Annotated in this window: 55 protein-coding genes (2 of these 55 only partly in view); 28 read left to right on the top strand and 27 right to left on the bottom strand. The window is 33.5% G+C overall.

Translation table 11 applies throughout. The features are described from left to right. The 3 genes from pheS to OZP08_RS04010 form a co-directional block, all read right to left on the bottom strand. Nucleotides 1-273: the 5' portion of a phenylalanine--tRNA ligase subunit alpha gene (pheS, locus tag OZP08_RS04020; RefSeq protein WP_281323061.1), read on the bottom strand. 747 nt of this gene lie to the left of the window's left edge; 273 of the gene's 1,020 nt are visible here — the first part of the coding sequence; it begins with the start codon at nt 271-273; its stop codon lies beyond the left edge, outside the window. Between the two features lie 112 nt (nt 274-385). Continuing rightward, nucleotides 386-742, bottom strand: coding sequence for a hypothetical protein (locus OZP08_RS04015; RefSeq protein WP_268848449.1), 357 nt, complete (start codon nt 740-742; stop codon nt 386-388). A 48-nt stretch (nt 743-790) separates the two neighbouring features. Beyond that, a complete protein-coding gene (locus OZP08_RS04010) occupies nt 791-1,582 on the bottom strand; it encodes a hypothetical protein (RefSeq protein WP_268848448.1) in 792 nt (263 codons plus the stop codon). Between the two features lie 55 nt (nt 1,583-1,637). On the opposite strand from OZP08_RS04010, the gene OZP08_RS04005 reads away from it, so the two are divergent. Further along, nucleotides 1,638-2,138 (top strand): CvpA family protein, encoded by a 501-nt coding sequence (locus tag OZP08_RS04005; RefSeq protein ID WP_281323060.1) that lies wholly within the window; start codon nt 1,638-1,640, stop codon nt 2,136-2,138. A 185-nt stretch (nt 2,139-2,323) separates the two neighbouring features. On the opposite strand, the gene OZP08_RS04000 is transcribed toward OZP08_RS04005, so the two are convergent. From OZP08_RS04000 to OZP08_RS03965, 8 genes are all read right to left on the bottom strand, one after another. Then, on the bottom strand, nt 2,324-3,067 hold the full coding sequence (locus OZP08_RS04000) for a tetratricopeptide repeat protein (protein ID WP_281323059.1): 744 nt from the start codon (nt 3,065-3,067) through the stop codon (nt 2,324-2,326). A gap of 75 nt (nt 3,068-3,142) precedes the next feature. Continuing rightward, nucleotides 3,143-4,891 carry a BatD family protein gene (locus OZP08_RS03995; RefSeq protein ID WP_281323058.1) on the bottom strand — a complete coding sequence of 583 codons (1,749 nt, stop codon included), beginning with the start codon at nt 4,889-4,891 and terminating at the stop codon, nt 3,143-3,145. A 58-nt stretch (nt 4,892-4,949) separates the two neighbouring features. Further along, complete coding sequence (locus tag OZP08_RS03990) at nt 4,950-5,711, bottom strand: tetratricopeptide repeat protein (protein WP_268848445.1); 762 nt, start codon at nt 5,709-5,711, stop codon at nt 4,950-4,952. 73 nt (nt 5,712-5,784) lie between these two features. Beyond that, complete coding sequence (locus OZP08_RS03985) at nt 5,785-6,819, bottom strand: vWA domain-containing protein (protein ID WP_281323057.1); 1,035 nt, start codon at nt 6,817-6,819, stop codon at nt 5,785-5,787. Between the two features lie 130 nt (nt 6,820-6,949). Then, nucleotides 6,950-7,951, bottom strand: coding sequence for a vWA domain-containing protein (locus OZP08_RS03980; protein ID WP_281323056.1), 1,002 nt, complete (start codon nt 7,949-7,951; stop codon nt 6,950-6,952). Further along, nucleotides 7,951-9,579: a phenylalanine--tRNA ligase subunit alpha gene (locus OZP08_RS03975; RefSeq protein WP_281323055.1), complete on the bottom strand. Its 1,629-nt coding sequence runs from the start codon at nt 9,577-9,579 to the stop codon at nt 7,951-7,953. Before OZP08_RS03975 ends, OZP08_RS03980 begins: the two co-directional genes overlap by 1 nt. A gap of 63 nt (nt 9,580-9,642) precedes the next feature. Continuing rightward, the gene (locus tag OZP08_RS03970; RefSeq protein ID WP_281323054.1) at nt 9,643-10,506 is read right to left on the bottom strand and encodes a DUF58 domain-containing protein; all 864 of its coding nucleotides are present in this window, start codon (nt 10,504-10,506) and stop codon (nt 9,643-9,645) included. A gap of 87 nt (nt 10,507-10,593) precedes the next feature. Continuing rightward, the gene (locus OZP08_RS03965) at nt 10,594-11,598 is read right to left on the bottom strand and encodes an AAA family ATPase (RefSeq protein WP_281323053.1); all 1,005 of its coding nucleotides are present in this window, start codon (nt 11,596-11,598) and stop codon (nt 10,594-10,596) included. Nucleotides 11,599-11,868: 270 nt separating this feature from the next. On the opposite strand from OZP08_RS03965, the gene OZP08_RS03960 reads away from it, so the two are divergent. The 4 genes from OZP08_RS03960 to OZP08_RS03945 all read left to right on the top strand — a co-directional run bounded on the left by OZP08_RS03960 (nt 11,869) and on the right by OZP08_RS03945 (nt 15,673). Beyond that, nucleotides 11,869-12,744 carry an aldo/keto reductase gene (locus OZP08_RS03960; protein ID WP_268848443.1) on the top strand — a complete coding sequence of 292 codons (876 nt, stop codon included), beginning with the start codon at nt 11,869-11,871 and terminating at the stop codon, nt 12,742-12,744. Between the two features lie 34 nt (nt 12,745-12,778). Continuing rightward, nucleotides 12,779-13,918 (top strand): ATP-binding protein, encoded by a 1,140-nt coding sequence (locus OZP08_RS03955; RefSeq protein ID WP_281323052.1) that lies wholly within the window; start codon nt 12,779-12,781, stop codon nt 13,916-13,918. A 454-nt stretch (nt 13,919-14,372) separates the two neighbouring features. After that, nucleotides 14,373-15,098, top strand: coding sequence for a metallophosphoesterase family protein (locus OZP08_RS03950; RefSeq protein ID WP_268848442.1), 726 nt, complete (start codon nt 14,373-14,375; stop codon nt 15,096-15,098). A gap of 44 nt (nt 15,099-15,142) precedes the next feature. Next, nucleotides 15,143-15,673: a DUF6646 family protein gene (locus OZP08_RS03945; protein ID WP_268848441.1), complete on the top strand. Its 531-nt coding sequence runs from the start codon at nt 15,143-15,145 to the stop codon at nt 15,671-15,673. A 115-nt stretch (nt 15,674-15,788) separates the two neighbouring features. On the opposite strand, the gene amaB is transcribed toward OZP08_RS03945, so the two are convergent. Beyond that, on the bottom strand, nt 15,789-17,342 hold the full coding sequence (gene amaB / locus OZP08_RS03940; protein ID WP_268848440.1) for an L-piperidine-6-carboxylate dehydrogenase: 1,554 nt from the start codon (nt 17,340-17,342) through the stop codon (nt 15,789-15,791). Nucleotides 17,343-17,717: 375 nt separating this feature from the next. Here amaB and OZP08_RS03935 point away from each other — a divergent pair, with 375 nt between their 5' ends. After that, nucleotides 17,718-18,677 carry an MBL fold metallo-hydrolase gene (locus OZP08_RS03935; RefSeq protein ID WP_281323051.1) on the top strand — a complete coding sequence of 320 codons (960 nt, stop codon included), beginning with the start codon at nt 17,718-17,720 and terminating at the stop codon, nt 18,675-18,677. A gap of 205 nt (nt 18,678-18,882) precedes the next feature. On the opposite strand, the gene OZP08_RS03930 is transcribed toward OZP08_RS03935, so the two are convergent. Beyond that, nucleotides 18,883-19,998: an endonuclease/exonuclease/phosphatase family protein gene (locus OZP08_RS03930; RefSeq protein WP_281323595.1), complete on the bottom strand. Its 1,116-nt coding sequence runs from the start codon at nt 19,996-19,998 to the stop codon at nt 18,883-18,885. Nucleotides 19,999-20,130: 132 nt separating this feature from the next. Between OZP08_RS03930 and OZP08_RS03925 the strand changes: the two genes are divergently transcribed. From OZP08_RS03925 to OZP08_RS03905, 5 genes are all read left to right on the top strand, one after another. After that, nucleotides 20,131-21,135: a S66 peptidase family protein gene (locus OZP08_RS03925; RefSeq protein ID WP_432419628.1), complete on the top strand. Its 1,005-nt coding sequence runs from the start codon at nt 20,131-20,133 to the stop codon at nt 21,133-21,135. Between the two features lie 32 nt (nt 21,136-21,167). Further along, a complete protein-coding gene (locus OZP08_RS03920) occupies nt 21,168-21,527 on the top strand; it encodes a YraN family protein (RefSeq protein WP_268848439.1) in 360 nt (119 codons plus the stop codon). Between the two features lie 104 nt (nt 21,528-21,631). Then, nucleotides 21,632-22,288 carry an aspartate kinase gene (locus tag OZP08_RS03915; RefSeq protein ID WP_281323050.1) on the top strand — a complete coding sequence of 219 codons (657 nt, stop codon included), beginning with the start codon at nt 21,632-21,634 and terminating at the stop codon, nt 22,286-22,288. A gap of 195 nt (nt 22,289-22,483) precedes the next feature. Beyond that, the gene (locus OZP08_RS03910; RefSeq protein WP_281323049.1) at nt 22,484-24,598 is read left to right on the top strand and encodes an FAD-binding and (Fe-S)-binding domain-containing protein; all 2,115 of its coding nucleotides are present in this window, start codon (nt 22,484-22,486) and stop codon (nt 24,596-24,598) included. Beyond that, a complete protein-coding gene (locus OZP08_RS03905; protein WP_281323048.1) occupies nt 24,598-25,314 on the top strand; it encodes a heterodisulfide reductase-related iron-sulfur binding cluster in 717 nt (238 codons plus the stop codon). Before OZP08_RS03910 ends, OZP08_RS03905 begins: the two co-directional genes overlap by 1 nt. 74 nt (nt 25,315-25,388) lie before the next feature. On the opposite strand, the gene mfd is transcribed toward OZP08_RS03905, so the two are convergent. Together mfd and OZP08_RS03895 are read right to left on the bottom strand one after the other, a co-directional pair. Further along, complete coding sequence (mfd, locus tag OZP08_RS03900) at nt 25,389-28,667, bottom strand: transcription-repair coupling factor (protein WP_432419635.1); 3,279 nt, start codon at nt 28,665-28,667, stop codon at nt 25,389-25,391. 82 nt (nt 28,668-28,749) lie between these two features. Next, a complete protein-coding gene (locus OZP08_RS03895; protein ID WP_268848434.1) occupies nt 28,750-29,391 on the bottom strand; it encodes a hypothetical protein in 642 nt (213 codons plus the stop codon). Between the two features lie 292 nt (nt 29,392-29,683). On the opposite strand from OZP08_RS03895, the gene OZP08_RS03890 reads away from it, so the two are divergent. The 3 genes from OZP08_RS03890 (at nt 29,684) to OZP08_RS03880 (ending at nt 32,258) form a co-directional block, all read left to right on the top strand. Then, a complete protein-coding gene (locus OZP08_RS03890) occupies nt 29,684-30,646 on the top strand; it encodes an L-threonine 3-dehydrogenase (protein WP_281323046.1) in 963 nt (320 codons plus the stop codon). Between the two features lie 428 nt (nt 30,647-31,074). After that, entirely contained in the window at nt 31,075-31,497 is a 423-nt protein-coding gene (locus OZP08_RS03885; protein WP_268848433.1) for a MarR family winged helix-turn-helix transcriptional regulator, read from the top strand. Then, complete coding sequence (locus OZP08_RS03880; RefSeq protein WP_281323045.1) at nt 31,497-32,258, top strand: Rossmann-fold NAD(P)-binding domain-containing protein; 762 nt, start codon at nt 31,497-31,499, stop codon at nt 32,256-32,258. The genes OZP08_RS03885 and OZP08_RS03880 overlap by 1 nt, the downstream gene beginning before the upstream one ends. A gap of 88 nt (nt 32,259-32,346) precedes the next feature. On the opposite strand, the gene OZP08_RS03875 is transcribed toward OZP08_RS03880, so the two are convergent. The 6 genes from OZP08_RS03875 to OZP08_RS03850 form a co-directional block, all read right to left on the bottom strand. Further along, entirely contained in the window at nt 32,347-32,883 is a 537-nt protein-coding gene (locus OZP08_RS03875) for a flavodoxin family protein (protein WP_268848430.1), read from the bottom strand. Between the two features lie 72 nt (nt 32,884-32,955). Beyond that, a complete protein-coding gene (locus tag OZP08_RS03870) occupies nt 32,956-33,279 on the bottom strand; it encodes a winged helix-turn-helix transcriptional regulator (protein WP_268848429.1) in 324 nt (107 codons plus the stop codon). A gap of 328 nt (nt 33,280-33,607) precedes the next feature. After that, nucleotides 33,608-34,063: a carboxymuconolactone decarboxylase family protein gene (locus OZP08_RS03865; RefSeq protein WP_281323044.1), complete on the bottom strand. Its 456-nt coding sequence runs from the start codon at nt 34,061-34,063 to the stop codon at nt 33,608-33,610. Between the two features lie 74 nt (nt 34,064-34,137). Next, nucleotides 34,138-34,701 (bottom strand): Crp/Fnr family transcriptional regulator, encoded by a 564-nt coding sequence (locus OZP08_RS03860; RefSeq protein WP_281323043.1) that lies wholly within the window; start codon nt 34,699-34,701, stop codon nt 34,138-34,140. Between the two features lie 54 nt (nt 34,702-34,755). Beyond that, a complete protein-coding gene (locus OZP08_RS03855) occupies nt 34,756-36,054 on the bottom strand; it encodes a hypothetical protein (protein ID WP_281323042.1) in 1,299 nt (432 codons plus the stop codon). Between the two features lie 332 nt (nt 36,055-36,386). Then, nucleotides 36,387-36,581, bottom strand: a complete 195-nt coding sequence (locus OZP08_RS03850) for a hypothetical protein (protein ID WP_281323041.1) — start codon at nt 36,579-36,581, stop codon at nt 36,387-36,389. 278 nt (nt 36,582-36,859) lie between these two features. Here OZP08_RS03850 and OZP08_RS03845 point away from each other — a divergent pair, with 278 nt between their 5' ends. Further along, a complete protein-coding gene (locus OZP08_RS03845) occupies nt 36,860-38,104 on the top strand; it encodes a DUF418 domain-containing protein (protein ID WP_281323040.1) in 1,245 nt (414 codons plus the stop codon). A gap of 247 nt (nt 38,105-38,351) precedes the next feature. Here the strand turns inward: OZP08_RS03845 and OZP08_RS03840 are convergent, their stop codons facing one another. From OZP08_RS03840 to OZP08_RS03830, 3 genes are all read right to left on the bottom strand, one after another. After that, nucleotides 38,352-38,876, bottom strand: a complete 525-nt coding sequence (locus tag OZP08_RS03840; protein WP_268848423.1) for a hypothetical protein — start codon at nt 38,874-38,876, stop codon at nt 38,352-38,354. Nucleotides 38,877-39,010: 134 nt separating this feature from the next. Next, nucleotides 39,011-40,885: a M1 family metallopeptidase gene (locus OZP08_RS03835; RefSeq protein ID WP_281323039.1), complete on the bottom strand. Its 1,875-nt coding sequence runs from the start codon at nt 40,883-40,885 to the stop codon at nt 39,011-39,013. A 62-nt stretch (nt 40,886-40,947) separates the two neighbouring features. Next, the gene (locus OZP08_RS03830) at nt 40,948-42,525 is read right to left on the bottom strand and encodes a S8 family peptidase (protein WP_281323038.1); all 1,578 of its coding nucleotides are present in this window, start codon (nt 42,523-42,525) and stop codon (nt 40,948-40,950) included. A gap of 298 nt (nt 42,526-42,823) precedes the next feature. On the opposite strand from OZP08_RS03830, the gene OZP08_RS03825 reads away from it, so the two are divergent. Beyond that, nucleotides 42,824-44,527, top strand: coding sequence for a T9SS type A sorting domain-containing protein (locus tag OZP08_RS03825; RefSeq protein ID WP_281323037.1), 1,704 nt, complete (start codon nt 42,824-42,826; stop codon nt 44,525-44,527). Between the two features lie 130 nt (nt 44,528-44,657). Continuing rightward, on the top strand, nt 44,658-45,965 hold the full coding sequence (locus OZP08_RS03820) for an NCS2 family permease (RefSeq protein ID WP_281323036.1): 1,308 nt from the start codon (nt 44,658-44,660) through the stop codon (nt 45,963-45,965). Nucleotides 45,966-46,035: 70 nt separating this feature from the next. On the opposite strand, the gene OZP08_RS03815 is transcribed toward OZP08_RS03820, so the two are convergent. Continuing rightward, nucleotides 46,036-46,893: an MBL fold metallo-hydrolase gene (locus OZP08_RS03815; protein WP_281323035.1), complete on the bottom strand. Its 858-nt coding sequence runs from the start codon at nt 46,891-46,893 to the stop codon at nt 46,036-46,038. Nucleotides 46,894-47,158: 265 nt separating this feature from the next. Between OZP08_RS03815 and OZP08_RS03810 the strand changes: the two genes are divergently transcribed. The 6 genes from OZP08_RS03810 to sufD all read left to right on the top strand — a co-directional run bounded on the left by OZP08_RS03810 (nt 47,159) and on the right by sufD (nt 52,079). Continuing rightward, the gene (locus OZP08_RS03810) at nt 47,159-47,488 is read left to right on the top strand and encodes a HesB/IscA family protein (protein WP_268848418.1); all 330 of its coding nucleotides are present in this window, start codon (nt 47,159-47,161) and stop codon (nt 47,486-47,488) included. A 102-nt stretch (nt 47,489-47,590) separates the two neighbouring features. Further along, nucleotides 47,591-49,039 (top strand): Fe-S cluster assembly protein SufB, encoded by a 1,449-nt coding sequence (gene sufB / locus OZP08_RS03805; RefSeq protein WP_268848417.1) that lies wholly within the window; start codon nt 47,591-47,593, stop codon nt 49,037-49,039. Between the two features lie 31 nt (nt 49,040-49,070). Further along, nucleotides 49,071-49,418 (top strand): four helix bundle protein, encoded by a 348-nt coding sequence (locus OZP08_RS03800; protein ID WP_268848416.1) that lies wholly within the window; start codon nt 49,071-49,073, stop codon nt 49,416-49,418. 49 nt (nt 49,419-49,467) lie between these two features. Then, the gene (gene sufC, locus OZP08_RS03795) at nt 49,468-50,214 is read left to right on the top strand and encodes a Fe-S cluster assembly ATPase SufC (RefSeq protein WP_281323034.1); all 747 of its coding nucleotides are present in this window, start codon (nt 49,468-49,470) and stop codon (nt 50,212-50,214) included. A gap of 50 nt (nt 50,215-50,264) precedes the next feature. Continuing rightward, nucleotides 50,265-50,633: a four helix bundle protein gene (locus tag OZP08_RS03790; protein WP_268848415.1), complete on the top strand. Its 369-nt coding sequence runs from the start codon at nt 50,265-50,267 to the stop codon at nt 50,631-50,633. Between the two features lie 129 nt (nt 50,634-50,762). After that, the gene (gene sufD, locus OZP08_RS03785; RefSeq protein ID WP_281323033.1) at nt 50,763-52,079 is read left to right on the top strand and encodes a Fe-S cluster assembly protein SufD; all 1,317 of its coding nucleotides are present in this window, start codon (nt 50,763-50,765) and stop codon (nt 52,077-52,079) included. A gap of 55 nt (nt 52,080-52,134) precedes the next feature. Here sufD and OZP08_RS03780 read toward each other — a convergent pair whose 3' ends face one another. Next, nucleotides 52,135-53,475 carry a serine hydrolase domain-containing protein gene (locus tag OZP08_RS03780; protein WP_281323032.1) on the bottom strand — a complete coding sequence of 447 codons (1,341 nt, stop codon included), beginning with the start codon at nt 53,473-53,475 and terminating at the stop codon, nt 52,135-52,137. Nucleotides 53,476-53,657: 182 nt separating this feature from the next. Here OZP08_RS03780 and OZP08_RS03775 point away from each other — a divergent pair, with 182 nt between their 5' ends. From OZP08_RS03775 to OZP08_RS03755, 5 genes are all read left to right on the top strand, one after another. Further along, nucleotides 53,658-54,872 (top strand): aminotransferase class V-fold PLP-dependent enzyme, encoded by a 1,215-nt coding sequence (locus OZP08_RS03775; protein WP_281323031.1) that lies wholly within the window; start codon nt 53,658-53,660, stop codon nt 54,870-54,872. An 18-nt stretch (nt 54,873-54,890) separates the two neighbouring features. After that, complete coding sequence (locus tag OZP08_RS03770) at nt 54,891-55,322, top strand: hypothetical protein (protein WP_281323030.1); 432 nt, start codon at nt 54,891-54,893, stop codon at nt 55,320-55,322. Next, a complete protein-coding gene (locus OZP08_RS03765; RefSeq protein ID WP_268848413.1) occupies nt 55,319-55,741 on the top strand; it encodes a SufE family protein in 423 nt (140 codons plus the stop codon). The genes OZP08_RS03770 and OZP08_RS03765 overlap by 4 nt, the downstream gene beginning before the upstream one ends. 125 nt (nt 55,742-55,866) lie before the next feature. Then, on the top strand, nt 55,867-56,190 hold the full coding sequence (locus OZP08_RS03760; RefSeq protein ID WP_281323029.1) for an SUF system Fe-S cluster assembly protein: 324 nt from the start codon (nt 55,867-55,869) through the stop codon (nt 56,188-56,190). An 82-nt stretch (nt 56,191-56,272) separates the two neighbouring features. Beyond that, a complete protein-coding gene (locus OZP08_RS03755) occupies nt 56,273-56,782 on the top strand; it encodes a DUF2480 family protein (protein WP_268848412.1) in 510 nt (169 codons plus the stop codon). Between the two features lie 67 nt (nt 56,783-56,849). On the opposite strand, the gene hflX is transcribed toward OZP08_RS03755, so the two are convergent. Beyond that, nucleotides 56,850-57,671 carry the 3' portion of a GTPase HflX gene (gene hflX, locus OZP08_RS03750; RefSeq protein WP_281323028.1) on the bottom strand. The gene runs 411 nt beyond the window's last position, so only the last 822 of its 1,233 coding nucleotides appear in the window; its start codon lies beyond the right edge, outside the window — the gene reads right to left on this strand; its stop codon occupies nt 56,850-56,852.

Below are 57,671 nucleotides of genomic sequence, written 5' to 3'. Positions count from 1 at the left end.
AGTTAAATCTCCATAAAACCCTTTGGATTCTTCTTTATCCGCTAAGGCTTCCTGAATAGATTTTACTTTATCTTCGGCTGATGTTTTAAGCAAATTGATTACTTGTCCAAACTCCTTTTTTTGATCATTAGGTACGTTTTTGAATTCTGTAAAAAGATCCTTCAACAACCCTTTACTCCCAAGGAATTTTATTCTAAAAGCCTCTAACTCTAGTGTATCTTGTGTTGAAAAAGCTTGTGCTTCACCAATATATTCTTTTATCTTGTCTATCATTTTCATTCCGTAATTGAGTCTGCAAATTTAGGAAATTTGTTTCAAGTTTTTGGTTTAAAGTTCAAAGTTTACACCTCAAAATCTAAAATCGGTAATCTAGTATCTTAAATCATTAATCAATAACTCCTCTTTCCAGAAAATAATTAACGATTGCTTCTTTCATCAAAACCGATTGTTCTCCTGCTTTTAAAGGTGGTAATTCCTCTTTTACTTTGTAATGCGGCCATCCGTCCTCATCAAAAAATTCGAATTCGTAGAATCCGTAAGGCTCCAATAATCGGCATATCGCTATGTGCATCAAGTTGAGTTTCTCATCTTTTTTGAACTCACGATGTAATTTCCCTAATTCCTGTACACCAATTAGATAAATTATGGCATCCAGATCTAAATCTTCTCCTTGTGAGAATTGATTGGAGAGTATATCGACTATCTTTTCCCAGCGTTCTTTAAGTTGTGCGTCTCTTGACATTTCTAATTTTTAAAAGTGAAAATCGAATTCTATTCGATATAAAAACCTTTATTGATATTCTATATTCGTTTTAGAAATTAAAACGTTATTTAAAACACTATATTTTTTGATCTCTATTGGGAAATCATCAGCATTATATATTATTTCAAATCTTGTTTTAGCTGGAGTAGTGCTCGAAATTGGGAAAAACGAATCAAAAGAAATTTCATTATTTTTACTCAACCCATCAAATCCCTCACATTTATAAATTATTTTAAAATATTTATTCATGAACTTCATAGGATTATTTTTAGTGTCATAAACACTCTTCTTTTTCGAGTCATAAATTTTCCCTCCAGTATTAGAACTACTTAATGTTTCAGCAATATTCATATTTGTATTGAAACTGTAATTTTTAGTTTCTGAAACCATTAAATCAACTCCATTTAAAAGACCTGATTTTTGAGTTGTTAAAACACTGTTTATATAACTGTAAACTGTTTTATTGTCTTGTTTTTCTCCTGAAAGTGTATATTTCAACAAATCTCCATCATATTGAAAACTCGTATATCCAGCAGATAGTACATTATTTACGTAATTATTAATTCTAACGATTTTTTCTCCATTATAGATTAATTCAGATACATATGTACCTTTCGAGATATTTTTTAAAATATTATTTTCATAAATAAAGTTAGTTGAACTTTTTTCAACTTGTCCGTTGTTATAGATTTCTTCTGACACATTTTTTATCAAAATTTGTTTTCCTTCTGGATTATCATTTGATGCATCATCTTTTGAACATGAGATAAAACTGACACAAATAATAAAAAGTAAATTGAGTAATGATTTCTGTTTCATATTATATAATTTTGAAGCAAAAGTAAAGATATAAAAATATAAAACTAACGTAAAAATGAGCTTTCTTGATATTGTTTTAGGTGGACTACTGTGTTACTCGTTGTATAAAGGAATTAGAAATGGACTTTTTGTAGAATTGGCTTCATTTCTTTCCCTTATTTTAGGAATTTACATCGCCATAAAATTTTCGGATGTAGTAAGAGCTATTTTATCTGGCTGGCTGCATTGGAATCCTCACACTATTCAGGTAATTGCTTTTATACTCACTTTTATTGTTGTGGTTGTCGGGATTTATTTACTGGGTAAATTTCTAACTGGCATAGCCGATTTTGCATTTCTAGGTTGGCTGAACAGTCTTGGAGGTGGTTTTTTTAGGGTATTAAAAACGGTTTTAATCATTAGTATATTCCTTACTGTTTTCGAGAAAATAAATTATCATAACTATCTCGCCAAAAAAGAAACCTTAGACAAGTCTCTATTTTTTAACCCTATTCAAAAAGTATCTGGGTTTATTTTCCCGTCTATTGAAAAATGGTATGACAAAGCCAGGAAGTAATTCTGTAGCGAATCTTAATCCTGACAGTATTCAAAAATCCATGTAGTTCTGTCCCTTATTAGAAAATTAAAAAAGAATAGCCCATAGTAAAAACTATGGGCTATTCTTTTTATAATAGATATTTAATCAATTTTAGTGCTTACAACATCTAAGAAAAACAAAATCCAAATCAGCAATCTATTTTTTTACTTTACTTCTTTAATAGCCTTGCTATCAATCCATCCTTCAGTTCCATCGGTCAATTGAATTTTTTTCCAATTTTCTAACGTTTCTTCTACGTATACTTTGGTGCCTTCATGGAGTGTAAAGATAGATGCACTTGCATTTTGGGGTTCGTTCCTTACATCTGCAGATTCAGCGAAAACAATAGCAGGTTTTTCATTGTCAAAATGACTTTTTTCAAAAAAGGCTGCCGAAATACTCAACATAATAGACAATAGTATTACAAACATTCCAAAGAAGAAAATTCTTTTTATAACTACTGCTTGAGATAGATAATATCCCAAAAAAAACAGTAAAAATGAAGTTGCTAATCCTATCGCAATCCATGCCCAAGTATCAAAAGGGTAAATTCCAGTAAAATCACGAAGTAACTTTGCAAAGCCTACTTTTGGAACTACTTTGATCTCATCTATTGTATGTTTTTGTGCAAATTTTATATTGTTTAAAGCCTCTTTATTAGCAGGATCTAAAACCAACGCTTTCTCGTAATTATAAATTGCAGGAGCTGTTTTCTGAAGCTTATAATAACAATTCCCTAAATTAAAATACAATTCGGCTGACTCCTTGTTTTCTGCCAAAACCGATTCATACTCTTTGATAGCAAGATCATACTTCCCTTTTTGGTATAAATCATTCCCTTTTTCGAACCCACTTTGGGCAAAGAAAAACTGGGTAGTTAATAACAGTATGTAAAAAATATTTTTCATTTTTTTTCTATAAAATTTCTAAGTCTCTAAGAAACTAAGATTCTAAGTTACTTAGCAACCTAGAATCTTAGTGACTTATATCTGCTTTTCCAATTCGGCAATAATAGTTACCGCTTTATCAAAATCGTGTTGTATCGTTTCACTCGATGATGGTGTATATCTCGCAATTTCACAATTTTCTGTAAGTGCAATAAAATCATTCACTGCTATAGGGTTGGCTCTTCTAGACAACAATAATTCCTGAATATTATCTTTACTCATTTCTGATGTTTCGATATGTAACTTGGCTTTCAAGAAATTATGCATTGCTTTTTCTAAAGCAACATAAAAAGGTTCTTTATTATTAATTTGATTTTTGGCTTCTGATAAATATTTTTTAGCCAATTTATTGTTCATTTTGATTCTGTTTCCAAAAACGTCACCATCAATTGCTTCTTTTTTTCTTTTGAATAATACAACTATTGGAAGCAACAAGAATGGTAAAAACAATAAAGTATAGAACTTATTAGAACCAAAAAACACTGGCTCATTTCTTGCCGTAAATTTTGTTTTTAAATCAATAAATTTAAACTGCTCTACTCCTGTAATCGTATTTTTTCCAACACTTGCATTTGTTGGTGCTTCTGCAGTTTGTGTAGGTCCATCAAGAACATCGATTTTTATTTCGTGAGAACTTATCGTTTTATACGTACCTGATCCTAAATCAAAGTAAGAAAAGTGCATCGGCTTAATAACATAATTGCCTTTGTATTGCGGTATAATAGTATAAGTGTCTGATATTTTTCCGTTCATACCAGAAAGTGGTGTATTTACTTTCTCATCATGAACGGCATCATACATTTCTAATGCATTAGGCACTTCTGGCTTAGGTAAAGTAAATAACTTAAGATTCCCTGTTCCGGTTACACTTAAGACAAGATCCAGACTTTCTCCATTCTTCAATGTTGTTTTTGAAGGTATTGCTTTAAAATCAAATCTACCCACAGCACCCGAAAAATCTGCTGGCTTGCCTGCTTCTGGTAGTGGTTTAACGTTTATGGTTTTGGCTCCCGCTGAAACTCTTTTATTACCTTCCGTTATAATTACACGCCCAAACATGTCTCTACGATTGGTAGGTAATTGCACATCAATATCTAAGGATAATGGCTCTATGACAAGCTTTCCTGATTTTTGAGGATATAAAACCGTTTTTCGTAATACCACATATCGGTAACGTTCGCCTTTAAACATTCCTTCCTCGGCCACCAATTGTTTGATATCAATGTTTTGGCTCCAAAAATTATTGTATTTTGGTTTCCCAAGTTCGTCCCATTTTGTAATTCCTATATTATAACTAAAATACAATTTATAGACTACCGTAATAGGTTGATTGATATACGGATTGGTATTTGAAATATCTGCAACTAAGTATAAATTATCATCGGCTGAAACTTGTGAATCATTAGGGTCACGAGGCTGCTCTGTTGCTGCTGTTACATTTATTCTTATAGGTGACGTTTTGTAAATCTGCCCATTATATTCTATGGCTGCTTGCTTAATTACCAAAGTCCCTTTTTGATTAGGCAAAAGAAAATAGGAATAGCTTTTCTCGAAGGTACTTCGCCCATTAATCCAAGACTGACTGACTTGCTGACTTGGCCCAGCTATAATTCGGAAACCATCAAAAGAAGGCTGAACAAAATTATCCCCATCAATATTCATCACAAAATCAATACGGAGTCTTTCGTTGAGTCCTAGCGTTGTTTTGCTTACTCTAGCTTCAAATTGTACTTGAGCAAAAAGTCCTTGAAAACTGATTAGTAATAGAATTAAATATCTTTTCATTACTTCTTTAATCGTTATTTTTTATTCGTTAATCTAATGTAAATAATCTCTTATAAGCTTACCAATCTTTCTCTGCTTTTACTGGAGAGCCTTTCGTTTTGTTGGCGTTTACTTTATCTTGAATTTTCTTTTCTTCATTATTTACAGCATCTAAAAGATTTTCTAATCGTTCTTTTGGAATCCCTCCTGGTTTTGGTTTTGGCTGACCATCATCTTTGGGCTTTTCATCTTTTTTATCCTTGTTTCCGTCCTTTTGGTCGTCTTTCTTGTCTTTATCTCCGTCTTTCTTATCGTCCTTATTTTTATCGTCCTTTTTATCCTTGTCCTTATCGTCTTTTTTATCCTTGTCTTTGTCTTTATTCTTATCTTTATTTTTATCGTCCTTTGGAGGTGGATTATCTTTTAGCATTTTTTTTGCTAATGCATAATTATAACGTGTCTCTTCATCAGTAGGGTCATTTCGTAATGCATTTTTATAGGCTTCAACAGCTTGTGTATAATCCTTCTCTTTCATAAAAACATTACCTAAATTATGAAAAGCTTTATGCTTTTGAGGTCTGGTTTTTATATTTTTTAACGCATTTTCATACGCATATTTAGATTCTGAAAACTGGTTTTGCTTGTAAATAGAGTTTCCCAAATTATAAGATGCAACCGTTCTATTAGGAAATTTAGATTTAGAAATTCTATAATTGGCCTCTGCCTCCACAAAATTCTTTTCTCCATATTCCTCATTTGCTTTAGGCAATACTTTGTCTTTCTGTTGTGCACTGACAACAAAAGGTAAAAGTAATAGTATGTGTACAATTGTATTTTTCATTTTCATTTTAAATCTAAATCCCAAAGTGCTCTATTGGCAATAATTACTTTAGTTCACCGATGATCTTAATCCTTTATTTATTTTCATTAAATAAATTCAACTTTTTCACCCATCTCGTTTTTCTTTCCAAGAAGAAAATATCAAGAAATAATAAGACAAATCCAATTCCCAAAAACCATTGAAATTGTGACTGGAAACCTGCCATTTCTGTAGCCTCAAATTCGGTTTTTTGAATCTTATCCAATGCGCTTTTTATGTACTCCAACGTTTCCTTTGTATTGTTTCCGTTGACATAGCCACCACCTGTGATTTTTGCAATCGTTGCTAAACTTTTTTCATTCAGTTTGGTTATTACTACTTCTCCACTATTGTCTCTTTGGTAACTCTCTACTACTCCGTTTCTTTTTAGGGGAATAGTTCCTCCTTTTTCTGTTCCCAATCCAATGGTAATGATTTTCATTCCTAGTTTCTTGGCTTCTTCTGCAGCTGCCTCAGCACCTTCAGAATGATCTTCCCCATCCGAAATCATAATCAACAATTTACTTGTCTTACTTTTTTCGGCAAAATAAGTTGCTGATAATTTTATAGCTTCATCAAGCGAGGTTCCCTGAGACGAAACCATTTCCGGGCCAACACTTTGCAAGAACATTTTGGCAACACTATAATCAGTTGTTATTGGCAACACTGGAAATGCGCTACCTGCATAAACCACAATCCCTATTCTATCACTTCCTAACTGATTGATTATTTGTGATACTATTTGTTTGCTTTTATCTAAACGACTTGGTGCAACATCCTCAGCAAGCATACTTTTAGAAACATCCATTGCAAACACAATATCAATTCCTTCCCTCTTTACGGTCTCTACTTTGGTTCCTACTTTAGGATTTACCAAACCTATAACCAAAGCGGCCAAAGCCAAAAGCATTACTGTCAGTTTTAAAATAGGCTTAAAAATAGAGCGTTCTGGACTTAGCCTTTTTAGTAACTCTAAATCACCAAACTCACGCTGCTTTTTTCTTTTCCAATATAAATTAATTAGAAAAAGAGCTACCACTACTGGCAGTAAAAAAAGAAGATATAAATATTTTTGTTCGTCTAATTCCATTTTAATTTTAGATTTCTGAATTTAGATTTTAGATTTTTACTCTAAAATTGTAAATCTAAATTTGATATTTTTAATTCATTTATTTCATTTTCAATTCTTCCCAATGATCATCATTGACTAAAGATTGAGGCTAAATAAAACTTTTATATACTGTATTACGCAATCCTAATTCCAATAAAATTAAAAACAATCCCACCAAAACAAAAGGTCTGTATTTTTCGTCATAATCATAGAATTTTAATTCCTCGACCTCTGTAGTTTCTAATTTATTGATTTCATTATAAATTTGAGCTAATTTATCATTGCTAGTTGCTCTAAAGTATTTTCCACCTGTTTTTCTGGCAATGCTTTTCATCATAGGCTCATCAATTTCCACTTTCATCATTTGAAACATCAATTGTCCATTTGGTCCAATTGCATATGGAGATTCAGCCATTCCGTTAGTACCAATTCCAATAGTGTATACTTTTATACCATATTGTTGTGCAATATCCGAAGCAGTATCTGGTTCGATAAATCCAGCATTATTGACCCCATCTGTCATCAAAATAATTACTTTACTTTTCGCCTTACTATCTTTTAGACGGTTTACGGCTGTGGCCAATCCCATTCCTATTCCAGTTCCATCTACCAAGACATTATCATACTTTATACTTCTAATTGCATCTTGAATAATTCCTTTGTCACTAGTTACAGGTGTTTTGGTGTAGGCTTCTGAGGCATAAACTACAAGTCCTATCCTATCATTTACTCTCTGATCTACGAAGTCCGCCGCTATTTTCTTAAGAGCTTGCATTCGATCTGGTTTTAAATCCCTTGCCAGCATACTTCCAGATACGTCTATCGCCATAACGATATCAATTCCCCTTGTGGTCTTTGTTTTATTGCTAATATCAACCGTTCTAGGTCTAGCCATAGCTATTATTAAAGAGGATAATGCCAGTAATCGAATTATATTCAATAGTGGTTCAAACTTAGCCAATAAAGATTTTGAATCTTTAAATCCTTGCAGTGAACTAATCTGTAAGGAAGCCGTTTGTTGATCTCTTCTCCAAAATATCAGAGCAATCCCAATTGGAATCAAAAGAAACATCCAAAAAAATTCCGGATTTAAAAACGTTATTTTTCCCATTAGTTATTCGCTGATTTAAGTTCTACCGAATTCAAAACACGGTCTGTTAATTCTGTTGCATATCGATCTCCTTCTTCATGAAGAATCATAATTTGTTGCAAACCTCCTTCTTGTCCAAAGAGTAAAATTTCATAATAAATTTTAGAACTGCTTTGGGTATTCCCATCTATCCTACTGAAAGTTCCATATCCTTTCCTTCCTGTGATTCCTGCATTGGTTTGAAAGTCTTCTTGTTTTACGATCATATTTTGTGCCCCTTGTGATTCTAAAACCTGCAAAGAACTTTCGATTGATTTAGATAAATCTAATGCTCCTTCTTTTTTATATTTTATAGTAGAGACCATAATATAAAAATTATCCAAAAGACTACCGTAACCAAAAGATTGCATCTCTTTTATAAGTGCCATTCCATCTTTTGGTAATGTTTTTGTCAAATCTATTCTTTTCAACACTTTTGGGGTTTCTACAATAACACCTGGGTTTCCATATTCACTTCTTACCCATTCACCTTCTAACAACTCTTTGGTAGGGTGTCCAAAAACATTGTCTACTACATAATTATATCCTTTGGTAGCCATGAAATAGATTGTAATGGCTGAGAGCAAAAGAAAAACAGATAAAACCGAAACCACAATACGTTGAATTCTCTTTTTTCTAAGCAAAATTTTGATTTGTTTTTGCTTTTGGGCTTCATTCAAAATAGTGTCTTCGTCGACTGTTACTTCTACCGGAATAGCCTCATCAAGAGTTAAAATCGTTTTTTGAATTCTATTTCTATCTTCAGTAATTTCAAATTCTAAAGGTTTTGATTTGGCAAATTTTACTAAATCCGCTTGTTTCAATACCGTAAATAAATTTCCTATCGTTTCTTGGGAAAGCTTCATTTTCTTTTTTAACGATGCCGCCTTAAGTCCTTCAATCAATTCAGAAGTTGTGCTTTCCATTGCTGGAATTTCTATCGCTTCCTCAATATAATTTCGTACTATATCTGTCAATTCGCTATAATAAGCTTTTACTTCACCATGTTGCCAAAGCTCCTTTTTCTCTAAAGTATTAAGCAGACTTGTCGCTTTTTCTATTGGTGTTTTATAAACTTCCTCTTCTATTTTTTTCTTCTGATGAATTTTGAGATACCAATAAACGAAAGCTCCTATTCCTAAGATCAATATAACTCCCAAAAGATATTTCCACCAATCTCCTAATGTTTCTTGGGCTTTTACAATGTCTTTAATGTCATACATTTTTTGTTTTAATGTATCTACTTGAACATTGGCTACCTCAACTTTTAGAGAATCTGTCAAAAATGGCTTATCATTTATCAGGATTTTTATGCTTGGAATCGTGTATTTTCCTGAATCAAATTGAGTCAAGCCGTACTTTTTGATTAACTCATATCTGTCGTCTTTTTTGATGGTGTCAATCGGATACGACTGAATAACCTCTAACGCTCCAATGCTTTTTAGTTTTGGAAAAACTACTTTAGACAAAGTATCTACCGAAGTTTTTAAAGTCAATTTAAACTCAGCTCCGATTTTATTTTTTGTGGTATCAATACTGGTAACTACTTTTTGCTGTGCAAAAATAGAAGTCGAAATCAGTAGTAATAGTAGGTTAAGTTTAATTTTCATTTTTTATCTAATTAACCTCGTAAGTCCCGATGGTTATCGGGACTTACAGGGCTAGGTTTCTTCTTATCGTGATTTAAAATAGCCTAATAATTTGGTGACATAACTTTCATCTACTCTAGTGTTTACAACTCCTGAGCCTGATTTACTAAAAGTTTCTTTAAAGTAGTGCACATTATCATGATAGTATTTCTCATAATTCATTCGCACTGATTTTGAGCTTGTATTAATCAATCTCGTCTCGCCTGTTTCTGCATCAAGCATAGATACCATTCCTAAATTAGGCATTTTTTCTTCTCGAACATCATACACTCTTATACCGGTGATATCGTGTTTTTTGGCAGCAATCTTCAATGTTTGTTCATAATCCCCTGACATGAAATCGGAAATGACAAACACGATAGCTTTCTTTTTTTGGGTACCTGATAAAAACTTCAAAGCTTGAGCAATATCGGTTTTGTAACTTTTCGGTTGAAATTCTATCAATTCACGAATGATTCTCAATACATGTGATCTTCCTTTTTTAGGAGGAATATACAATTCGATATGATCAGAGAACAAAATCAGTCCTATTTTATCATTGTTTTGAGTGGCCGAAAAAGCCATTGTCGCGGCTATTTCAGTAACAATTTCTTTCTTAAACTGACCTTTAGAACCAAAACTTTCAGAACCCGAAATATCCACCATTAACATCATGGTTAATTCACGTTCCTCCTCAAAAACTTTGACATGTGCTTCGTTGTATCGAGCAGTTACATTCCAATCAATAGCACGTATGTCGTCTCCAAATTGGTATTGACGCACTTCACTAAAAGTCATTCCGCGTCCTTTGAACGAAGTATGATACTCCCCCGAAAAGATATGATCGCTCAATCTCCGGGTTTTGATTTCTATTTTACGTACTTTTTTTAAAAGCTCTTTTGTATCCATTTCTTTAGATTTCAGATTTTAGATTTCAGATTTCAGATTTAAAGCCGAATGACGACTGCCAACTGAAAACTGCCAACTGCTATCTAATTAGGGTACTTCGATTTCGTTTATAATTTTATTGATGATGTCTACCGATGTAATATTTTCGGCTTCGGCTTCATAAGTAACACCTATTCTATGACGCAAAATATCATGTACTACTGCACGAACATCCTCTGGAATTACATACCCTCTACGTTTGATAAAAGCATAACATTTTGCAGCAGTAGCAAGGTTAATACTTCCACGTGGCGAAGCCCCAAAACTAATTAGAGGTTTCAAATCAGCCAATTTATATTTTTCTGGGTAACGGGTTGCGAAAATAATATCCAGTATGTATTTCTCGATTTTTTCATCCATGTATACTTCACGAACTGCTTCTTGAGCACGTAAAATTTGATCTACAGAAACTACTGGGTTTACTTTATCATAGCTTCCTTTAAGATTTTGACGAATAACCAAACGCTCGTCTTCCATCTTTGGATAATCAATAACTGTTTTTAACATAAAACGATCGACCTGTGCTTCTGGCAATTGGTAAGTACCTTCTTGCTCAATAGGGTTTTGAGTTGCCAAAACTAAAAATGGTCGCTCTAATTTGAAAGTGGTATCGCCAATTGTTACTTGTTTTTCCTGCATTGCCTCTAATAAAGCTGATTGTACTTTGGCTGGCGCACGGTTAATCTCATCGGCAAGAACGAAATTAGCAAAAATTGGTCCCTTTTTTATGGAGAATTCATTTTGCTTAATATTATAAATCATGGTTCCTACAACATCGGCAGGTAATAAATCTGGAGTAAACTGAATTCTACTAAAAGAACCCTGAATGGCTTGTGAAAGTGTATTAATCGCTAAAGTTTTTGCCAATCCCGGAACACCTTCCAACAAAATGTGCCCTTGACCCAAAAGTCCGATTAACAATCTTTCTACCATGTGTTTCTGTCCCACAATAACTTTGTTCATTTCCATAGTGAGAAGGTCTATAAAAGCACTTTCTCTTTCGATTTTTTCATTGATTGCTCTAATGTCTAAAGTCGTTGTATTCTCTTCCATATTTGTTTTTTTAAACCCTTAGTTTATTTATCTTTCGTTTGATGGTGCAAATTGAATTTTTTTTTAGACCTAAGATGTTAAAAAATGGTTAAAACTTCGGACAATACTCTAATTTTAAGCTCGAATTGTGATACTATTTACCTATTTTTAAGAACTAAATAAAATAACCATAAAAATAATGGCTTAAACCCGTAAATCATTGGTGTCAATTGCCAAATAAATGGGGCTAAATTGACAATGCAATTTTTGAACAAACATTAAAGTTGAATCATGATTAAAACACCTTTTTCTAAGATAATTGCCGGCACCATGACATGGGGCAATTGGGGTAAAAACTTGAACAAAAATCAGATGATTGATTTAATGAATTGCTGTCTTGAAAGCGGCATTTCGACCTTTGATCATGCCGATATTTATGGGGGATATACTACAGAAAATGCCTTTGGAAATGCTTTTGGCGAAAGCAAAATTGACAGACAAAAAATACAATTAATTTCAAAGTGTGGTATTCAACTTAAAAACAAAAACAGAAATCAAAATAGCGTTGGACATTATGAATATTCTAAGTCCTATATCATTTGGTCTGTTGAACAATCCTTACAAAATTTACAGACCGATTATTTAGATCTTTTGCTTTTGCATAGACCGAGTCCGTTGATGCAAGCCGATGAAATTAATGAAGCCATTGAAAGACTTAAAACAGAAGGAAAAATTTTAGATTTTGGTGTATCGAATTTTACACCCAGTCAAACCGATTTGATTCAAACAAAAACTAAAATCAATTACAATCAAATCGAATTTTCTATCACGCATATTGATCCCATGCTCGACGGAAGTTTAGACCATATGCAAACCAACCAAATTACGCCTATGTGTTGGTCTCCTTTAGGAACCGTTTTTAGGAAAGATGATGAACAATCAAAACGTATTAAAGAACTGGCAACAACTCTTTCGTTAAAATATAATGTGGCTGATGATGTTATTTTATTGGCTTGGATATTAAAACACCCTGCCGGAATTTTACCAGTTTGCGGGACTTCCGACAAAACTAGAATTGCTAATTTGATGAAGGCTACCTCTTTTGAAATGGAATTACAAGATTGGTTTGCACTTTGGATAGCCAGCACGGGGAATCCCGTGCCGTAAATAAGATTGCTATAATTCTGAAATCACAAATCAAATGATCAATAAACGCCTTCTTATCAAAAACTTACTCGCTCACAACGATGAGTGCAGTTTTTATGATAAGAAACGGCAACTAAATTTACATTCCAGAGAGGGAAAAGCTAAGTTTTTGAAACACATTTGCGCATTGTCCAATTCAAATCCCACCAACAATTCATACATAGTAGTAGGTGTTGAAGATGAGAATAATGATATTGTGGGAGATGATTTTTTTGATGATAGCAGGATTCAGAATTTAGTAAATGCATTTCTGGAACATCCGCCTAAAATTCAATACGAAAATGTTCCTTTCCCCAATTTACCAAAGGACAAAGTTATAGGACTCGTTACTATAAAGCCCAACAGCAAAATTTCCTATTTCAAAAAAGGAATTCACACTATTCCTGCAAACAGTGTTTTTATACGTCGGGGCAGTAATACAATGCCGATTGAAGGTGAAGTAGAGAAAAATTATCAGAATACCGAATCTGTAATAGACATTGAAAACAGTTCCAGAAACAGTATAGAATATACCCTTGATGGTGTTATTGATTTTATGAATTTCCGTCACAAGGATATGGCTCCAAAATACAAGGTTTTCAAAGAATTATTCGTTATTTGTTGGGCTGGAATTATCAAAAAATACCGTGATAAAACTTATTTATCCCGTGTAGATATTGAGTTGATTAACGAACAGATCAAGCTATTCTATTCGGCTCAAGATGTGGTTGAAATTACGTATGACGAAGATACTTTTACCATTGTTGAGTATGTTCCTTTGGGTTTGAATGACAAAACCAGTTACTATCCCCTGGAACAACAAACGATCCGTTTTCACGATAATGGTTATTATAAAATTGATAGAAAAATACTTTTTGAACCACCCGAATTCAATAGGAAAATGTTGTACCATATTTATAATTCGAACATCTCCTTACTTTACAAACTTCAAAAAGAGATTAAATTATCTGAGCGAGAACTCAAAGATTTAGAAAACTTACCGTCTACTTTTATGATTTGCTATCTTAACGGTTTTGAGGAAGCTAAACAAAAACTGATTGATGCCAAACCGTTATTAAAACCGTTTACGCAAACATATCTTTCGTTTAAAGAAGCACTCCGAATTTTAAGAAAAATGAAATACGATGTGCAGTGATGAGTTTATTGTTTAAAATAGTTTTGCACTAATTAGCTGAACAAACCTGTTATCCAGTGTACAACATCATTTATCACTTGACAAACAAAATTGGTCATCAGTAATATTAAAGTGAGTAATGCATTCATTTTTATAAATTTTTGGTAAAAATATAATACTTTATTGCAACATACAATCACCAAATATAGTGATTTTTTTGAGAGTCAAAAATAATGAATTTTATTCAAAAAATTGTTTCAATTTTCTAAAAATCAATACTTTAACATTCTGTTTTTAAAATAAAAACATACCATTAAAAAAATGTATTCTTAGAACTTTCATTTTTTTGTTTGCTAAACTAAGAGCTATCTATTTTTAAAATCGAAGCTGATTTTTTTTAAATGATTAAAAAATCAAAGAAACAATACCTCTTTTCTCTTATTTTTGTAAAAGAACAAATTTCAGAACGAATTGCATGAGAACATTAGTAATTGGAGACATACATGGTGGTTTACGCGCTTTGCATCAAGTTCTAGAAAGAGCCAAGGTAACCCCAAAAGACAAACTCATTTTCTTGGGAGATTATGTGGATGGATGGAGTCAATCTCCACAAGTAATTGATTTTTTGATTGAGATGAAAGCTTCTCATGATATCATTTGTATTCGCGGTAATCATGATGAATTATTAGAGGAATGGCTGAGCGAAAGCAAAGATAATTTGTTGTGGTACAACCATGGTGGGGAAGCAACCGTTTTGGCCTATGAAAACGTATCTGCCGAGACCAAACAAAAACATATCAAATTCCTGAAATCATTAGATAATTATTATCTGGACGAACAAAACAGGTTGTTTATTCATGCGGGTTATACCCATATGAATGGTGTTCTATATGAATATTTCCCAAAATTATTTTATTGGGATAGAACACTTTGGGAAACCGCATTGGCATTAGACAAAGACATGAAACCTTCTGATTTATTGTATCCAAAAAGATTCATTCAATACAAGGAAGTATACATTGGCCATACGCCTGTCTCGCGCATAGGATCAACAATCCCAGTACAGATGGCTAATATTTGGAACATTGATACCGGAGCCGCTTTCAAAGGTCCTCTAACAATTATCGATGCTGATACCAAAGAATTTTGGCAAAGCGAACCTTTACCAAGTTTATATCCTAGTGAAAAAGGGCGCAATTAAATCAAAAGACTATCTTTGCCAAGAAATTATTACCTATTTATTTTATGAAAAAAATTATCACACTTGTGTTTTTGGCGTCTTTTGGTTTAGCAAATGCACAACATGCTTTTAAAGGAAAAGGAGACACTAAAGTTAATATCGGAGCTAACTTTCAAGATGGTGGATCTGGAATTCAAGCTTCTGCAGATTTTGGTCTTGGAGAAAATTTCTCTATCGGATTTGTTTCTAGTTATTTACTGGGTGTAAATGAATATTCTGGTTTTTATAATGGTGGCTCAACTCTATACTATGGAGAAAAACCAGAGTTTAAAGATCGTTTTGACGCGAAATTTAGAATCAATGCTAATTTAGGAAGCGTAATAAATGTAGATGAAAAATTAGATATCTATCCTGGATTAAGTTTAGGTTTGAAAAACTTTGGAGGCCATGTTGGTGGACGTTATTTCTTTACTGAAGGATTTGGTGTATTTACTGAACTTGGATTTCCAATTGCAAAATATGGAAATGAAGACAAATTGTTTTACAATTTAAACAACCAATTCACTTTTAGTCTTGGAGCTTCTTTTAATTTATAAAAAGACGTTTATTCAAAAAAAGCATTTGATACGTTTTTGAAAAGAGATACAAAAACAAAAAGACCATTTGAAATTTAGCTTTCAAATGGTCTTTTTTATTTAGAATAAGCTCAGCTTACAAATCAAATTTGATTCCTTGTGCCAAAGGCAAGCTTGTAGTATAATTGATTGTATTGGTTTGACGACGCATGTAGACTTTCCAAGCATCAGATCCAGACTCACGTCCACCACCTGTTTCTTTTTCTCCTCCAAAAGCTCCGCCAATTTCAGCTCCTGAAGTTCCAATATTTACGTTGGCAATTCCACAATCTGATCCTACTGCAGATAAGAAACGCTCTGCTTCACGCAAATTGTTAGTCATAATCGCTGATGATAATCCTTGAGCCACTCCGTTTTGTACATCGATAGCATTCTCTACTGTTCCTGAATATTTGATTAAATATAAAACAGGAGCAAAAGTTTCGTGTTGTACGATTTCGAATGAATTTTGTGCTTCAGCAATAGCTGGTTTTACATAACAACCACTCTCATACCCTTCTCCAGAAAGTACTCCACCTTCTACAAGAATTTTTCCTCCTTCGGCTACTACTTTTGTCAAAGCATTGGCATACATTTCAACAGCTTGAGTATCGATTAGTGGCCCAACGTGATTTTTTTCGTCTAATGGATTTCCGATTCTTAATTGTCCATAAGCTGCAACAACTGCATCTTTTACTTTATCATAAATACTTTCGTGAATAATCAAACGACGAGTCGATGTACATCTTTGTCCTGCAGTTCCTACTGCTCCAAAAACAGCACCAATAACAGTCATTTTGATATCAGCATCTGGAGTTACAATGATAGCATTGTTTCCTCCTAGCTCTAATAATGATTTTCCTAAACGAGCTGCTACATCTTGTGCAACAATTTTACCCATACGAGTAGATCCTGTAGCTGAAACTAAAGGCACACGTTTGTCAGCAGTCATTAATTGACCTATTGTATAATCTCCGTTGATCAAACAAGAGATACCTTCTGGAAGATTGTTCTCTTTAATCACCTCAGCAATAATGTTTTGACAGGCAACGCCACATAATGGTGTTTTTTCTGATGGTTTCCAAACACAAACGTCACCACAAATCCATGCTAATGCTGTATTCCATGCCCAAACTGCTACCGGAAAATTGAAAGCAGAAATAATTCCCACAACTCCAAGTGGGTGATATTGCTCATACATTCTATGCCCTGGACGCTCAGAGTGCATTGTTAATCCGTGCAATTGACGAGATAATCCCACTGCAAAATCACAGATGTCAATCATCTCCTGAACTTCTCCATATCCTTCTTGCAATGATTTCCCCATTTCGTAAGAAACCAATTTACCTAAAGCTTCTTTATTTTTACGTAATTTATCACCAAACTGGCGCACAATTTCTCCACGTTGTGGAGCTGGCATCAATCTGAATGTTTTGAAAGCTTCAGTTGCAGTTTGCATTACTTTTTCATAATCTGCTGCTGTACTCATTTTTACAGAAGCGATTAACTTTCCGTCTACTGGTGAATGACTATCAAGTATTTCTCCATTTGAAAAATTATTAATCCCTGTTGAAGTTCCTTCATTTATGGCTTTAACTCCCAATTGCGCTAATGCCTCTTTCATTCCGAATTGTTCTGCTATTGTTATCATTGTAACTATTTTGGTTAAATTTGTTATATTTTTTGCGTAAAGATATTATTTAATCACGAAATTAGATAATTATCATCATATAAAAAATTTATATAGTCAATCCGGCCTTATCTTTTGAAGTGAATACATTAATAAAGCGAATTAGGATATTCTATACTAAGTTTGGGATAATATCGCATTGAATATCAACCATAAAGTTTTTTAATAAAATACTTTTTCCATTTATTCCGTTTTGCAAAAAGCTAAAAAAAGAAAAATTAATTTATATTACTTTAATCAGCTTGCATTGATTTTTATAAAAAAAGCCTTCTGTTAAAAAAGAAGGAAGTAATTTTATATTCTGAAATGTAATTTAAGAATAAAACTCTTTTGACTATGACTACTATTAATCGATATCTCATTGGTTTATTTTTAATAACCATTCAAACGTTTGCTCAGCAGAAACAAAGTGCCGCTTTCGAAGTAGTCCCACTGGGCGTTAAAGGTGGAATTGACGAAAAAAATCTTTCGGCCTATTTAGTCGCGCCCATTCACACTCATGATTATATTTGTCTTGATGCTGGAACTTTAAATTCTGGAATTGAGAAAGCAATATCTAATAAAGTCTTTAACGTTTCGGAAAGTGAAGTTTTAAGAAAATACATTAAAGGCTATTTTATTTCTCATGCCCATTTAGATCATATTTCTGGTTTGATTATAAACTCTCCAGCAGATTCATCGAAAACAATTTATGCCACAAAAAAATGCATGGGGACAATCGAGAATCATTATTTCAATGGTGAGGCTTGGGCCAATTTTGGTGACGAAGGCGTGGGATTTAAGTTAAAGAAATATCATTTTCAAACTCTTGCTCCTGAAGAAGATACCAAAATCACCAATACAACAATGACTGTAAAAGCGTTTGCATTAAGTCACGGTAACCCTTTTGAGAGTACTGCTTTTTTAATCCAAAACAACAATGATTATGTCTTGTATTTAGGTGATACAGGTCCTGATTCTGTAGAGAAAAGTGATAAACTAAAACTCTTATGGCAAGCTATTACACCTTTGATTCAAAACAAACAATTAAGAGGTATTTTTATTGAAGTTTCGTTTCCGAATGAACAACCTGATTCTTCATTATTTGGGCATTTAACACCAAATCATTTAATGAAAGAACTTCATGTACTTAACGAATTGACCGGAAATGGAACTTTGAAAAATTGCAAAATTATCATTACCCATTTAAAACCACCAACTCAAAATATTATTAAAATTAAAGAGCAATTACAAAAACAAAATGATCTAGGTTTACAACTCCTATTCCCAGAACAAGGAAAACGTTTTGAATTGTAAAGACACACGCATGTCTTTGCGAGGTACGAAGCAATCTCTCTAGCCTGACCAAGCAAAGAGAATCAATTGGAATCGACATACGACATGAGATCGCTTCGTACCTCGCAAAGACGTAGCATACGCATAATACATTGTATCTACGAAATAGTTACAACTGTTTAAAACTGCGTCTTTGCAGCAAAAACACCTTTGCTGTAAAAAATCTTTACTTTTTTTCTTTTATCAAATAAACATAAACTGGGAAGTGATCACTAAAACCAATTTCGGTAAGCGAATGCCGTAAAGGATATCCTTTGTATTTACCACTTTTTTGTATTAAAAAGGGCTTATTGTAAATTCCAGCTTTCCAATATTGAAAAGAGCTGTAATCCTTTTGCAACAGCGATTCAGAAACCATTACTTGATCAAAAATATCCCAGGAATCGCGAAAAGCAATCGTACCCAATCCTTTATTCGCCATTTCTTCGAATGGGTTGTAAATTCCTAATGGTTTTACTTCTTTTATTTTTCCTTCTGCTCCAAGTGCTCGTTTTACGCTATTATTAAAAGGGCTATCGTTTAAATCTCCCATGGTTATCACTTTGGCATTAGGGTTGATGCGTTGCAAAGAATCTATAATTTTTCTATTCAAAGCTCCCGCTGCTTCTCGAAAAGGACTCGTTTTCTTTTCTCCCCCAGATCGAGACGGCCAATGATTGACAATAATATGAATTTCTTCTCCATTCAAAAAACCCGTTACCAGCAATTGGTCTCTAGTATAAACACGATGATTTTTGGTATTGATTTGTATTACATCTTCGGTTTCTAAATTCTCCGAAGATTCGGCTTTTAAAGTTTCCTTGACAGACTGTTCTCCTTTGTACACATACAACGGAATATTACTATAACTCGTGGGCTGAAACTGTTTCTTTTGATACAATAAGGCTACATCAATACCTCTTTTGTCTGGCGAATCAAAATGAACAATTCCATATTCTTTATTAATCAGTTTGGGTTGCTTGATTAAATCTTCCAATACCGTTCTGTTTTCTATTTCAACACCTCCAATAAATGTTGGAGAATTGGGATTTTCAGAGGTTCCTATTTCAGACAATACCCGAGCCAAATTTTCTAATTTTTGATAGTATTTTTTAGAGTTCCAATGTTGATCTCCCGTTGGTGTCCACTCTTCATCATTGGTAATTGGATCATTAATCGTATCAAAGCAGTTTTCAAAATTGTAAAAGGCAACAGTATGTATCACAAAAGCTTTGGTCTGTGCATTGCTTTTTGAAATTAAAAGAAATAAAATCAGATAAAAACAGGCTTTTTTTAATGCCATCATTAATTCATAATTAGGTTTACATATAGTAAATATAGTAATTTGACTACAATTATTTTCAGTCTTCTAGAAATGTATATCTTTGCTTTAGCCCAAAATTGGCATAACCTTTCATTTTCAAAAAAGTACAGCATGAATACCAATCCATTTTCTTTTATTCAAAAACAATGTGTTTTGTATCTAATGTTATTACTTATTTTTATTTTAAAACCAATAAACAGTCAAGCTCAAACTACTATGATCACACCACCTTATTTACAAAAAGGAGATACCGTTGCTATTGTGGCAACTGCTAGAAAAAACATTGATGACAACCTAAAACCAACCATAGACTTATTGCATTCTTGGGGCTTGGAGGTTGTTATTGGGAGCACCATCGGACTCGATCTAAATCAATTGGCAGGAACTGATGAACAACGTGCAGCCGATTTGCAACACCAGATGGATAACCCAAATATCAAAGCGATTTGGTGTGCTCGCGGAGGCTATGGAACGGTACGAATAATTGATCTATTGGATTTTACCAAGTTCAAACAACACCCAAAATGGATTGTTGGTTTTAGTGATGTTACCGTTTTACACAATCATCTCAATACAATGGGTTACAAATCGATTCATGGAACTATGCCTGTTAGTGTCGAAAGAACTGCTCCAGAATCTATAGCAACTTTGAAAACTGCCTTGTTTGGAGAACATCTAGAATATGAAATTGATCCGTTCCCGATGAATCGTTTTGGGAAAGCTACTGGTGAATTAGTGGGCGGAAATTTGTCTATTTTATATAGTTTAATGGGGTCTAAATCGGCGATTGATTGTACCGATAAAATTTTATTCATAGAAGATCTAGACGAATATCTTTACCACATTGACCGAATGATGATGAACTTAAAGCGTAATGGCTGTCTCGAAAGCATCAAAGGAATTATTGTGGGCGGAATGACCAAAATGAAAGACAATGATATTCCTTGGGGGAAAAATGCACTGGAGATTGTTCAAGATGTCACCCAAAAATACAACATCCCTGTACTTTATAATTTCCCTGCCGGTCATGTACACGATAATCGAGCATTGATTATGGGTAATATAGTGACTATGGATGTGAATGAAAATTGTAATCTTGTGCTTTTTAAAAAGTAAAATTAAATACGCTCTCAAAATCTAAAATCTCTATGGCTGCACACAATGAACTTGGCAAACTTGGAGAAGATTTGGCTGTGGAATATCTCCAAAAAAACGGTTACGATATTCTAGAAACCAATTGGACTTTCCAAAAGGCAGAAATTGATATCATTGCCACAAAAGATGAAGTTCTTGCAATCATAGAAGTAAAAACACGATCATCTCTTGAATTTGGACTGCCACAAGATTTTGTAAAGCCCAAAAAAATTCAACTCTTGGTAAAAGCTGTCGATGCGTATGTAAATACCAAAAATTTAGATATTGATGCCCGTTTTGACATCATTGCCGTACATAAAGAGAGTAATTCCTTTGTAATAGAGCATCTTATGGACGCTTTTTATCATTTTTGATAAAATTTTAACAATGTTATATTTGTAACAAAATGTTTTTAATTATATTTGCAATGATTTTCCCAAATAGATTATAAAAACCCCCTATAATACCTAAAATCTTTATGAAAACAGTATCTTCAATTGTAGAAAATTACATAAAAACCAAACCGTTTTTATTAAACGCATTATCACTCGGCATCATCAACCTGACTTCTTTGTCTCGTAATATTATGATCGAATTAGAAAGTGAATTTGGAAAAGAAGTAAAACAAGGAGCTGTAGTAATGGCTCTAAAAAGATTAACTGAGGAATTAGATTTTAGATTGAATCACAAAATCAATAAAGTAATTAAAAACATTGGGGAGATAACGGTACGATCCGCTTTGACTGACTTTACTTTTGCTGTTTCGGATACCGTATTAAACAAACAAGCTGATTTGATTACAGACATTAATGCATTACCAGACATTTTTTACACCTCATCCAAAGGGGTAAATGAGACCAATATTGTGGTAAGTAATAGTGTAAATTACTTGGTTGAGAAACATTTTGCATCCGAAAAAATGATTCAGAAATTGGACAATTTAGCCTCAATAACAGTAAAATTACCAAAAGAAAATATCACTGTTCCAGGAATTTATTATTTCATTTTTCAGCGATTGGCTTGGGAAGGAATTATAATCAATGAAGTAATTTCGACGTCTAATGAGTTTACTATTTTGGTAAGTGAAAATGAAGTAGATATTGCTTTTAAAGTGATCAAAGATTTGAAAAATTAAGAGTTATACTTTTTCTATATAAAACGAAGCCCAGTGCTTCGTTTTTTTTTTGCACAGATTAAATTGTCTCCCATAGAAAGATTGGTAAATTATAAAAAACCATTTTCTTAATCCCTAAATTTACATTTTAATCATAAAAGATTTCAAAGCAATTTTCTTGAAATAAAAACCCGATTATTTATAAAATACAATTGTATGTTAGCTCCTACTTATCAAACGTTTAAAGATATTGTATCGGCGTCTATTGATCCCAAACGCATTTTGACCAATCCTTTGCAAACGCTTGCTTATGGAACAGATGCCAGCTTTTATAGACTTATTCCCAAAATCGTAATTCTGGTTCACAACGAAACCGAAGTAATCGAGATTATAAAACAAGCCAAATTACTGGATATTGCTCTGACTTTTCGAGCAGCAGGAACTAGTTTGTCGGGGCAAGCTATTACAGATTCTGTATTAGTGGTTGCCACACACGGCTGGAAAAACTTTGAACTTTTAGACAACAATCAGAGAGTAAAACTCGAACCGGGTATTATTGGTGCCAAAGCTAATAATTACTTAGCACCACATGGTTTGAAGATTGGACCTGATCCCGCCTCTATAGGAGCCTGTATGATTGGCGGAATAGTGGCAAATAATGCCAGCGGAATGTGTTGCGGAACAGCGCAAAACTCGTATCAAACTATAGCCGATATCCGAATTGTATTGCATGACGGAACCATCCTTGACACCGCCGATGCTCAAAGTGTTGCCGCTTTCAAGAAAGACCAATCTGCCCTAATTCAGGAAATCGAAAACCTCAGAGATCAGATTAAAAGTAATGAAACGCTTTATCATCAAATTCAAAATAAATTCAAAATAAAAAACACAACGGGGTATAGCATTAATGCTCTAGTTGATTATCAAGACCCTATCGACATCATCAAACATCTGATGGTAGGTTCTGAGGGAACTTTGGCTTTTATTTCGAATGTAACTTTCAAAACGGTTATAGACGAAAAATATAAATCTTGTTCTTTAATCTTTTTCCATACCATTCAAGACGCCTGTAAGGCAACAATTTTACTGAAATCAAGCCCCGTTGCAGCAGTAGAATTATTAGATAGAGAATCTATTCGCTCGGTTGAGAATGACTATGATGCACCCGATTATTTCAAAACTTTACCCGAATCGGCCTGTGCTTTATTAGTAGAATGCAGAGACAATGATTTGAATGTTTTAAAAGAAAAGCAAGATGCAATTCGATTACAGATTCAGTCTATTCCCACTTATACTGATTACGAATTTACGAGCGATCCCAAACAATATTATTTTAACTGGAAAGCCCGAAAAGGATTATTACCAACAGTTGGTGGACTTCGAAAAAACGGAACTACCGTAATTATTGAGGACGTTGCTTTCCCTTTACCTCAACTCGCAGATGCCTGTCTGGAATTGAAAGACTTGTTTAAAAAATACGAATATCATGATGCCGTTTTATTTGGTCATGCTCTAGAAGGAAACCTACATTTTGTGTTCTCACAAGACTTTTCTAACCAAACCGAAGTAGATCGTTACGAAAAACTAATGTCTGAATTGTCCGTTTTGGTCGTCGATCGTTTTAACGGTTCTCTAAAAGCTGAACACGGAACAGGTCGTAATATGGCTCCTTTTGTAGAAAAAGAATGGGGAAGTACAGCTTATGAAATTATGAAACGCATCAAAAATATTTTTGATCCTAATAATAAAATCAATCCTGATGTAATCATCAATCCCGATCCCAAAGCACATCTTAAAAATCTAAAACCATTACCAGAATGCAATGATATTGTTGACAAATGTATGGAGTGTGGTTTTTGTGAGCCGCATTGCGTTTCAGAAGGACTAACTTTATCACCACGACAACGTATTGTGATCGCCCGAGAAATCAGCCGATTAGAAAGTACTAACGAAGACCCACAACGATTGGCCGATATTCGAAAAGATGTTACCTATCAGCTGGACGAAACCTGCGCCACTGATGGACTTTGTGCCTTGGCCTGTCCCGTTCATATCGATACCGGAAAGTTTGTAAAAACTTGGCGTGCTTCACAATTAGATACCGGCAATAAAAAAGTGGCCGCTTACATTGGCTCACACATGGCGGGAACCACAGCATTTATGAGAACCGGATTAAAAATAGTTTCCTTTTTTCACTCTATTTTTGGAACCACTATTATGACAGCCTTGTCTAATCTATCCCATTTTATCACCTTTGGAAAGGTTCCGAAATGGATTCCGGAAATGCCAAAAGGAGCTCATAAAATTAACACGAATCAAAAGCATTTATAATGAATACAACCGCTGATTTAAAAGTTATTTACTTTCCTTCCTGCATCAACAGGAGCATGGGGAAAAACCGTTTCCAAGACTCTGATGATCTACAATTGACCGAACTGACTCATCGTTTATTGGTTCGTGCCGGTTTTACCATAATTTACCCAGAATCCTTAGACACCCATTGTTGTGGTATGCCATTTTCGAGTAAAGGTTTTGCAGAAGCCAATCACGCACAATCCGAAGCATTAGAAAAAGAACTGCTAAAAGCTTCTGAAAATGGGAAATATCCTGTTTTGTATGATATGAGTCCGTGTTTTTACCATTCAAAAGAAGAGTTTTCCAAAACCCTAAAAATCGTGGATCCCATAGAATTCATGTTGGATTATGTGATGCCTCATTTGACTGTAAAAAACAAAAAGGATACAGTAGCCATTTTTCCTGTTTGTTCCGTTAAAAAAATTAGTAAAACAGAACAATTGGAGACCTTGTCTAAACTGTGTGCGGATAAAGTTATCCTTATTGACAGCAATTGTTGCGGTTTTGCTGGAGACAGAGGCTTCCTGATTCCGGAACTAAATGAACATGGATTACGAGAGTTAAAAGCACAAATCCCTACCAACTGCAAAGAAGGCTACTCCACCAGCCGAACCTGCGAAATTGGTTTTGAAAAAATGAGCGGCATCGATTTTAAATCTATTTTTTATTTAATTGATGAAGTAACAAGATAAAAAAAGGATAAAGAGCCAAAAAACTCTTTATCCTTTTCCAATTAATTGTATTACATTAAACTGGTTATCTTTTTTTACTCCCCTCCCAACTTCTGCATCAATTCTAATGCTACTCGAGTCGATTTTACATTATCAAAAGTCAATAACAGTCGTAAACCGGCTGGGGTTTGTTTCTCTTTCATTACACAAATACTGCTGTTGGTTTGTACAAACTGAATCACTTTGTGAAAGCGTGTAGAATGGTAATAATCTGATTGTTGATCTGAGACAAAATAACCAATCATCTTACCTTTTTTCATCACCAATTTTTCGATTCCCACTCTTGTGGCTATCCATTTGATACGAATACTGTTCATTAAAGCATTAGCTCTTGGTGGCATCGGGCCAAAACGGTCTATTAGCTTATTTTGGAAAATGACTAATTCTTCCTCATTTTTCACATCGGCCAACTCATTGTACAAACTCAAGCGCTCCGTGACATTATTGATGTATTCGTCTGAAAATAATAATTCAAAATCAGTATCGATTTGGAGATCTTTTACATATTCCTTCGTCTCGATATTATTCTCTTCTGGGTATAAATCCTTGAATTCGTTCTCCTTCAATTCCTCGATGGCTTCGTTCATGATTTTTTGGTAGGTATCAAAACCTATGTCGTTAATGAAACCACTTTGCTCTCCTCCCAATAAATCTCCCGCTCCACGAATTTCAAGATCTTTCATGGCAATGTTCAAACCGCTACCCAATTCGCTGAATTGTTCCAAAGCTTGAATACGTTTTCTAGCATCTTCGGTCATATGGGAATACGGCGGACAGATGAAATAACAAAATGCTTTCTTGTTACTGCGTCCTACCCGACCTCGCATTTGATGCAAATCAGACAATCCAAAATTATTGGCATTATTAATGAAAATGGTATTTGCATTAGGAACATCCAATCCGCTCTCGATAATGGTGGTTGCTACCAAAACATCAAACTCACCATTCATGAAGCCAAGCATCAATTCCTCGAGTTTGGCACCATCCATTTGTCCATGACCAATTCCTACTCGGGCATTTGGCACCAAACGCTGTATCATTCCGGCAATTTCCTTGATATTTTCAATTCGGTTATTGATAAAGAAAACCTGTCCGTTGCGCTGTATTTCATACGAAATCGCATCACGAATCAACTCTTCGTTAAACCCGACCACATTTGTTTCTATAGGATATCTATTTGGCGGAGGTGTTGTAATTACTGATAAATCTCGGGCTGCCATTAACGAAAACTGTAAGGTTCTCGGGATTGGCGTTGCTGTCAATGTCAAAGTATCAACATTGGCCGCTATGGTTTTAAGTTTATCTTTTACGTTAACCCCAAATTTCTGTTCCTCATCGACAATCAACAATCCTAAGTCTTTGAAAACTACATTTTTGTTGACCAATTGGTGTGTTCCAATAACAATGTCTAGTTTACCCTCAGCGAGTTGTTTTAAGGTTTCTGTTTTTTGTTTGGCGGTTCTAAAACGGTTCAAATAACTAATAGAAACCGGCATATCTTTCAACCTTTCGCTAAAGGTGCGATAATGTTGGTAAGCCAAAATAGTCGTAGGAACCAAAATTGCCACTTGCTTGCTGTTATCTACTGCCTTGAAAGCCGCACGAATAGCCACTTCGGTTTTACCAAATCCCACGTCACCACAAACCAAACGGTCCATAGGGCGCTCACTCTCCATATCGGCTTTGACTTCTTGTGTCGATTTGATTTGGTCCGGTGTGTCCTCGTATATAAAGGAGCTTTCCAGCTCATTTTGCAAATAACTGTCAGGTGCAAACTGAAATCCTTTTTCTAATCGGCGTTTAGCATACAATTGAATCAAATTGAATGCAATATGTTTGACCCTTGCTTTGGTTTTTTGTTTTAAAGCCTTCCAAGCATTCGAACCTAACTTGTAAATTTTAGGTGGCGTTCCGTCTTTTCCGTTGTATTTTGAAATCTTGTGTAATGAGTGAATACTCACATACACGATATCATTATCGGCATAAACCAGTTTAATAGCTTCCTGTGTTTTGCCTTCTACCTGTATTTTTTGTAACCCTCCAAACTTCCCAATTCCGTGATCAATATGTGTTACATAATCACCTACTGACAAAGTGGTCAGTTCCTTTAAGGTTAAATTTTGCTTTTTCGAATAACCGTTTTTGATGCTAAATTTATGATAACGCTCAAAAATTTGATGGTCAGTATAGCAGATTATTTGGTTTTCCTGATCGATGAATCCTTGATACAAAGGCAATACGATAGTTTTGTATTGCTTGCGAATATTCTCCGAATTGGCTTCATCTAACGTTTCGAATATATCGTGAAAACGTTTTGCCTGCGCTTCATTCGAACAAAACAAATAATTTTGATAGCCATTAAAATGATTTTCACTCAAATTATTCAACAACAAATCAAATTGTTTATTGAATGAAGGCTGTGGCTGAATATGAAATTCAAATTTCTTGGTCGTTTTAAAAACTGGCTTTGAATGGAATTCTACAATCGAAAAATCCAACGCTCTTTTTACAAATGCTTTTTGATTCAAGAACAATTGCTCTGGCGTGGCGTGTTTGATATCCTTTGACAATTTCTCAAAAGCTTCTTCGGCTCTGCCAAATTGCTTATCTAATTCGTATAAAAGATTCTCAGTGTTTTGAAAAAACAAAACCGTTCTTTCGGCTATATAATCTAGAAAACTCTCTCTGTTTTCCTGAAAAACTTTATTTTCAACATTAGGAATAATGGTGATTTTTTTTTGTTTTTCTAATGATAGTTGAGTACCCACATCAAAACTACGGATGCTCTCTACTTCATTACCAAAAAACTCAATTCGGTACGGATTGTCATTAGAAAACGAAAACACATCTACAATTCCTCCACGAACAGAGAATTCTCCTGGTTCCGTGATAAAATCTACTCTTTTGAATTCGTATTCAAACAACACTTCGTTTAGAAAATCAATCGAGATTTTATCCCCCAAACTTACTTTCAGAGTGTTTTGGTCCAAATTTTTTCGGGTCACTACTTTTTCAAAAAGTGCCTCTGGATAAGTAACTATGATTGCTGGTTTTTTGCGGGAATTGATTCTATTAAGTACCTCAGCCCTTAGCAAAACATTGGCATTATCCGTTTCCTCTATTTGATACGGACGACGGAAAGAACCGGGGTAAAACAACACATCCTGTTCACCTATCATTTGTTCAAGATCATTCAAATAATAAGCCGCTTCTTCTTTATCATTTAAAACCACCAAAAATGGAAGTTCTGATTTCTTAAAAAGAGATTGAATTACAAAAGAGGCTGCTGATCCCAACAAACCTTCCAATTGCATTTTTACCTGATTATTTTCCTGCAAACGAGCTACAATCTGAGCCGTTTTTGGAGATGAATCATAAACCGAATATATAGTGGCTTTACTCAACGTGTGGTGCGTTTGGATTATTTGGGTTATTAGGATTGTTCGGATTACCTTGAATCTCTGGAGTCCCAGACTGAATGGCTCTTGTGGTGTCCAACATCATTAATAATTCGGACTCTCCAACTTCCATCGGGATTTTGCTTTTCTCTACAATCTTATCCATTTGTCTCTCTAGAGAAACCAACTCAATATTTATTTCTGAAACTAACTTGGTTACTTTTTTATCCGAAACTTTATCCAAATTAATGTACAAATCCAACATCTGTACTTGAGTAATCAGAGTTGCGATTCGGCTTCGTATTTGTGGAGTGTCAAATTGAGCAGGGATATTGTTATTCAAAGCCATCGCTTTGGTCGATAATGCCTTGGCTTTCTTTTGAAAAGCCCCTATTGTTTTCTTTGGTTTGATAGACAATTCATCCATAAAAGCGCGCCATTCGGCCCATTTGGACAAAGTCGCTTCAGAAGTGGAATTGATGGGTTTATCATAAAAATTCCACCCTTTATTAATAGTTGTGAAAATTAATTCTTTCTTTTTGGCATCCCTTAAATTATCGGCAAGACGTTGATCGTCGTCATTTTTACACGAAAACTGCATCAAAAGCACCAAAAAAAGCAGCGTTAATTTATTATTCATTTGTAGCAATTATTTATTTTTAATGGACAAATCCCTTGTAAAGAGATTTAGAATTATCCCTATCCTTCCTAAACTATTTGAAGGACAAAGTTACAAAGTAAATTTACAATAACGAATTTCAGTTTAGGAATAACAATCTTAGCAATCTAATGCATTATTATTTTCAAATTTTCTAAAATTTAACCCATTCTGAAAGAAAAATTCAGCGGTAATTCTATAGAATAACAAACCGGTAGTTAAATTTCCCTATCTAATTACGAAATCATTATATTTGTCTTTAAATTTTTTTAAAATGAATCCAAAAATATTAATTATAGGTGCTTGTGGGCAAATAGGTACCGAATTAACCCACCAACTTAGAGCGCTATACGGAACGGAAAATGTTATTGCTTCCGACATTCGAAAATTGAATACTGATGTTGTCAATTCAGGACCTTTTGAAGTGGTTAATGCTTTAGATTTTAACCAAATCGAAAATTTAGTAGAATCGCACCAAATTACTGATGTATACTTAATGGCTGCTCTACTTTCTGCAACAGCCGAAAAAAATCCAGCTTTTGCATGGGATTTAAATATGAACTCCTTATTTCATGTCTTAAATTTAGCGAAAGCAGGAAAAATAAAAAAAATATTCTGGCCTTCTAGTATAGCCGTTTTTGGACCTACTACACCAAAAGAAAGCACCCCACAATATACTGTAATGGAACCTTCTACCGTATATGGAATCAGCAAACAAGCTGGTGAAAGATGGTGTGAATACTACCATAATGTTTTTGGAGTAGATGTAAGAAGTATTAGATATCCTGGTTTAATCAGTTGGACAACACTTCCTGGCGGAGGAACCACTGACTACGCTGTAGACATATACCACAAAGCTCTTTCTGATAAAAAATACGAATGCTTCTTATCTTCAGAAACCAAAATGCCAATGATGTACATGGATGATGCTATTGCAGCTACCATAAACATTATGAAAGCACCGGTTGAACAAATTAAAATTCGATCTTCCTATAATTTAGCGGCTATGAGTTTTACTCCAACCGAAATTGCTGCCGAAATCAAAAAACATATTCCAGAACTAGAAGTAACCTATGCACCGGACTTCCGTCAAAAAATTGCCGATAGTTGGCCAGCCAGTATTGATGACAGTCGAGCAAGAGAAGATTGGGGCTGGAAACACGAATTTGACTTAGAAATGATGACAGTAGATATGTTGAAGAATCTTTCTAAAAACAATCCTATCTCTATAGAATAAATTCAAAAAAACTGATTACACGCTATTTGGGCGTGCCACCATTAGAAAAAGAGGCCTACCTATCCTGTCGCATATTCGGCCTCTTTCCCTAATGCTGTCAGGCTATCCGCGCTACTTTGGTAGCTAGCTTCTATCCTTCACGCAACCTCGCGTATCTAAAACACATTCATAAATAATATTACACCGATTGTCCTTTTCATTTTTGTTATTATCAACAGGAATTGACAACTCTAATTGGTGATTATTTTTCTTTTATTTGAACTGGACATTACATCTCTTGTGTCAAATACTCCCTATTCAATATTCTTATCAGGTTTCCTTCATTTAAGTACAATAATTATCTTTTAATTTGTATCCATAAATATTTTAAACAAATAGTTTGTGCACAAAATAAAATTAATACTTTTGTTTCATCAAAATTATTGGTTATGATGAATTTTTCAGAACACTTGTGCTTCAAAACGTATGCGGCTTCACGATATATTATTGGTTTGTATAAACCCTTTTTGGATGAAATTTCACTGACTTATCCACAATATTTGGTGATGGTGGTTTTATGGGAAAACGGAAGTATGAATATTAGTAAAATTGGTGAATTTCTTCACTTAGACAACGGAACACTTACTCCCTTGCTCAAAAGAATGGAAAAAAACGGACTTCTAACAAGAGTTCGCAGCTCTGCTGATGAACGAAAAATACTTGTAAGTTTAACAGAAGAAGGAACTGCGCTCAAGGAAAAGGCTAGTCATATCCCCGAAGCCGTTCAGAATTGTATTGGTATTTCAAGCACAAAAAATGCCCAATTATTATCAGTTTTAGACGAATTATTATCAATCCAAACTACTAAGTAATGAAAAAAATAGGAATTGTAGGTTGTGGTTGGCTCGGCTCCAGACTTGCCGAAAAGTTATCCGAAAGATTTGAAATTTATACTACAACAACTACTTCCGATAAAGCAGAAAATTTTCTTTCTAAAGGATTTAATCCAACAATTATTAGCTTTATGGATTATCAGTTATCCAAAAAAATTGAGCAATGGGAAATTGCTCCAGATTTGGATGTAATGATAATTACCGTTCCACTATCTGAAAAAAGTTGTTGCATCAGTTCGTTATACAATAGGGTTCAGAATTTGTCGTCCTTTATTGGTGATTTCAAAGGGCAACTATTCTTGATGAGTTCTACTGGTGTATATCCTGATCTTGCAAAAGAATTTACAGAAAATGATTTGTCATCGGATAATATTTCCGGCGAAAGAATGATAAAAGGAATATATCCGCAAGTCAACATTTTGCGATTGGCAGGATTAATGGGTGATGAACGACTTTTGTGTAATTATGATGTTTCAAATTTAGATCTTTCTGTTAATCATATTCATTACTCAGATATTAGCTCCGTAATTGAAAAAATGATAGAACAGCAATCACAGTCAAAAATTTACAACGTTGTTGCTCCTCTTCATCCTAGTAAAGCCGAAGTTATAAATGCTCAAAAAAATATCCCTCTTTTGGACGAATGTGAACCGAAAGGCAGAATAATTTCATCATCGAAATTAGTTTCAGAACTGGATTTTGTGTTTAAATATCCTGACCCGAGATATTTTCATTTATAGAAGGATTTTTCTAAACAACTAATCTAACAAACACAGGTACACTTACGATAACATATAAAATTTTTCGTAAGTGTACCTGTATTAGCAATTAATTTTTTGCATTGCTATTTACTGCATTTATTTTTTCCTCTATAAAAATAGTTAGGTCTTTTTTTAGAGATTCTGAAATTATTTCATTTTCCACCCAAGTATGCACATTACCCAAATAATACATTCCTAAATAATTAGCAGTTTCTACAAAAGGCATTTCAAATCCTTTTTTTAACTCCGAATCAGAGCCGCAACTTATCATACCCATTGCTTTTCCTTGAAGCTTTTCCCCAATTTCCTTTTCATTTTTTAAACAGTCTGCTATTCGGTCAAAGAAATTTTTCATAATTCCACTCATAGAATACCAATATACTGGAGTTGCAAAAATTATGGTGTCATATTTATTAACTATCTCTTCCATTAAAGGAAGAAAATCATCGTCTTTATTTTTAGAATCATAATCAAATCCACCTATTTGTTTTGATTTCAAATCTATAATGTCAAAACTAGTTTCTTTCTGGACAAAAGAAACAATCTTGTTAGTGTTTCCATTACTTCTTGAACTGCCTTGTATTATTACGCCTTTTAAATTCATCTTTATAGTTTTTAATTACAAGGCAAATCTATTTTGTTTAATCTAGCTTTCAAATAAGGGAAAAATTATGCCCTATTTCAATTTATCTCCAAATTTTGAAAGTTCCTTAAAAACTGGTGAAAGCTGCATTCCTAAAGAGGTAATTGTATATTCTGTTTTTTTAGGGAATTGATCAAAGTCCTTTTTCTCAATTAGTCCATCTTCTATCATTTCGCCTAGCTGTTGTGTTAAGGCTCTTTTTGAAGCTTCTGGTAGTCCTATTTGAATATCTCTTAATCTTATTAAATTATTTTTTAAAAGTTCACTTAATATTGCAGGTTTCCATTTACCAGAAATGATATTTAATGTTTTTTCTATAGAACAATCATTTTTTAGTGGAGTTTTTCGTTCGTACAAAATATTTCTTTTTTAATGGTTTATAACGTTCCTGGGCTTATCATATTTAGGAATTTTTTAAACTGAGAATTTTCTATAGAACCTGTTTTTTTTAAGTTATATCGCTTGGCGTTGTGAGCATTGCCCAAAACAGAGTATTTGAAAATTATCTGCCTAAGTTAAGCACAAATGTAAATAAAAAGAACTAACGTTCAATTAAGCGCGTTAGCTCTCATTACACCACTCGAGGTCGCCAAACTGAGCGAAGCTAAACCACTGTTAATAGTTCATTGTCTCCTCTTATTATTGCCAGAATTTTAAATTGCTTTCTGGACTTTAACCAACTTTATTAATTCTCCCAATCAGGAGTTAATTGTCTAGTTACTATATTTAGTCGAGTAAACATATTCATTACAGAAATGAATAGCACCAAAGCTGCTTTTTCTTTATCTCCAAAATTCTTATCAACCTTGAACCAAAGTTCGTCTGAAACAGATTCATATTTATTCTCCAATTTGGTAATTGCTTCGGCAAGTTCTAGTGCTGCCTGTTCTGATTCATTGAACACTTGTGAATCTCTCCAAGACAATACATGCTCAATTCGGTTTCTTGTTACTGGATTTTCTTTGGCTCTTACTATCGTCTCACCGATACATAATTCGCAGTTGTTTATTTGCCCCACTCTTAAACCAACGTATTCAAGTAATTCAGAAGATATACCACTTTGGTATATTGAACCCATCATTGATTGAATAGCTGGATTTACGCCTAATACTGAGGCCGGATTTTTCATTCTTGATTCCATAATTTTTATCTTTATTTGTTATAACACAAAGATATTTTGGGAATAAAAATTTTCTTTTAACATATGATAAATAATTATTTTTTGGCTCTAATTCTACTCAATGAAACTTGTGTTATACCTAAATAGCTAGATAAATCACCTAGGCTGATACGTTGTAGTATTTCATTTTTCTCACTCATAAAATTTTTGTAGCGTTTGGTAGCATCCTCTTCTAGCATTTCGCTAATGCGTTTCATCATTCCTAGGGTAGCTAATGAAAATAGTTTACTAAATAATGTTTCAAGAGAATGATGCTTTTTGCACAACGATAGTATCTTCACTTTGTTTATTGAATATACTGTTGTATCCTCTAAAGCCATAATCATATATTTTGATGGTTGCTCGGTGAGGTAACTACTAATTTCTGTGAACATCATATTCTCTTTAAAAAAAGTCATGATAAACTCTTTATCGTCTTTGTAAAAATGAGATTTTGTAAGCCCTGATTTTATGAAATAGAAATGTTTGCATACTTGGTCTCCTTTCAAAATGGAATCTCCTTTTGCGAAAGTCCTAATTTCAAATGCATCTAAGAATTCTTCACTTGCTGCTGTGTCAAGTAGGGTAACTTTGCTTATATATTCTAAAATTTCATTCATATTTCGTGTCGCTCAAATTTGTTCCAAAGTAAAGGCTACCTATTTTATGTGTTATTATATTTTTTTAGTCAGTATGTAGTTGCCTGTATTTTCATTTTTTATCACTGAATAACCATCTTTAAGCTCCAATGTCCAACCGTCACCATTTATTATTTTACCATCATCTTTTAAAGGAATTGATGTTGAAATTTTATCCCAATTAGAACTCATTAATGCTCCGTTCTTAACTTCAAGTATTCCCCAATTATCAGTAACTCTAATATTAGGGTATACTGTTCCTTTTCCTTCAAGTGGTAAAATATTTCTTGGATCGAATGAGACATTCATTTTCTCAATTTTAAGTTCAAAATGAGGTTGCGTAACAAACTTACTTTTGTATTCAGCTATCAGTTTTGCTATTTTTTCCTCCCTTGTTTTTTCTTCTGAAATAATAGTCTCACCGTTATATTGATTTAAAATTAAGTCAGCCGTTTTTTTTAGATCTGTTGGTAGTGATACGTCAAACATTTTCACAAAATAGTCAGTAAGGTTTGTCTTAATTGTTATTTCTCTGTTCCAACCTTTCTTTATAGGGTCAAGCAAATAACCGTATACAGGAATTGTTTGGTAAGCAAATGAACGAACAAATGTAGGATTGCTTAAAAAGGTATTTATGCTTTCTATAAAGTGTTCTGTAGATTGTTTTACATTTCTCTCGCTAATGACAAAACCTGTATATTCAGCAATTCCTTCATTGAGTTCTAATGAGTTTTCGGTAATGTCAGCTCCTGGATATAATAAATGTCTATATTTTCTAAAAATCATGGCATTAGTTAGATGTGCTTTTCGTTCCTTTTTATTGGTTCCTTCTATGGCTTTCTTTAATGCTTCTAATTCTAAACGCAAATAAATTCTTCCATCTCTTTGATCAAGATGATTGTTTTCTGTATTGAAAAGTTCAAAACCTAATGAAGGCTGATTTACGTGAAATAACTCGTGAGCCAGTAAATTTAATCTGTCTTGTTTATTAGTTGGTAATGGAAGCATAATCATAGCCCAACGTTTTCCATTCCAATCGATTGCAGTGTTTGAGATATTAATTTTATTTGGCAAAATACCTGAGTAAATTTTGCCATCTTGCTTGAGAGTGCTAGCTGTATCAGGATAGTTTGCAAATACTTTTCTGGAGTTAGGATCTACCAAAAGTATTGGTTCATATAAATCAGTAGACCATAGTTTTTTATGCTTGTTAGTCTGAATTTTAATTTCATTGAAATAGCCTGCAAGACTATCATTAGAAGTTAAAATTTTCTGTCCAAACGATGTCTGAATAAACAAAAAAGTTAATGTCGTGAAGCAAAAAGTTTTAATCATATAGTTTTCTTTTAAAATTACGTATAACGTCCACCGGCTTCATGAAGTTGGAGGGATTTGCTTTCAAAACTAGCTATTAAAGACAAACCTTACAAGTTAAAAAATTCATAATATTTTTAACCAAAAAAAACTCTTATTATTAAAAATACTTTGCTGTTACACAGCCCTAAGCATAACAAATAGCATATAAAAAAACACTATTTATAAAACTCCATATTTAGTCTTATAAATAGTGTATTCTTTTGAGACTTGCTCCTCTCGAATTAGATATTTCTCTTGTCAGACGAATCAAAACAACCAGAAACAGTCTGCAAAGTCAAATCCTATTGTAATTAACTTTGACTTGTTTTACAACGTTGATTGCGAGGTAGAATAAGACTATAAATCATAAGTCCAATTCCTATACCTTTTAAAATACCATCTGAAAAATCGTTTATTGCAAAATAATGTCTTAAAACAAATGTTGCGCTTAATAACAATGCACCAATCGCTAATATGACTAAACTCTTTCTGTTATTTTTTTTCATTTAATATTATTTAAGTTTATAAATAGTTCGTTTAAGCTTTGTGTTATGAAAACTTCTATAGTTTATTCAGCTAATATAAAAAAACATTACAAATCATCAAACGGATGCGCTGGACTGATCTCCGAAATTATTAGGTATAAAATCGAAATAAGACCTAACATTTTTCATAAAAAATAACCAACTTAATATTTGAAAAAAACCTATTTATTGAGCGTTTATTTTTCTTACATTTGATTGTTTTGAAAAACAGAATTAATTACATAACTCAAACTTAAATCATGGACAATACCTATCAACCTATTGAAGATCAGAAAAGAACAGCAATTGTTGACATTCTAAGAGGATGGGCTTTGCTGGGTGTTGTAATTGGAAACTATATCGATTTTGTCTATATTGGATCATCGACTTCAACCATACCTAACAGTCCAATATCTAATGTACTTAAAGAAATAATCCGATATTTTTTTGCTGCAAAATCATGGACATTATTGAGTATTCTGTTTGGATATGGTTTTGCCATTCTTATTAATAATGTTGCCAGTAAAGGTAAAAATCCTGTTTCCTTTTTTTGCTGGAGAATGATTTGTCTTTTTATACTATCCTTTATTAACTCCGCTATTTGGCTGGGTGACATTTTAAAAGACTATGCTTTTTTGGGTCTTATATTACTTCTTTTTTATAAAAGTTCCGCAAAAACCATTATTAGAACTTCCATATTACTATTTATACTAACCCCTTTTATTCATGCTTTTGTTAACAGTATAACATTAATTTTACCAGATGTAAATACAGATCCTAAATACCTGCTATTGTATCATTCCGGGAACTTGTTTGATGTCTTTAAATTTAATTTGTTAGGTACTTATTATGGAGAAATACTTTTCTTGAATTATGCAATTACAGTTCATATCGTGATGTTTGCCTGCATGCTATTGGGATTTTATGCTCAAAAAACTAACTTTTTTAATCGTTTGCATGAATTGAAAAAACAATTAAAAAAAATATTTTTCATAAGCTTATCTGTTGCTGTTCCATTGGGCGTGTTATTTAAAATTGCAACAATTAATAAGGCTTCTTTTCTTACCTATTTTAATCCCGTTTTTTGGTTAATCATAAGCACCATGCTGTTTATTGCATCTGGGTTATGCTTGTTATATATCAATAATAAACTAAAAACAATTTTCAGCTATTTTAGATTTTCTGGCAAAATGACATTAACAAATTATATGGTGCAAAATATACTTTCTTTATTTATCTTTTCGGGTATTGGCATGAATATATCTAATACTATGCCTTATTGGTTTTATTTTGTATTGGCAATTTCGGTATTTACTATTCAGTTATTTCTAAGTAAATGGTGGCTTTCAAAATTCAACTATGGCCCAGTAGAATGGTTATGGAGAGTATTAAGTTATAGAAGAATTTTTCCGTTTAAAAAAGTAGAAGAGAGTCCCGTTTCTGTTGAAGTAAATTCAGATGTTGATCAAAAAAAGGAATCCATTTTAGAAACAGTAAAGTATTAGTTTTATTCCTTTTTCTTTACCTATCTTGCGGTTGTGACTTTAGTAAAAAATTCGGTTTATAAAACATAATGGTGGATCTGTTGGAGCTTTGGAGCACAACGAAATAAACTCTCACTTAAATAATAAAAACGTTTAGTTTTAAAAGAAAGTTTCTTTTAAAACTAAACGTTTTTCATTTGTAAATTATGTCTCGTCCTGAAACAATAATTTGATTCACAGATAATATTAAAACTTCAAAATTGAATTATTACTTAATTGTAAAAGATTCCGTTTGTAATAAATGTGTTCTTGCATCGAAGGCAAAATCAACATACTTTGCTTCGTCCTTTTTTATAGACACTTCTAAATTACTTCTTCCAATTTCCTTTTTATCTTCATCTAATGCTCTTAAAGTTAATTTGCCTGAAAAATCCTTTTTAGCTATTAAATAAACAGTCACTTTCTTAGTTTTATCGGAATCTTCACCGTATATTTTTTCGGCTTTACAATCCTCAAAACAGTTTTTAAATGTGGGGTCTGATATCACTTCAGCAGTATTTATACTTTCACTCATTCCAGAATTAACTCCTTTTATAATTTCGCCAACTCCTTTGGAAGCACTTTTGACTGCTTTTTTTCCTTCGTTTTGTAATGCATCACCAGCTCCTTCAATGAATTTTGCTTTTACAGCAACTACTTCATTCCCTTCTTCATTAGCTTCTTTCATTTTTTCTTCTTTACTCATACAAGAAGCAAGCAGTAAAACACTTAGCAAAACACCTATATTCTTCATTTTATTCTATTTTATTTGTTTAAAACGGAAATTTACTAATAAATTTTTCAAATACAAAAATCATTCTTGCATAAAAAAAGCTCTTTTAAAACATTACATTTTAAAAGAACTTTTTATATTCTAGTTTTGAAATGTTATTTCACTTCATAAACATTATTACTTTGTTTTACATCAGCCATTAAACCGCTTGGGTCAATAGTGATTTTCTTAATGGTCGCTTTTGGTTTTGAAATGTTAAACTCAAAAGTAGGATATGCCCAAGCCCAATCGTTAAGAACCGTTCTGTTGATTTCTGGAGTTGGATTTTCTTTTTGGAAACTCATCATTCGCAACGGGATGTAAAAACTTTCTTTGGTACCATCTGTGTATTCAACCAATAAATCAATAGGCATTGGCATTCTACCTATACGTTCTAAAGTTACAGTTGTTTTTTCTCCATTTTCCTTTACCTCATTAATTCCATAATCGATAGTATTTAATGTTTCTGTCCAGTCTACCAGGTACCAATCTAAGTTGGCTCCCGAAACTTTTTCGGCAGTTCTCTTGATATCGTTTGGTGATGGGTGTTTGAATTTGAAATCTTGGTAGTACTTCTTAAGGGTTTTATTCAAATTGTCCTGACCTATAACATAAATCAATTGCGAAAGGAAAATACTTCCTTTTACATAAGATGCAATACTATAAGAACGGTTTTCATCATAACGATCCCCGTGCGTAGATAGTGGCTGTTCTTTCCCTGATTCCACTAATTTATAATATGTTGCATAATTTGCTTTGAATGGGTTTTCTTCCTTTTTATCTTTCAATTCATTTAGAGCAGAATCTTCGATGTAGGTTGTAAAACCTTCGTCCATCCAAGGGTGTTTCGATTCGTTGGATGCTAAAATATGTTGAAACCATGAATGTCCCATCTCATGCGTTGCGGTTCCCAAAATTCCTTCAAGTTTTCCGTTACCCAACATTAAGGTACACATTGCATACTCCATTCCGCCATCTCCTCCTTGTATAAATGAGTATTGCTTGTATGGATAATCACCAACAGTTTTGTTGTAATAATCCATTACCTTTACCATCAAAGGCTCAAGTTTTTTCCAATTTTCTGCTACAGCTGGTACGTTTTTATAAAGGTAATGTAGATCGACATTATTAGGCCCCTTTACTATATCGTGTGCATAATTTTTATCGGCAGCCCAAGTAAAATCATGTACCATAGGTGCTATAAAATGCCAAGTCAAAGTTTTTGCTTTTTTTGGATAAACTACTGTAACTCCAGCATCTTGATAACCATGACCTATTTCGTTTGGGTTTTGCAAATAACCAGATCCTCCCAAAGTATAGTCCTTATCTATTGTAATGTTTACATCAAAATTTCCCCAAACGCCATGAAATTCTCTGGCAATGTAAGGATCAGCGTGCCAACCTTCAAAATCAAACTCAGCCATTTTTGGGTACCATTGTGCCATCGATAATTCGACTCCTTCTACACTATTGCGTCCTGTACGACGAATTTGAACAGGTACTTGACCATCAAAATCAAGAGTAAAAGTGGTTTTTGAATTCGGCAAAATAGGTTTCGCTAAAGTTACCTCCAGAATCGTTCCTACCTCTTTAGCAACAGCTACAACACCGTCTTGTTTGAAATTAGAAATTTTCAAATACCCAATTTCATTCGGTTTAAGATTTTTAATTCGGCTTTCTTTTACGTCTTTACCATCAACTTTTATTTTGGTTACCATACGACCATCTGGATCTTTGATAGTTTGCAATCTAGCGTCCATTTCGCTTCCTGGTTGAAAAGCGTTTGTATATAAGTGATAATATACTTTCTTCAACGTATCTGGAGAATTATTGGTGTAAATCAGTTCTTGTTTCCCTTTGTACTGATAGTTTTTGACATCCATAGTGACGTCCATTTTATAATCGACATGTTGTTGCCAATAGCCCGAACTTTGGGCAAATAGATTCCCAAGACTTACAGAAAAGAATACAAATAAATAGAGTTTGCGCATGGTATTTAAAAATAAAAAATGGAAGAGCAAACGCCCTTCCATTGGATTAATAGTAATTAAAATTATTTCTTAGACATTTTCTCAGCCATCAGTAATGCATTATAAGCATTAACCATTTTGCCTGATTTAGAAGAATTGACTGCTTTATTCGATTCTTGTTTTTCGCCCAAAAGTACTGTGGCTGGAAGTGGTGTTCCTGATTCCATCAAGATTTGTTTTACTTGTTTAGCAGATAATTTTGGGTAATACGAACGAATCAAGGCAGCTACTCCAGCAGCATTTGGTGCTGCCATAGAAGTTCCTTGTAAATATTTGTATTTATTGTTTGGAATCGTTGCGTAAATTTCGTCTCCAGGAGCAAATACATCTACGTTTAGTGTTCCATAATTTGAAAATGGTGCAATTACACTTTCTCCATATCCATTATTCAAAGCACCAACAGTCAAAACATTCGAAGCAAATTCTTTTTTATTGTCTTCGGAGTCATTTGGGAAGTTTGTATTTTCGTCTAAATCGATATTGTTTCCATCATTTCCAGCGGCATGTACAAACAAAACGTCTTTCTTTTCAGCATATTTGATAGCATCAAAAACCCATTGTTTGTGTGGTGAGTAGCTTTTTCCAAAACTACCATTAATCACTTTTGCTCCATTATCTACAGCATAACGAATTGCAAGTGCAATATCTTTGTCATATTCGTCTCCATCTGGAACGGCTCTTACTGCCATAATCTCAACATTATCAGCGACTCCATCTCCACCAATATTATTACCTCTTACTTGGGCAATAATTCCGGCAACGTGAGTTCCGTGTAATGCTTCTTCTTTATCTGGTCCATAAACAATATTATTACCATATTTGGTATTTTTAATATCCTCCGGATTATCGCCTACAATTTTTCTGCCATCAAACTCTTTATTCAAATTATAGTTCAATTGATCGTAAACGTATTTTCCGTAATCTTCGATTTCTGTTCTAAAAGTTGGTCCGGCATTGGTCAAGATACGAGTCATGATCATTTTACTTTTAGACAAATCAGGATCTGTAGTTACAATTCCGTTCAAATCTTCAATAGTATAATTTTCTTTATTCAAATGTTTTTGAATGGCTTTATCGGTCGCAGTCAAGAAATCAACTTGTTGTTTGTCTTGTAATGCTTTGTTGTATTTTTCATTATAAGCAGCCAATGCACTTTTATAAGTTGCAGATCCGTCATCCCCTTTTTTTATGATTCGGGTCATTTCAAGAGTTTCTTTTCCAGCACCGCCTAAAAAGTTCCAACCGTGAATATCATCAATATAACCGTTTTTATCGTCATCAATTCCGTTTCCGGCTATCTCTTTTTTATTGGTCCAAACTACTGCTTTCAAATCTTCATGGTCAATATCAACACCAGAATCTACTATACCAACAACTACTTTAACGCCTTTTTTACCTTTTAGTAATTCGGCATAAGCTTTATCAACACTCATTCCAGGAATACTGTCTTTGGCTAAATCCAGATGAGACCATCTTTGCAATTCTGGTTCATTCAATTTTCCTTTTTTCGCAACATAAGTCGTTGATGTTTGCGCATTGGTCGAAAGACATAATGACAAAGCCGCAAGTAATGCTAATGAAGTTAGATTTATTTTTTTCATATCTCGAAAATATTTGTTTATAAATTAGAACATGATATCCCTCTTCTTGATTCCCAATTTGTTTTTAGAATCATAGCGGTTTCATGTTTACAGTTTTTTCATTTTACTAATTAACTTCAAAAATAGTGGAAGTAAATTAGATATTACGCAATAGTTAACGGTATTTTAAGATAAAACACTTTTAAAAAAAGTTTTTTGTTATAAAAATAAAATCAGTTGGATATTCCTAGAAAATATCGTAAGAAAACAGGATATTTTTTCGTACTCTTGCGCCTTATAAAAACCTCCAATAAATTATATGAAAACAAGATTACTTATCGTATTTGCATTTTGCACTTTTAATCTATTCTCCCAAAACAATTTAGCTCCAAACGGCGGATTCGAAACTTGGACGAATAGTGCAACATTGTCCAACTGGATAATTGAGAATAATGTGACCCAAAACACTACCTATTTTACCGAAGGTAGCAAAAGTGCACAGTTGTCTATAGCTAATAGCACCACTAAACCAAAAATCACAGCTCAAGTCCCTATGATCGCTGGAAAAACTTATACTGTAAAATTTAAATATAAGTATATTGGCTCAAATTATGGCGGTGATCACCCTATAAGTTTAAATATTAGCCAAAACGGGAGTGCTACAACACTATCCAGCAGTACTTTTGCAACAAACAACAATTGGACTGTAAAAGAAACCACTTTTACACCAGACCAAAACTTGTCGTATGACTTTAGCATTTCCTTGTTTACTTTTGATGATGCAGCATTCAGTGTCTTGATCGATGATGTGCAAGTTTACACTGAGCAGTATACTCTTATCCCAGATGTGAATTTTGAAAGTAAATTAATTGCATTAGGAATTGATTCTGGAGCCACTGATGGGAAAGTGTTAACCAATAACATTAATAAACTAACTTCATTAAATGTTTTTTCTAGTTCTATTGCGGACTTAACAGGGATTCAGGATTTTGTTGCTTTGCAATCACTAGACTGTCAAAAAAACAATTTAACTACTTTAGATCTTTCTAAAAACGAAAAACTAACAGATATAAATTGTTCTACAAATAAATTAACAAATTTCATCAACACTAGTAATCCAGGTCTGGAAAGTTTATACTGCAATTCAAATCAGTTAACTTCGCTTGATGTTACTAAAAACGCATCGTTGACAAATTTATCTTTTAGCTCAAATAAGATAACTACTATTGATATTTCATCAAATAATTTGTTAATGGAATTATGGTGTAATTCAAACTTACTTTCTGAATTAAATATTACGAATAATCCATCTCTAACTAAATTAAATTGCGGGAAGAACAAATTAACGTCCTTAAATACTGCAAAAAACATAAATTTAACAGACCTCTATTGCCATTACAACCAAATAACAAATATAGATGTCTCTCAGAATACAAAGTTAGTATCGTTTATGTGCCATTTTAATGAGCTTACATCTATTGATGTCTCAAATAATCCAAAGTTAGATCTATTCGATTGTTTAAACAATAAAATCACAAGCCTTGACATTTCTAAAAATCCATTGATCACAGAATTAGCATGCGAAAACAATCAGTTAACCTACTTAAATCTAAAAAATGGTGCAAATACCATTTTAAATCTAACGTACTCTAATTTTGTGAACAACCCTAATCTTACTTGTATTCAGGTGGATGATGTGGCATATTCAAATGCCAAATGGTCAGCAAAAAAAGACGCAACTGCAACCTATTCGTCAACTTGTTCCAAATTAGGAATTGAAGATTCTGTTTTTGATAAAATTGCTATTTATCCAAATCCAGCCAAAGGAGAATTACACATTGATAATATTATTCTTGAGAAAGCAACCATTTATGATGCATTAGGAAAATTAGTCAAAACAACCTCATTTACTTCTGGAGATAATAACAACACCATACACTTAACTGGACTATCAAAAGGTATTTACTATATTTATTTAAAAAGCGAAGGAAATAATACCGCAAAAAAAATTATAGTGGAATAGTTTATCATTTACAAAATCAATAACCCCTACTTTTCATTCACTTGAAAACTAGGGGTTTTGTTTTTTATTGTAAATTTGATTACTTCAAAAAAATGGTTGTAAATTTCTGTAGCAATAAATTGAAAACCAAATGGATAAAATACAATATTACTTCAAAATAAAAGAACGTAAAACTTCAATAAAGCAAGAAGCTTCAGGTGGTTTGGTTACTTTTTTGTCTATGGCTTACATCATTTTTGTAAACCCAAACATACTATCTATGACTGGTATGCCCAAAGACGCGCTCATATCGGTTACTTGTATTGCTGCTATTTTTGGTACCCTATTAGTCGGGATATGGGCTAAAGTCCCTTTTGCAATGGCTCCTGGAATGGGACTAAACGCCATGTTTGCCTTTACTTTAGTTCTTGGTCAAGGTGTTTCCTGGCAAGATGCTTTGGGAGTTGTTTTTCTTTCGGGGGTATTTTTTACAATTATATCTTTTTTTGGTGTTCGACATAAAATTGTAGAAGCCATTCCTCCCTCCTTGCAAATTGCAATGGGATGTGGTGTTGGCTTTTTTATTGCCTTTATTGGGTTTAAGCAATTAGGACTTATTGTTGCTCATCCAGATACTTTAGTCACATTAGGAAAATTTACTCCTGCCCTGATTATAGGTTTGATCACTTTGTTTACAACAGTAATTTTAGAAATTTACAAAATAAAAGGTGCTATTTTGATCGGAATCATAATAGGAACTTGTTTAGGAATTGGCTTTGACCCTAATGTTCATTTGCCAACTCATATTTTCTCCTTACCACCAACCATCACTCCTATTTTTGGACAATTAAATATTTTGGGAGTCTTAAAATTAAGCTTTGCTTCGGCCATTTTTTCTTTCCTTTTTGTAAGCTTATTTGATTCTATTGGAACTGCAATCGCTTGTTCATATGAAGCCAAACTGGTTGGTAAAAATGGTAAAATGCCTCATCTTAAAAAAGTATTAGAAGCTGATGGTATTGCAACTATGTGCAGTGGTATTTTAGGCACAAGTAACACTGTAGTGTATATTGAATCTGCAACAGGAATTGCCAATGGAGCAAAAACCGGTTTAAGTTCTGTATTTGTAGCACTGTTTTTCTTTTTGGCTTTATTTGTTTCTCCAATTATAGGAATCGTTCCTGCTTATGCAACTGCTCCGGCTCTGGTCCTAGTTGGAATTTATATGTCCAAGCATTTATCAAAAATCAATTTTGACGATTTAAACATGGGTGTTCCTGCATTTTTGACAATGGTTATGATGCCTCTCACTTATAGCATTAGCAACGGGATAGCTTATGGTTTTACCTCTTATATTATTCTCGCTTTTTTTACTAAAAGAACCAAAGAAGTAACTCCAATGATGTGGGGAATTGGTTTATTTTCAATCCTGAGTATTATAATTACTCAAATGAAATAAAAACTCCACCAATTTTCAAATCGATGAAAATGTAGTGGAGTTTATTAAATAGGATTGCTTTTCCCTTATTTTAGAAAATATCCGAGCAACTAAATCGTTCTTTCAATCGCACACCCTTCTCAGTATGCTCTACTGTTATAATTTCGTTGTGCGCATCGTGCTCCAGAAACAAATAATAATTATGGTCAGCCGCTGCGTTTAGAAATTTGGCTTTCTCGGGCAAAGTCAATAAAGGTCTCGTATCGTATCCCATTACATATGGTAACGGTAGATGTCCAGCAGTTGGCAATAAATCGGCACAAAAAACAATGGTTTTATCTTGGTACTGAATCTGCGGAATCATTTGTTTTTCGGTATGACCATCGGCATAAAAAACCCCAAATCCCAACTCATTTGATATTCCAAAATCTCCATCAGGTCTAGAAATAAAATGCAGCTGTCCACTTTCCTGCATTGGTAAAATATTCTCTGATAAAAATGAAGCTTTTTCTCTCGCATTCGGTTTTGTAGCCCATTCCCAATGATTTTCATTACTCCAGAATTTGGCATTCTTAAAAGCAGGCTCATAACCTGTTTTGTCTTTATTCCATTGTACACTTCCTCCACAATGGTCAAAATGCAAATGTGTCATAAAAACATCAGTAATATCATCACGATGAAAACCGTATTGAGCCAACGATTTGTCCATAGAATGTGTACCCCAAAGCGAATAATATCCGAAAAACTTGTCTGATTGTTTGTTTCCCATTCCGGTGTCAATCAAAATCAAACGATTTCCGTCTTCAATCAACAAACAGCGAGCTGCAATATCTATCAAATTATTTTCATCGGCCGGATTGGTTTTGTTCCAAATGGTTTTGGGTACTACCCCAAACATAGCTCCGCCATCAAGCTTAAAATTACCTGTTTCTATAGGATAAAGTTTCATTGGTATGAATTAATGTTTAAAAAGAATCTGCAATTTAGCAAAATCCGATGGCTTAATTCTACCATATATAACAAATTTCTATTTTGACATTAGTTATATAAATGTTATCAGTTATGGAAAAAAGTATTTTATATAGTATCTTTGCGGTTAATTTAGACGAAATAAACATAGGATATAGGAGAATCATACGAAATTAAGTTCTCTTTTTAGAGATTCATTCTAAGCCATTTATATCCAAAATATAAAAATAAATAACATCAACACAATGATACAAGTTTCTGATACTGCCAAAAAGAAAATCATCGATTTGATGAAAGACGATGGTTTTGATGCTGCTGTAGACTACGTAAGAGTAGGAGTAAAAAGCGGCGGATGCTCAGGTTTGTCTTATGATTTGAAATTTGACAAAAACAAAAACGAAGACGACAAAATATTCGAAGATAACGATATAAAAATTGCTGTCGAAAAAAAATCATTCCTTTATTTAGCAGGAACGATATTGGAATTTTCTGGAGGATTAAACGGAAAAGGTTTCGTTTTTAATAATCCAAATGCCAATAGAACTTGCGGTTGCGGGGAATCATTTTCTCTTTAAAATAATTAAATGATTGAAAATTTTAAAGATTTAAAGATTACGAAAGTGTTTTTAATATTTAAATCCTTCAATTTTTAAATCTTTCAATACTATATATATAAAATGTCAAAATACACCGAAGACGATTTAAAAATCGAATTAGAGACTAAGGAATACGAATACGGATTTTATACCGAATTAGAATCGGAGACGTTTCCTATTGGTCTAAATGAAGATATTGTTCGTGCCATTTCTAAAAAGAAAGATGAACCACAATGGATGACCGACTGGCGCATTGAAGCCTTTCGTGCTTGGGAGGAAATGATTGAGCCAAATTGGGCAAACGTTCGTTATGAAAAACCTGATTTTCAAGCCATTTCATATTACTCTGCTCCAAAAAAAGCAGACCCAAACAAAACGCTGGACGATGTAGATCCAGAACTTTTGGAGATGTACAAAAAGTTAGGTATCTCTTTGGATGAACAAAAAAGAATGAATAATGTGGCTATGGATATCGTAGTTGACTCAGTTTCAGTAGCAACTACATTCAAAACGACATTGGCTGAAAAAGGAATTATCTTTATGAGTATTTCCGAAGCCATCAAAGAACATCCAGAATTGGTTCGTAAATATATCGGTACAGTTGTTCCTCAAAAAGACAACTTTTATGCTGCTTTAAATTCGGCTGTTTTCTCAGACGGATCTTTCTGTTATATTCCAAAAGGCGTTCGTTGTCCAATGGAACTTTCAACCTATTTTAGGATCAATCAAGCTGGAACCGGACAATTCGAAAGAACATTGTTAATTGCTGACGAAGGCAGTTATGTTTCTTACTTAGAAGGATGTACAGCTCCAACTCGTGATGAAAATCAATTGCATGCCGCTGTAGTAGAATTGATTGCTTTAGACGATGCCGAAATTAAATATTCTACTGTTCAAAACTGGTATCCTGGAAACAAAGAAGGTAAAGGTGGAGTTTTCAATTTTGTGACCAAAAGAGGGTTCTGCGAAAAAAATGCGAAAATCTCTTGGACACAAGTAGAAACAGGATCTGCAATAACTTGGAAATATCCTTCAGTTATTTTAAAAGGAGACAACTCAATAGGAGAATTTTATTCTATTGCCGTTACCAATAATTTCCAACAAGCCGATACTGGAACCAAAATGATTCATTTAGGTAAAAACACCAAATCGACCATTATTTCTAAAGGAATTTCTGCAGGAAAATCACAAAACAGTTATAGAGGTTTGGTTCAAATTGGAGCTAGAGCAGAAAACGCCAGAAACTTTTCACAATGTGATTCATTGTTAATGGGAAATCATTGTGGAGCACATACTTTCCCTTATATCGAAAGCAAAAATCCAACTGCCAAAGTAGAACATGAAGCTACAACCAGCAAAATTGGTGAAGATCAAGTTTTCTATTGTAACCAACGTGGAATCCCGACTGAAAAAGCGATTGCACTTATCGTAAATGGTTTCAGCAAAGACGTGTTGAACAAATTACCAATGGAATTTGCCGTAGAAGCACAAAAATTGTTAGAAATTTCATTAGAAGGCTCTGTAGGATAATTTGAAAATGTGCCAATTTGAAAATTTGTAAATGGAAAATAAAGAAAATGTAATTGTAACGTTGACTTTTAAGTTTGCTCTTGAAATTATAAAATATTGTGAGAGTTTACAGGAGAATAAAAAGTTTGTAATTGCAAATCAATTATTAAAATGCGGAACTTCAGTTGGTGCAAATATAAGAGAAGCTCAAAATGCAGAAAGTAAAGCCGATTTTATTCATAAATTTAAAATTTCTGCAAAAGAAATAGAAGAGTCTTTCTATTGGTTAGAATTATGTAAATTTTCAGATAATTATCCTAACGTAGATACTCTAATTGATCAATTAACAAATATTTCAAGAATAGTCAATAAAATAATAATTACATCAAAACAAAAATAGTACTGTTGGAATTTTCAAATTTCCAAATTAACTAATTTCCAAATTAATTATGTTATCAATAAAAAATTTACACGCCTCAATAGGAGACAAAGAAATATTAAAAGGAATAAACCTTGAAGTAAATGCAGGAGAAGTTCATGCTATAATGGGACCAAACGGTGCCGGAAAAAGTACACTTTCGGCTATTATTGCCGGAAACGAAAATTACGAAGTAACCGATGGAGAAATCTTTTTGGACGGTGAAGATCTTGCTGATCTTGCTCCAGAAGAAAGAGCACACAAAGGTGTTTTCCTTTCGTTCCAATATCCTGTAGAAATTCCTGGAGTTTCGGTAACCAACTTCATGAGAACAGCTATCAACGAAACACGCAAAGCAAACGGTCAAGAAGAAATGCCTGCCAACGAAATGCTAAAAGTAATTCGTGAAAAATCAGAATTATTAGAAATAGACAGAAAGTTCCTTTCTCGTTCTCTTAATGAAGGTTTCTCTGGTGGTGAGAAAAAAAGAAACGAAATTTTTCAAATGGCTATGCTCGATCCAAAACTAGCCATCCTTGACGAAACCGATTCTGGTCTTGACATCGATGCTTTACGAATTGTAGCCAATGGTGTAAATAAATTGAAAAGCGATAAAAATGCTGTAATTGTAATTACGCACTACCAAAGATTATTGGATTATATCGTTCCGGATTTTGTTCACGTTCTTCATAACGGAAAAATTGTAAAATCAGGCGGTGCAGAATTAGCTCACGAACTAGAAGAAAAAGGATACGACTGGATAAAAGGAGATAATTAAGTTCAGTCTAAAGTTGTAAAGCCAAAAGTCATAAAGTCAAAAAATAGTAGATGGGTAAATTTAATTCTTTCGAAGAAATTAATTCTTGGCAAAAAGCAAGGGTTTTCAACAAAAGGATTTATCTAATTACTGAAAATACAAATTTTAAAAAAGACTTTGATTTCGCAAGACAAATAAGACGAGCATCTATTTCAATAACTTCTAATATTGCAGAAGGTTTTGAAAGAAATACAGATAAAGAGTTTATCTATTTTTTATATGTTGCAAAAGCTTCCGCTGGTGAAGTTCGTTCTCAATTGTATTTGGCGTTTGATTTAGAATATATTACAAAAGAAGAATTTGAAAAACTAAAAGAATCAGTAACAGAAATATCAAAGTTGTTAAGTGGTTTTATAAAATATCTGAGTCCAAAGTTATAAAGTCTAATATCTTAAAGCAATTTGCTTTGACTTCAAAACTTTTAACTTTTAGGACTTATAAACAAAAGAATAGTTGACAATCTTAGGTCTTTCGACTTTTGACTTTCGACTTTAAGACCTAAATAAAAAATGGAATTAAAAGAAAAATTACTATCGTCTTTTATGGCTTTTGAAGAACGTATAGATGTTCATTCCGAACTTCACAATGTGCGTACTGCAGCCATAAAAAACTTCGAAAATAAAGGATTCCCAACCAAAAAAGAAGAAAGTTGGAAATACACTTCGCTAAACGCTATCTTAAAAAATGACTTTAGCGTTTTTCCAAAAACAGAAAATGCCATCCATTATAACGATGTAAAAAAATACTTTTTACACGAAATAGATACCTACAAAGTAGTTTTTGTAGACGGTGTTTTTAGTTCGCATTTATCTTCAACTACTCATGATGGTATAGATGTTTGTTTAATGTCATCGGCACTTAACAAACCAAAATACAAAATGATTGTGGACACTTACTTCAATCAGATTGCTAGTAAAGATGAAAGTTTGACTTCCTTGAATACGGCTTTTGCTAATGAAGGAGCTTACATCAACATACCTAAAAGTAAAGTTGCCGACAAACCTATCGAAATCATGTATTTCTCTACAGGAAGCGAAACAGCACTTTTGGTTCAACCAAGAAACTTGGTTATTGTTGGTGAAAACTCACATGTACAAATTATAGAACGTCATCAAAGTTTGAACGAAAATCCCGTTTTAACCAATTCGGTTACTGAGATTTTTGCTCAAAAAAGAGCAATTGTAGATTATTATAAAATTCAAAATGATAATCTGGAGGCCAATTTAATTGACAATACTTACGTTTCCCAAAAACAGGAAAGTCATGTTTCTGTTCACACTTTCTCTTTTGGAGGAAACTTAACTAGAAACAATTTGAATTTCTACCACTTTGGAGAAAGATTGACTAGCACATTAAACGGAATCACGATTATTGGCGAAAGCCAACACGTTGACCATTATACATTGGTAAACCACGCTGCACCAAACTGTGAAAGTTTTCAGGATTACAAAGGAATTTTCAACGACCGCTCCACAGGAGTTTTCAATGGAAAAGTATATGTAGAGAGAGAAGCTCAAAAAACCAATGCGTTCCAAAAAAGCAACAACATTGTTTTGAGTGACAAAGCAACTATTAATGCCAAACCACAATTGGAAATCTTTGCTGATGACGTAAAATGTTCACACGGTTGTACTGTTGGTCAATTGGACGAAACGGCCATGTTCTACATGCAACAACGTGGAATTCCTAAAAAAGAAGCCAAAGCATTATTGATGTACGCTTTCTCGAATGCCGTTATCGAAAACATCAAAATACCAGAATTAAAACAAAGAATCACCAAAATCATCGCTACTAAACTGGGCGTTAAAATTGGATTTGATTTGTAATAGAAATATAATTTTATTTTTAAACCCGACTGATTTTAAAAATCTCTCGGGTTTTTTATTTCTTCACACTCCCCACAATTTCACTCAACAATTCATTGAAATCGAATTCTTCTGTCAAACCCATCCTCACAATCACCAAATCCATAGATGGAATGATGGCTACTATTTGCCCTTGAAAACCGCTGCAATAATACAAATCTCTGGGAGCATCAGGGAAATGCCCACTAGTATTGAGCCAAAATTGTGCTCCATATCTTCCGTGAGAAGTATTTGTAGGTGTTGAAACATATTTTGCCCAACTAGGATCAAATAATTGTTTTCCATTCCAATTCCCTTTGTGTAAATACAGTAAACCTAACTTTGACCAATCTCTTGTCGTTGCCCAAGCATAGGAAGATCCTACATAATTACCAGCCATATCGGTTTCTATAAACATGGAATGCATTCCTATTTTATCAATCAATGCTGAATACCAAAAATCCAAATATTCTTGATGAGTTTTGAATTGTTTTCTCAAAATTCCTGACAGTAAATTGGTCGTTCCTGAAGAATAATTCCAATGTGTATTGGGTTTGAAAATCGCTGGTTTTATTAATTGTGACCGAGTCATATCTTCGGTCTGGAAAAGCATTTTTGTCGCATCACAGATTCTGTCATAATACTCATCCCATTCTAATCCCGAATTCATATGGAGCAAATCATTAGTCGTAATATTTTTTCGATTGTCATTTTCCCATTCGGCAATCGGTGCTGGTCTATAAATGTTAAATCGACCTTGTTTTTGAAGTATTCCAAAAAGTGTCCCAGTAACACTCTTGGTCATAGACCAGCCCAGAAGAATACTATTTTTCGTAAAACCATCCGCATATTTTTCAGCTATGATTTTATCTTTATAAATAACTAAAACAGAGCGGGTTTTTTTATCATTATATCCTTTGGCATCAAACGCATTAGCGACAGCGCTATTCAACTTAGCATAATCTACGTTACCAAAAACCGTGTCTTTAGATTCTGCATCTCCATAAGGAAAAGGAAGTTTTTTATTTGATTTTATTCTTTTAGGAATTTCATACGGCTTTGTAATATCAAAATTATCATCGATTAATGTTGCTCCCAAGCCGGTTCTATAAATTGCTTTTCGTTTTTTTAAACCAAAAACTGTAGCAGTTGCAAATTTTTCGGATTCATTAATTTCATTGGTAGCCCAACCTATCACATCAAAATTATTATCATTTTTTTCGATAATCTCCTGCGACCGATTAGCGATAAAATGTCCTGAAGCAACACTTTTGGCCGAAAATCCAGATATCAATTCCAGCTTTGGATAACTGGTAAAACCAAAATATCCCACAAACAGGAATAAAGGAAAAATGGTTATTTTAAAATATTTTTTCATAATAAAAACAATTACACCAATTTAGTAAAAAAAAGAGTACTAACTCCAAACAATTCAATTTCATTTTTTTCAATGCAACTATTATTCACTTTCCTACTATTTTTACAATTATTAACTATTGTTTCTTAGAAAACTAAATCAATTGTATTACTTTTGTATTTAGAAAAATTCTAAATAAAGCAATGTTAGATATTCAAAAAATAAGAACCGACTTTCCCATTCTTTCACAAAAGGTAAACGGGAAGCCTTTAGTATATTTCGATAACGGAGCCACTTCACAAAAACCGCAAGTGGTTATTGATGCAATTGAAAAGTATTATCAAGAAATAAATGCCAATATTCATAGAGGAGTTCATACATTGAGCCAATTGGCAACAGATGCCTATGAAGTTTCTCGTGCAAAAGTGCAAAACCATATTAATGCCAAATTCCCTCACGAAGTGCTTTTTACTTCGGGAACCACTTTTGGTATTAATCTTGTAGCCAATGGATTTGCTTCTATTCTAAAACCGGGCGATGAAGTTCTGGTTTCCGCCTTAGAACACCACAGTAACATTGTACCTTGGCAAATGCTTTGCGAAAAAACAGGAGCTACACTCAAAGTCATCCCAATGAATGAAAAGGGGGAACTGATAATGAGCGAATACGATAAGTTACTTTCGTCAAAAACCAAGATTGTAACTGTAAACCATATTTCGAATGCACTGGGAACTATCAATCCTATCAAGTATATGATTGACAAAGCGCACGAAGTTGGAGCTGCCATTTTGATTGATGGTGCACAAGCAGTACCGCATTTAAAACCAGATGTTCAAGCTTTAGATTGTGATTTCTATGTTTTTTCCGGACATAAAATGTGTGGTCCGACTGGAACTGGTATTTTATACGGAAAAGAAGCTTGGTTGAATAAATTCCCACCCTATCAGGGTGGTGGTGAAATGATCAAAGAAGTGACTTTCGAGAAAACCACTTATGCCGAGTTGCCTCATAAATTTGAAGCAGGAACACCTAATATTGCTGGTGGAATAGTTTTGGGAATTGCTATTGATTATATGAATGAAGTTGGTTTTGAAAATATTCAGAAACAAGAATTAGAATTATTACACCACGCAACAAAGCGATTATTAGAAATTGACGGTTTGCGAATTTTTGGTACCTCGGAAGAAAAAACTTCGGTAATCTCTTTTAATATTGATGGTATTCATCCATATGACATTGGAACCATCATAGATAAATTAGGAATCGCAGTAAGAACGGGACATCATTGTGCACAACCGATTATGAATTTCTTTGGCATTCCGGGAACAATAAGAGCATCCTTCTCATTTTATAATACCAAAGAGGAAATTGATCTAATGGTTGATGCTGTAAAAAAAGCACAAATGATGTTATTATAAAACAAAACCCAAAATAGTATGAAAATTATATCCCTTTTGTTTTTAACCCTATTACTTGGTAAAAACTGTCAAAGTCAAAATAATTTGGATTTGAGTACTGCTAAAATTGAGTATACTGCTAATTCAAGAGGATTATATAATAACACTGTTGTCGAAAATAAAACAGTATCCGTTACGAAAACAAGAGATGGAAAACCTGTTTCAAATTCGCTTACAGATGCTCAATGGAATACTTTAGTACGTGAATTTCAAAAAGTAAATTTGGAGGAGATTCCGAGTTTGAAAGCACCTACTCAAAAACGTTTCCACGATGGAGCTGCGATGGCTAATTTAATAATAACATATAAGGGTAAAACCTATGAAAGTCAAACTTTCGATAATGGATTTCCTCCCGAGAAAATAAAAAATTTAGTAAATACACTACTATCCTTTTCAAATAAAACAGAATGACAATAAAAGAAATACAAGACGAAATCATAGATGAATTCTCTATGTTTGACGACTGGATCCAACGGTATGAATACATCATCGAATTAGGCAAAAATCTTCCTTTAATTAAAGAAGAGTTCAAAACTGACAACAATCTGATTAAAGGATGTCAATCTAAAGTGTGGTTACAAGGAGAACAAAATGGTGATGCGATAGTTTTTACTGCTGATAGTGACGCTATTTTAACTAAAGGTATAATCGCTATCTTAATTCGTGCATTTTCTAACCAAAAAGCAATTGATATATTAAATGCAGATACGGATTTTATTGATGAAATAGGTCTAAAAGAACATCTTTCGCCAACAAGAGCCAATGGTTTGGTATCGATGATAAAAAATATTAAAATGTACGCTTTGGCATTTGATGCTAAGAACAAATAAAAAATTTTAAACCATTAAGATATTAAGGAAATTAAGTTTGCATCTTTATGAACTTAATATCTTAATGGTAAAATAAAAAACCTTGCTTTTAAAATATCGCCTCAAAGGTGAAAACAAATACAAAAATGGAACAAGAAATAAACACAGCAGAATTAGGAGAATCTATTGTAAAAAAATTAAAAACCATTTACGATCCGGAGATTCCAGTAGACATTTACGAATTGGGATTAATCTATGACGTAATGGTTAATACTGATTATGAAGTAAAAATATTGATGACCCTTACTTCTCCAAACTGTCCGGTAGCAGAAAGTTTGCCAAGAGAAGTAGAAGAAAAAGTAAAATCAATTCAGAATGTAAAAGATGCCGAAGTAGAAATTACTTTTGACCCACCATGGAGCAAAGATTTAATGAGTGAAGAGGCAAAATTAGAATTGGGAATGCTGTAATAAGTCACAAAGTCATAAAGCCGAAAGTCATAAAGTATGTAACCTTTCGTCTTTAAGACTTTAAGACTTTAAGACTTAATTAATGGAAGAAATAATCAATAAAGTAGCGAATAGTGTTCTGGAAGTTTTCGATCTTGAAGACTATTATCCAGTTGGAGGGCGTGCGCAAATAGATATTTCACAATGGCTTTTCGATGGTTTTTTGTTAAAAGAAAAAGACTTTAGGGAACAGCTCAACAATCAGGATTGGTCACAATACCAAGACAAATACGTTACTGTTTCATGTGGGACCGATGCCATTATACCTAAATGGGCCATTATTTTGGTTACCATGCATTTGGCACCCTATGCCAAGAAAATTGTAAACGGCTCTTTAGAAGATTTAGATTCGGCTTTATATGATGAATTACTTCCTAAAATTGATTATAGTATTTATCAAGACAAGCCTGTTATTATAAAAGGTTGTTCCAGAAAACCTGTTCCTATGCGAGCCTATGTTTTGGCTGCACAATACCTGCAACCTTATGCCAAAAGTATCATGTATGGAGAAGCTTGTTCAGCCGTTCCTCTATACAAATCGGCAAAAAAATAAGATTATTTTTTTGGGAATAACATAAAGAAAAAGACCTTTTAGCAATTACTAAAAGGTCTTTTTCTTTTTATTCATTCTCCTCTTTTTCCTCGGCATCTTTATAATCCGGATATAAAAAATTATTGTAAGGAAAACGGGTAATGTGTATTTGTCGAACGGCTTCGTAAACACATTCTCTAAAATCTTCAAAATTTTCTTTTTCTCTAGCTGATATAAACAAAGCTTTTCTTTCGCCTAAACGATGCATCCAAGTTTGTTTCCATTCCTCTAATGTGAAATGTCTTGGTGTTTTTTCAGTCATTAAATCATCCTCATCAATAGTCAAATGTTTGTAGGCATCAATTTTATTAAAAACCATTATCACAGGTTTATCGTTAGCCTTAATATCCAACAACGTTTGGTTTACTGATTCAATATGATCTTCAAATTCAGGGTGCGAAATATCAACAACATGCAACAACAAATCGGCTTCACGAACTTCATCCAATGTACTCTTGAACGAGTCTACCAATTGTGTAGGCAGCTTCCTAATAAACCCTACTGTATCCGATAACAAAAAAGGTAAGTTCTTAATGACTACTTTTCTAACTGTTGTGTCTAATGTTGCAAAAAGTTTATTTTCTACAAATACGTCACTTTTACCAACTGCATTCATCAAAGTCGATTTACCAACATTGGTATAACCCACCAAAGCAACACGTACCATAGCACCACGATTGCTACGCTGTACCCCCATTTGCTTATCGATGACTTTAATCTTCTCTTTCAATAACGATATACGATCACGCACGATACGTCTATCGGTTTCTATCTCTGTTTCTCCAGGTCCACGCATCCCGATACCCCCTTTTTGACGTTCTAAGTGTGTCCACATTCCAGAAAGTCTTGG

This window comes from Flavobacterium aestivum (assembly GCF_026870175.2).
Lineage (GTDB): Bacteria > Bacteroidota > Bacteroidia > Flavobacteriales > Flavobacteriaceae > Flavobacterium > Flavobacterium aestivum.
This window is presented reverse-complemented; position numbering and strand designations above follow the sequence as displayed.

Bases quoted from the DNA above. Each gene is read 5' to 3' on its own strand.
- OZP08_RS04010 (WP_268848448.1), bottom strand. From the start codon at position 1,582: ATGAAACAGAAATCATTACTCAATTTACTTTTTATTATTTGTGTCAGT.
- OZP08_RS03965 (WP_281323053.1), bottom strand. From the start codon at position 11,598: ATGGAAGAGAATACAACGACTTTAGACATTAGAGCAATCAATGAAAAA.
- OZP08_RS03815 (WP_281323035.1), bottom strand. From the start codon at position 46,893: ATGAAACTTTATCCTATAGAAACAGGTAATTTTAAGCTTGATGGCGGA.
- OZP08_RS04005 (WP_281323060.1), top strand. From the start codon at position 1,638: ATGAGCTTTCTTGATATTGTTTTAGGTGGACTACTGTGTTACTCGTTG.
- OZP08_RS04000 (WP_281323059.1), bottom strand. From the start codon at position 3,067: ATGAAAAATATTTTTTACATACTGTTATTAACTACCCAGTTTTTCTTT.
- OZP08_RS03915 (WP_281323050.1), top strand. From the start codon at position 21,632: ATGAAAACAGTATCTTCAATTGTAGAAAATTACATAAAAACCAAACCG.
- OZP08_RS03960 (WP_268848443.1), top strand. From the start codon at position 11,869: ATGATTAAAACACCTTTTTCTAAGATAATTGCCGGCACCATGACATGG.
- OZP08_RS03810 (WP_268848418.1), top strand. From the start codon at position 47,159: ATGATACAAGTTTCTGATACTGCCAAAAAGAAAATCATCGATTTGATG.
- OZP08_RS03755 (WP_268848412.1), top strand. From the start codon at position 56,273: ATGGAAGAAATAATCAATAAAGTAGCGAATAGTGTTCTGGAAGTTTTC.
- OZP08_RS03765 (WP_268848413.1), top strand. From the start codon at position 55,319: ATGACAATAAAAGAAATACAAGACGAAATCATAGATGAATTCTCTATG.
- mfd (WP_432419635.1), bottom strand. From the start codon at position 28,667: ATGCAATTGGAAGGTTTGTTGGGATCAGCAGCCTCTTTTGTAATTCAA.
- OZP08_RS03950 (WP_268848442.1), top strand. From the start codon at position 14,373: ATGAGAACATTAGTAATTGGAGACATACATGGTGGTTTACGCGCTTTG.
- sufB (WP_268848417.1), top strand. From the start codon at position 47,591: ATGTCAAAATACACCGAAGACGATTTAAAAATCGAATTAGAGACTAAG.
- OZP08_RS03835 (WP_281323039.1), bottom strand. From the start codon at position 40,885: ATGCGCAAACTCTATTTATTTGTATTCTTTTCTGTAAGTCTTGGGAAT.
- OZP08_RS03820 (WP_281323036.1), top strand. From the start codon at position 44,658: ATGGATAAAATACAATATTACTTCAAAATAAAAGAACGTAAAACTTCA.
- OZP08_RS03880 (WP_281323045.1), top strand. From the start codon at position 31,497: ATGAAAAAAATAGGAATTGTAGGTTGTGGTTGGCTCGGCTCCAGACTT.
- amaB (WP_268848440.1), bottom strand. From the start codon at position 17,342: ATGATAACAATAGCAGAACAATTCGGAATGAAAGAGGCATTAGCGCAA.
- OZP08_RS03935 (WP_281323051.1), top strand. From the start codon at position 17,718: ATGACTACTATTAATCGATATCTCATTGGTTTATTTTTAATAACCATT.
- OZP08_RS03970 (WP_281323054.1), bottom strand. From the start codon at position 10,506: ATGGATACAAAAGAGCTTTTAAAAAAAGTACGTAAAATAGAAATCAAA.
- OZP08_RS03975 (WP_281323055.1), bottom strand. From the start codon at position 9,579: ATGAAAATTAAACTTAACCTACTATTACTACTGATTTCGACTTCTATT.
- OZP08_RS03825 (WP_281323037.1), top strand. From the start codon at position 42,824: ATGAAAACAAGATTACTTATCGTATTTGCATTTTGCACTTTTAATCTA.
- OZP08_RS03930 (WP_281323595.1), bottom strand. From the start codon at position 19,998: ATGGCATTAAAAAAAGCCTGTTTTTATCTGATTTTATTTCTTTTAATT.
- OZP08_RS03925 (WP_432419628.1), top strand. From the start codon at position 20,131: ATGAATACCAATCCATTTTCTTTTATTCAAAAACAATGTGTTTTGTAT.
- sufC (WP_281323034.1), top strand. From the start codon at position 49,468: ATGTTATCAATAAAAAATTTACACGCCTCAATAGGAGACAAAGAAATA.
- OZP08_RS03885 (WP_268848433.1), top strand. From the start codon at position 31,075: ATGATGAATTTTTCAGAACACTTGTGCTTCAAAACGTATGCGGCTTCA.
- OZP08_RS03980 (WP_281323056.1), bottom strand. From the start codon at position 7,951: ATGGGAAAAATAACGTTTTTAAATCCGGAATTTTTTTGGATGTTTCTT.
- OZP08_RS03985 (WP_281323057.1), bottom strand. From the start codon at position 6,819: ATGGAATTAGACGAACAAAAATATTTATATCTTCTTTTTTTACTGCCA.
- OZP08_RS03860 (WP_281323043.1), bottom strand. From the start codon at position 34,701: ATGAATGAAATTTTAGAATATATAAGCAAAGTTACCCTACTTGACACA.
- OZP08_RS03800 (WP_268848416.1), top strand. From the start codon at position 49,071: ATGGAAAATAAAGAAAATGTAATTGTAACGTTGACTTTTAAGTTTGCT.
- OZP08_RS03770 (WP_281323030.1), top strand. From the start codon at position 54,891: ATGAAAATTATATCCCTTTTGTTTTTAACCCTATTACTTGGTAAAAAC.
- OZP08_RS03995 (WP_281323058.1), bottom strand. From the start codon at position 4,891: ATGAAAAGATATTTAATTCTATTACTAATCAGTTTTCAAGGACTTTTT.
- OZP08_RS03955 (WP_281323052.1), top strand. From the start codon at position 12,779: ATGATCAATAAACGCCTTCTTATCAAAAACTTACTCGCTCACAACGAT.
- OZP08_RS03845 (WP_281323040.1), top strand. From the start codon at position 36,860: ATGGACAATACCTATCAACCTATTGAAGATCAGAAAAGAACAGCAATT.
- OZP08_RS03790 (WP_268848415.1), top strand. From the start codon at position 50,265: ATGGGTAAATTTAATTCTTTCGAAGAAATTAATTCTTGGCAAAAAGCA.
- OZP08_RS03905 (WP_281323048.1), top strand. From the start codon at position 24,598: ATGAATACAACCGCTGATTTAAAAGTTATTTACTTTCCTTCCTGCATC.
- OZP08_RS03945 (WP_268848441.1), top strand. From the start codon at position 15,143: ATGAAAAAAATTATCACACTTGTGTTTTTGGCGTCTTTTGGTTTAGCA.
- OZP08_RS04015 (WP_268848449.1), bottom strand. From the start codon at position 742: ATGTCAAGAGACGCACAACTTAAAGAACGCTGGGAAAAGATAGTCGAT.
- OZP08_RS03875 (WP_268848430.1), bottom strand. From the start codon at position 32,883: ATGAATTTAAAAGGCGTAATAATACAAGGCAGTTCAAGAAGTAATGGA.
- OZP08_RS03890 (WP_281323046.1), top strand. From the start codon at position 29,684: ATGAATCCAAAAATATTAATTATAGGTGCTTGTGGGCAAATAGGTACC.
- sufD (WP_281323033.1), top strand. From the start codon at position 50,763: ATGGAATTAAAAGAAAAATTACTATCGTCTTTTATGGCTTTTGAAGAA.
- OZP08_RS03840 (WP_268848423.1), bottom strand. From the start codon at position 38,876: ATGAAGAATATAGGTGTTTTGCTAAGTGTTTTACTGCTTGCTTCTTGT.
- OZP08_RS03855 (WP_281323042.1), bottom strand. From the start codon at position 36,054: ATGATTAAAACTTTTTGCTTCACGACATTAACTTTTTTGTTTATTCAG.
- OZP08_RS03775 (WP_281323031.1), top strand. From the start codon at position 53,658: ATGTTAGATATTCAAAAAATAAGAACCGACTTTCCCATTCTTTCACAA.
- OZP08_RS03920 (WP_268848439.1), top strand. From the start codon at position 21,168: ATGGCTGCACACAATGAACTTGGCAAACTTGGAGAAGATTTGGCTGTG.
- OZP08_RS03830 (WP_281323038.1), bottom strand. From the start codon at position 42,525: ATGAAAAAAATAAATCTAACTTCATTAGCATTACTTGCGGCTTTGTCA.
- OZP08_RS03865 (WP_281323044.1), bottom strand. From the start codon at position 34,063: ATGGAATCAAGAATGAAAAATCCGGCCTCAGTATTAGGCGTAAATCCA.
- OZP08_RS03850 (WP_281323041.1), bottom strand. From the start codon at position 36,581: ATGAAAAAAAATAACAGAAAGAGTTTAGTCATATTAGCGATTGGTGCA.
- OZP08_RS03990 (WP_268848445.1), bottom strand. From the start codon at position 5,711: ATGAAAAATACAATTGTACACATACTATTACTTTTACCTTTTGTTGTC.
- OZP08_RS03760 (WP_281323029.1), top strand. From the start codon at position 55,867: ATGGAACAAGAAATAAACACAGCAGAATTAGGAGAATCTATTGTAAAA.
- OZP08_RS03780 (WP_281323032.1), bottom strand. From the start codon at position 53,475: ATGAAAAAATATTTTAAAATAACCATTTTTCCTTTATTCCTGTTTGTG.
- OZP08_RS03895 (WP_268848434.1), bottom strand. From the start codon at position 29,391: ATGAATAATAAATTAACGCTGCTTTTTTTGGTGCTTTTGATGCAGTTT.
- OZP08_RS03910 (WP_281323049.1), top strand. From the start codon at position 22,484: ATGTTAGCTCCTACTTATCAAACGTTTAAAGATATTGTATCGGCGTCT.